Here is a 56,504-nt window from a genome sequence, read left to right on the forward strand (position 1 = left end):
TACCGCTCGACGTAGAACTGCGCGACGGAGACGACGGTGGTCAGGATCAGGTACCAGACGGTGACGACGAGCAGCAGCGGCACGATGTCGCCGGGGTAGGTGGAACCCATGGACTGGGCGGTGCCGAACAGGTCGAGCAGCGAGACGTAGAAGACCAGCGAGGTGGACTTGATCAGGCCGATGAGCTGGTTGACGTAGTTCGGCGTGATGGAGCGCAGGGCCTGCGGGAAGACGATCCGGCGGAACCGGTGGGCCCGGGGCAGGCCGAGGGCCGCGGCGGCCTCGTGCTGGCCCTGGTCGACGGAGAGGATGCCGCCGCGGACGACCTCGGCGGCGTAGGCGGCCTCGTTGAGGCTGAGACCGACGACGGCGACGGCCATGTCGGTGGCGAGCCTGGACTCGTCGAAGGTGAACAGGGCCGGCCCGAAGGGGACGCCGAGGCTGAGGGTCTTGTACAGGGCGCTGAAGTTGTACAGGAACAGCAGGACGACGATGAGCGGGACGGAGCGCAGCACCCAGACGTAGGTCCAGCTGACGGCCCGCAGCACGGGGCTTCCCGACAGCCGGGCGAGGGCGAGCAGGATGCCGCCGAGCAGGCCCAGCACCGCGCTCCAGGCGGTGACTTCGAGGGTGATCAGCAGGCCGTCGAGGATGGTGGGGCGCCAGAACCAGTAGCCGAAGCGGTCCCACTGGTAGAAGGGGTTGGTGGCCAGTCCGTGGACGAACTGGGCGAGCAGGACCAGGACGACGGCGGTGGCGATCCACCGTCCGGGGCGCCGTCGGGGCACGACTCGGTCCGCGGCGGCGGTTCTCGGTGACGGGTCGATGGCGGGGGCCGTGGCGAGGGACACGGCTCCGCCCGGGGATTCGCTCATGGCGGGCTCCGGCAGAGGGGGACGCCCCGGGGCCGTGCCGCAGGGGACGGCACCGCGCCCGCGCCGGAGGGGTCCGGGCGGGGCGGTGCACGGCGGGCGCGCACGGTACCGGGGGTGGTGGGCGGGCTACGGCACACCGCTCGGGCGGTGTGCGGGAAGGCGTGCGGGGCGGGAGCGGGTGAGGCTCAGCCCCGGCAGCGGGCGTGGCCCGGCGCGGTACACAGTGCGCTGTTCACGCGGAGAAGGTCGACGGCACGGTCGGCGACCAGGAGGTCAGCGGCTGCGTGCATGTCGTCACCGTCACCAGTTCCGGCCCGTCGTGGGCCTCGCGCTTACCGAACGTCATCCGGTCCGGTCGTCACCTGGGGCACCCCACCGCGGTGCGAGGGTTGCCGGTCAGCCAGCCAGGGCTTGTCACTGACACTCTTGACCGTTCTGGGCCGTCATTGAAGACGATCACCCGAAGGGGTGTCAACGGTCGTCCACTTGATGGGACGCGTACGCCTCCCAGTCCAGGATCCGTACGGCCGCGCCGGCCGCCTCCAGGCCCCGGCAGCGGGCGCGGTGGCGGCGGGCGATGCCGCCGAGGTCGAGGTGGCCGCCGAAGGCGGGGTGGGCGGTGAGCCGGCGGGCGTGCGCCCACAGGCGGGGGTGGTCGGCGATGCGCTGGACCGCGGCGGCGTCGAGGTGGTGGCTGTGGACGGTGTCGAGCTGCACCAGGCTCACCCACACCGCGATGTCGGCGGCGGTGAGCCGGCCGCCGAGCACATGCTCGCCGCCGCTCAGCCGGTGCTCCAACTCCCCCAAAGCGTCGAGGAGTTCACTGAGCGCCGCTTCCCGCTCGGCCCGCTCGGCGCCGGCCGCACCGGCGCGCTGCGCTGCCTCGTCGACGCCCTGGGCGCACAGCCGCTCCACGGCCTCGATGTCCTTCAGCGCGTCCTCGGGGTACAGGGCGGGCCGGCCGGGGCCGAACCAGCGGTCCAGGTCGCGCAGGATGTCGGGGGCGTGCGTGCTGACGATCCGGCCGAGCCAGTCGTCGCCGAGGACGGGCGCGAGGGCCGGTCCGGTGTACCGGTGGGCGCTCGCCTCGTACAGCGGGCGCAGGGCGCTGTGGCCGCCGTCCGGGCCGTCGGGGACGGCGGGCAGGAAGGTGGCCGGACAGACGTCGTCGAGGCCGAGCAGGCTGTGCGCGACGGCGAGGCGCAGTCCGCTGGGACACGCGATGGACAAGTAGAGCCGGTAGCGGCGGGGCACGGCGTAGTGCCCGCTGCGGGCGTCCCGGCCGATCCGGCCGCGGAAGGCGGGGGCCGGGCGGGAGGAGGACGGGGAGGCCGGGGCGGGGGCTGTCTGTGCGGCGGTCGGTCCGGCGGTCGGTGCGGGGGCTGTCTGTGCGGCGATCGGTGCGCTGGATGCGGACATGTCTCTCCCGGGAGCTGCGCGCACGGTTGGCGCGGCGGTGGCGGCGGCGGGGGGCAGGGGCCGATCTGCACCGGGTGCGGGGCATGGTCGGGTACGGGGCACGGTCGAGTGGGGCACGGTCGGTGGGTGTCCGGTCGAGCGCGTGCCCGGGCGAGCGGGAGACGGTCGGGTGCCGGGGCTGGGACGGCCGGGCGCAGGGGCCGCGACGGCCCCGCTCAAGGGGCTCGGCGCCCCGGACGCGGCCGGCTCAGCGCGCTCGGAGCGCCTGGCGCACCCGGCGCGAGGACCCCATCGCGCTGCACACCCGCTGCAGGTCGATGTGCCGACGGGACGTCAGAAGCGGTGTGCGAACGGGAAAGAGAGGCGTACGGCTCGGGCGGCCCTGCTCCGGCTCTGCACGCCTCATCTTTTTCCCTACCACTTCACTAGGATTCCCTTGGAGTGTCGATCCGCCCGCTGCCGCCGTCAAGAGGGCGTCCGCCTGCTGAGCCGGGCCGTCTCATGTTCGCCGGGGAAAGCCTCGCGGAGGACGCACGCGGGCGCGCGGCGGAGTCCCGCCCGCTCACCAGCCGCGGCGGACGTGCGCGGCACGCAGGCGCGCGACGAGGGCGCGGCGCAGCTCGCGGTCCTGGTCGGTCTCCAGCGGCATGTCGAGCTGCACGACGCTCACTCCGGCCGCGCGCAGCCAGCCGATGCGCGCCGCGACGGTCTCGGGCGAGCCGATGAACGCTCCGGCCAGCGAGCGCGCGATGTAGTCGGCGACCGGCCGGTGGCCGTCGGCCCGGCCGCGCTCGCGGTCCCGGTCGAGCTGTACGGCGTCCAGTCGCCGTCCGGCGTCCGGACCGGACGTCAGCCGCAGGGCGTCGGCCCGGATGCGGCGGGCGCGCTGCTCGGCCTCCTCGTCGGTGGGGGCGGTGACGGCGGTGACGTGACGCCAGATCCGCACGGTCCGGCCGTGGGCCGAGGCGGCGGCGCGGACCCGGGCGATCTGGCGGCGGGTGGCGCTGAGCGGCATCGGGGAGACCGCGTACACGTCGGCGTACCGTCCGGCCAGCGCCACGCCCTCCGGGGAGGAGCCGCCGAAGGAGATCAGCTCGGCGCGGGGCTCGGGGAACAGCCCCGCGCGGGCGCCGCGCACGGTGTAGAACTCGCCGTCGTGGTCAAAGTCCTGACGTGCCGTCAGGGTGCGGTGGAAGAGGTCCAGGTACTCCCCCGCGCGGCGGTAGCGGTCCGCCTTGCCGAGGGTGTCGCCGTCGCGGGCCACGTCGGCGTCGCTGGAGCCGACGATGACATGGGCGGCGGCCCGCCCGCCGGAGAGCCGGTCCAGCGTGGCCAGGGAGCGGGCCGCCACGGTGGGCGCGGTCGTGCCGGCGCGGTGGGCCACGGCGACACGGAGCCGGCTGGTGGCCGCCAGCGCCCAGGCGGCCACCAGCCAGGGGTCGGGCCAGGAACTCGACTGCACGACCAGGGCGCTGTCCAGGCCGTCCTCCTCGTTCTCCCGGGCGCTGCGGGCCACGAACGCCGGGTCGGCGTCGCGGTCGCGCGGGTCCGGGGCGAACCGCAGGGCGGTCCGCTCCTCGGGGGTGGCGCCGGGCACGGGGGCGGCGCGGACGCCGCCGCGTATGTCGAGCTCCATGGGGTGCCTCCCGGGTGGGGTCAGTGGGCGGCGGCCGGTCCGAGGCGGGCCAGGGTGTCCAGGACGCGGGCCCGGCTGACGAACACCTCGGGGGGCAGGGACACGTACAGTTGGATCGTGGTCACGCCCGGCCGGTGGTAGCGCAGGATGCGCTCCCGGCACTCCTCGGGCGAGCCGCTGATGAACAGCCCGTCGACCACCTCGTCCGGCAGCGCCTTCTGCGCGCCGTCCACGTCCCCGTCGGCCCAGCGCTCGTGGGACTCGCGCAGCAGCTCGCCGTGGCCGAGCCACTCGTGGAACTTGCGGTACGGCTCGCGGTTGAGGATCCAGGCGAGGAACGGGCGGGTGGCGCGGTGCGCGTGGTCGGTGTCCTCGGTGGGACAGACGAACACCTTGACGACGAGTTCCTTGCCGGGCGGCTGCGGTCCGACGGCGTCGAGGATCTTGGCCACGTCCTCGGGGAAGAGCAGGTTGGTGATGGCGCCGTCGCCCTCGCGGAAGCCCAGCCGCAGCATGCCGGGCCGCAGCGCGCCGAGGATGACCTTGACGGGGTCGGCGGGCGGGTGGGGCAGGCGGTAGCCGGTGATGGAGAAGGTGTCGAAGTCGCCCGCGATGTGCTCGCCGCGCAGCGCGCGGGTGACGAACCGCAGGACGTCCCGGGTGCGCTTGTACGGCTCGTCGAACGGGATGCCGTTGATGTCGGTGACGTGCGCGGGCACCGAGGCGCCGATGCCCAGCAGCAGCCTGCCGGGGGCCAGTTGGGCCAGCGTGGCGGCGGTCTGGGCGAGGACGGCCGGGCCGCGGGTGTGCACCGGGACGATGCCGGTGGCGATGCGCAGGCTCGGCGACCAGGCGGCGACGGTGGCGAGCGGGGTGAAGGCGTCGGTGCCGCCGCCTTCGGCACTCCACACGTCGGTGTAGCCGAGGTCGGGCAGCCGCTCGACGAGGAAGCGGTGCCGGTCGATGGTCAGTCCGGGCAGCGGCAGGGTGATGCCCCACTTCGGGGGCGGGCCGGCGGGGGTCGGGGAGAGGGTCATCGGTCCACCCGGACGGTCGTGAGGTCGAGGAACCAGGACTGCGGCTGCACCAGGCCGTGCACCGTCGGCGCCAGCGCCCTCGGGTTGCGGTCGTTGACGACGAACAGCCAGGGCGCGTCCGCCGTGACGAGCTTCAGGGCCTGTGTGTAGGCGGCCTCGCGGGAGGCTCGGTCGGCGTCCGCGCCCGCCTTCGCGAGCAGCTTGTCGACCTCGGGGTTGCTGTAGTGGCCGGTCCAGAAGGGGCTTCCGGTGCCGATGAACAGCGGCAGCAGCGCCTCCGACTGGAAGAGGGTGGTGGACTGGGCGACGGCCTGCGAGCCGCGCGCCACCTCGCCCTTGGCCTCGGCGCCGATGAGGGTGGTCCAGTCGGTGGTGCGGATCTCCGCCTTGATGCCGACGGCGGCGAGGTCGCGCTGGACGGCCTCGGCGATGGGCACCGGCACGAGGTTCCCGGAGCCTCCGGTGGGCACGGTGACGGAGGTGGCGAAGCCGTGCTTGTAGCCGGCCTCGGCGAGCAGCCGGCGGGCCTTCGCGGGGTCGTGACGGTAGGTGTCGTTCGCGGGGTCGTAGGCGAACGTGCCGTGCGGGGCGGCCTGGTGGGCGGGCTCGGCGGTGCCGTGCAGCAGGTTCTCGGCGATGGCCTCGCGGTCGAGCGCGTAGTTGGCGGCCCGCCGGACGCGCGGGTCCTTCCACGGGCCGGCGCCGGTGTCGAGGATCCAGTACCACAGGTGGTCGTAGGCGTTGGTGAGGACGTTGACGCCGTCGGCCTTCAGGGCCGGGATGTCGTCGGGGTTGGGGTACTCGATCCAGTTGACGGCGCCGGAGCGCAGCGCGGCGGTGCGGGCGGCGGCGTCGGGCAGGGCCTTGACGACGAGCTTGTCCAGCTTGGGGGCGCCGCGCCAGTAGCCGTCGAAGCGGGCGAGTTCGATCTGTTCGCCGGCCTTCTGCCGGACGAACTTGAACGGTCCGGTGCCGACGGGGTGTTCGGAGAACTTCGCTGAGCCGGTCCTGCGGACGGCGGTGGGGCTGGCGATGAGGACGTGGGCGAGGTCCTGCGGGAAGTGCCCGTTGGGTTCCTTGGTGACCAGCCGGATCCGGTCGCCGTCGAGCTTGCCGTACTGGGTGATGTCCCCGGCGTACTCGCTCGCGCCCGCGCCGAGCGCGTCGGTGTAGTAGGGGCTCTTCTTGTTCAGGTAGCGGTCGAGGTTGAAGACGACGGCGTCGGCGTCGAAGGCGGTGCCGTCCTGGAACTTCACGCCCTTGCGCAGGGTGAACGTCCATGTCCTCCGGTCCTTGGCGACCGTCCAGGAAGTGGCGAGGGCGCCGGTGATCTCGGAGGGGCCGTCGCTCCTGGACAGGTCGTAGCGGGTCAGGCCCTCGTACAGCTGGAAGCTGACCAGGCGCTTGCCCTCGTAGCCGGCGCCGCCGATCACGGTGTCGGGGTTGGGGAGCTTGCCGGTCGCCCCGATGACGAGGGTGCCGCCGGACGCGGCGCCGCCGGAGCCGCCGTCGGCGGCGGAGCCGGTGCCGCAGCCGGCCACGGCGAGGATCGGCAGCAGCACGGCGGCCAGGGCGCGGTGCCGCCGGGCGGCGGGTGGACGATGGTGGTGCGTCATGGGTTCCTCGTCGTCGGTCAGGGGGCGGACGGTTCACCGACCGGCTCCGGGTCTCCGGGCCGGGTCGGCGTGGGGGGCTCGGGGGCGCGCCGGCGTGCGGGGGCGCCGTCGTCGGCGGCGAGCAGGGCGCGGGTGTAGGGGTGGCGGGGCACTTCCCACAGGGACGCGGCGTCGCCCTCCTCGACGATCCGGCCGTGGCGCAGGACCACGACCCGGTGGGCGAGGCGGCGGACGACGGCCAGGTCGTGGGAGATGAACAGGTAGGCCACGCCCAGGCGTTCCTGGAGGCCGGCGAGGAGGTCGAGGACCTGGGCCTGCACGGTGGTGTCGAGAGCGGAGGTCGGCTCGTCGCAGACGATCAGGTCGGGGCGGGTGGCCAGGGCGCGGGCGACGGCGACGCGCTGCACCTGCCCGCCGGACAGCTCGCGCGGCCGGCGGCGGGCGAGGCCGGGGTCGAGGCCGACCTTGCGGAAGAGGTCGGCGACGCGGTCGGGGCGCTCCCGGCGGGGCGTGCCGTGCAGGCGCAGCGCGAAGGCGACGGCCTCGCCCGCGCGCAGGGCCGGGTTGAGGGAGCCGCGCGGCTGCTGCGGCACGAACTGAAGCCGGGCCCGCACGCGCCGCCCGGCGGTGCCGCGCAGCCGGTGCGGGTCGTGGCCGTCGAACCGTACGGTCCCGGAGTCCGGCGCGAGCAGCCCGAGGGCGAGCCGCGCGAGGGTGGACTTCCCCGAGCCCGACTCCCCCACCAGGCCGACCGTCTCCCCGGCCGCCACGCGCAGGGAGACGCCGTCGAGGGCGAGGGCGTCGCGCCGGTAGCGCTTGGAGACGCGGTCGAGCCGCAGCAGCGCGCCGTCGCCGGGTGCCGCCGCCTCGTCGTGGGTCATCGCGGGCCTCCCGGCCGTGCGGCCACCAGCGCGGCGGCATGGGGGTGTTCGGGCGCGGTCAGCAGGCGCTCCACGGGCCCCGACTCGACGATGCGGCCGGCGTGCATGACCGCCACGCGGTCGGCGACGCGGCGGGCGGCGCCGATGTCGTGGGTGACCAGCAGGACGGACGCGCCGCTCGCGGTGAGCAGGTCGAGGACGCGGGCGCGGACCAGGGCGTCCAGCGCGGTGGTGGGCTCGTCGGCGACCAGCAGGCCGGGGCCGCAGGCGAGGGCGAGCGCGATCGCGGCGCGCTGCCGCTGGCCGCCGGAGAGTTCGTGGGGGTAGGCGCGGGCCGCGCGCTCGGGGTCGGTGAGGCCCGCGGCGTCGAGGAGCCCGGGCACGGCCCGCCGGGCGGCACGGCGGCCGTCGGCGACACGGTGGCGCAGCAGCACCTCGACGAGCTGGGCGCCGATCCGGCGCAGCGGGTCCAGGGCGGCGTCCGGGTCCTGGGGGACGTAGCCGATACGGCGTCCGCGGATGTCGGCGAGGGCGCGTTCACCGAGGGTCGGCAGCTCCGTGCCGGACAGCGCGACACTGCCGGTCACCCGCGCGGTGCGCCCGGGCAGGCCGAGCACGGTGCGGGCGAGGGTGGACTTGCCACTGCCGGACTCGCCCAGCAGCACCAGGACTTCGCCGGGGTGCACGGTCAGCGACACCGAGTCGACGGCGCGCACCGCGCCGTGGGTGACGGTCAGGCCGGTCACGTCGAGGCGTTCCGGGGCGCTCATCGGGCGGCCTCCACGGCCGGCGGGCGGCCGACCTCGTGTCCGCCGCCCGCGCGCCGGCGCAACGCCTCGCCGAGGCAGTTGAAGACGACGGAGACGACGAGGATCGTCACGGCGGGCAGCACGGCCACCTCGGGCCGGGTGAGCAGGCTGGGCCGCAGCTCGTCCAGCATGGCGCCCCACTCGGCGGCGGGCGGCGGCACACCGAGGCCGAGGAAGGACAGCCCGGCGGCGTAGACGACGGCGAGTCCGACGAGGGAGGACGCGTAGACGAGCAGCACGGGCGCGACGACCGGGGCCACCTGCCGTACGGCGACGCTCGCCGCGCCCGCCCCGCTGACCCGGGCCGCCTCCAGGAACGCAGCCGTGCGGATGCGCCGTACCTCGGTGAAGGCGACCCGGGTGACCGCGGGGGTGAGCACGACGGACAGCGAGACGACCGTGGCGAGGAGGCCGGGCCGCAGCACGGTGGCGACGGTGATGGCCAGCAGGACGCCGGGGAAGGCGTAGAGCACGTCGAGGGCGCGCAGCAGCACGTTCTCGGTGGTACGGCCGCCCAGCCCGGCGGCGATGCCGAGGAGCCCGCCGGCGAGGGTGGCGACGACGACCGGCAGGAGCCCGCCGAGCAGGGAGGGGCCCGCGGCGACGAGGAGCCGGCTCAGCACGTCCCGGCCCTGGGTGTCGGTGCCGAGCGGGTGACCCGCGCTGCCCGGGGCCAGCAGCCGCTCGCGCAGGTTCCCGGCGTCCGGGTCGTCGGGGGTGAGCAGGGGCCCGGCGACGGCGAGCAGCAGCAGGGCCGCCGCGGCGTACGCGGACAGGGGCGGGCGGCGGCTCACAGCGCACCCCGCAGCCGGGGGTCGACGAGGGCGTGCGCGGTGTCGACGACGATGTTCACGCCGACGAACGCCACGGCGACGAGCAGCACCCCGCCCTGCACCAGGGGCAGGTCGCGGGCGGTGAGCGCGTCGTAGAGCAGGCGGCCCACGCCGGGCCAGGCGAACAGGGTCTCCACGAAGACCACGCCCTCCAGCAGATAGGCGAGCTGGAGCCCGCCGATGGTCAGCAGGGCCGGGGAGGCGTTGTGCACGCAGTGCCGCAGGACGGCCGCGCGGCGCAGTCCCCGGGCGCGCAGCCCGTCGGCGAGGTCGGAGTGCAGGACGGAGGAGAGCGCCGCGCCGAAGACGCGGGCGGTCAGGCCGAGCGGGACGAGCGCGGCCGCCACCGCGGGCAGCACGAGGTGGTGCAGCTGGTCGGCGGGGCCGCCGCCGGTGAACAGGTCGCGGGTGCCGCCGGCCGGGAACCAGCGCAGGGCGACGGCGAACACGGCGATCAGCAGCAGCGCGACCGAGTACTGCGGTGCGGAGACGGCGAGCGTGCTCACGGCCCGCCCGGCGCGCGCCCGGCGGCCCTCGGGGCGGCCGGCGCCCAGGGCGCCCAGCAGCGTGCCGCCGGTGATCACCAGCAGGAACGCGGCGCCCGCGAGGAGCAGGGTCTGGCCGAGGGCCGGTCCGAGCAGGTCCGCCACCGGCCGTTGCGCGGAGACCGAGACGCCGAGGTCGCCGTGGAGAGCGTGCCACAGCCAGTGCCCGTAGCGCACCGGCAACGGCTCGCCCAGGCCGAGGCGTTCGGCCAGGCGCTCCCTGGCCTCGGCGGGCGCGCCGGGCCCGAGGAAGGCGGTGACGGGGTCGCCGGGGACCAGGGCGACGGCGGCGAAGACGACGACGGTGACGCCGAGCAGGGTGGGCACGGCGAGCAGCAGGCGCCGCAGCAGATAGCGCCTCATCCGGGGGTCTTCCGTCGCGGACGGGGGTGGGCGGCCATGTGCTCGCTCCTCCTGGACCGGTCGTTCTCGGGTGGTGGTGCGGCAGCAGCGTGCGGGAGGGCAAGCGATCGGAACCAGCCAGGCGTTGATGCTGATACCCCTGGTCATAGGAGCGGTCGTACGGAATACACGCTTCCCTCATACGCGTGTGATCCGGGGCGTGTTGACCCCCGCCAAACGGCCGAATTACGCTGCCGTCATGGTCAAACGGCGAACCGACTTCACGCTGGTCGGTATCGGCGGCTCGTGGCACCGCAGGTGTTTCGACGAGTCCTGTCGTCCGTGTGCGGGGCGCTGACCCGACGGACCGTCCGTCCGCGCGCGCCCCTCCGTCTGCTGCAGGCCCACTGCCACCGCCGAGGGGACCACACGTGAAGCCGTACCGCCGTTCCTGCGTCATCTCCCGCTTCATATCGGGGAGTTGGCGATGACGACGCTGACGACCGCCACCGCGTTCGGCGACCCGGGGTCGCTGCACGCCGAGATCGACAACCCGCTCGACCTGATCGCCGGGCACCAGCTGCTGGCCGACGCGGAGGACCGTGCCGCCGGCCGGCCACCCGGCCCCCGCTCGGCGCACGTCACCCGGGTCTTCCTCGCCGAGCGGCACCCCGTGGCCAGCGCCGGTCTGCGCAGTGTCCTGAACGCCGACCCCGGCATGATGGTCGTCGGCAGCTCCGGCGACCCGGTGCGGCTGCCGGACGCGCTGCGCCGGGTCCGCCCGGACGTCGTCCTGCTCGGCCGGGCCGGCACGCTCGCGGAGGACCTGGCCCTGGTGACCCGGCTGCGCGCACCCGACGTGGCGCCCGGGGCGCGGGTGCTGCTGCTGCGCCGGGCCGAGAGCACCGCCGAGGCCAGCCGCATGCTGCTGGCCGGCGCGAGCGGCTGCTTCCCGCTGGACCTGCCCGAGGAGGGCATCATCCGCGCGGTCGGCCTGGCCGGCGCGGGCGGCTCGGTGTTCCTGCCCGCGCCCGCCCCGGCCCGGATCCAGGCGGTGAGCCTGCCGGAGGACGCCGCCGAGCCGTTGCCGCAGCACTGCGGCCTCACCGGCCGGGAGCGGCAGGTCCTCGCCCAGCTCGCCCGCGGGCTGAGCAACGCCGAGATCGGACGGGAACTGGCCCTGGCCGAGGCGACGGTGAAGAAGCACCTCACCAACGCGATGCGCAAGACCGGCCAGTCGGACCGTCTGCGGGCGGCGCTGTACGCCCACCGGCACGGGCTGGCGGGCTGACCCGCGGACCACGCTCCGGCATGGTTCCCTCCTCCGCCCTCCCCCTCCCCCCTGCTCCGAATGCCCCTCACGCGTGCCCCGAGGGGCGACCTTCGGAGCAGTTCCGGGGCTCCGAAGGTCGCCGCCGGTGCCGCCTTTCGGGGCTTCTGACGTGGTCAGCGCGTTCGTAGCGTGGCCGGACACCAGGACCCGACCGGTCCTTGCCCCCACCGCGAAGGAGATCCGAGATGAGCGATGCGCCCGCAGGAGGCATCGCGCGCGGCGGTCCCGACGGGGTCGCGGCCACCACCGAGGACGGCGGCGCCGGCGCCCGGGAGACCGGACGCCTCGTCACCGCCGTCCTCGGCGACGCCCCCGCACCGAGTCCGCTGTCGCCCGAGCGGCTGCGCAACACCTACCGGTCCATGCCGGCGGCCGAGCGGTCGGCGCTGTGGCGGCAGCGGCTGCACGAGGCGGAGTCCGGGCTGACCCGGCTGCTGGCCGCGCGGCCCACCAGCACCCACCTCGCCGACTGGTTCGCCCTCCAGTCGGAGATCTTCGCCGACCTGCCGGACCCCACGACCGGCGGCCCCGAGGACTGGCAGCGCGTGTTCTTCCGCGGCCAGGCCCTGATGGAACGCTTCCTCGTCGCCCGGTTCGGCGAACAGGCGCTGGCCGCCTGGGCGCAGGCCATCGCCGAGGTGCACCGGGGCGTGGAGCCCGACCACGGCCGGGGTGCCGCCGACCCCGTGCACCGCATCGCCCGCCAGGCCGAACTGTACGGCTCCGACTACGAGTTCGACGACGGCATCGACACCGAGGGCGCCACCCGCGCGGCGCTGACCATCACCCACTGCGCGATCTGGGACTACCGGGAGAAGGCCCGCCGCTCCGGCGTCCGCCTCACCCTCGCATCCCCGTGCACGTACTGCACCCGGGCGCTGTCCGCGAACATCCGCGCCAAGGGCTTCGAGCCGTCCCACAGCCTGCGCACCGGGCCCACCGGGCACGGCTGCCGCTGGGAGGCGACCGCCCCGCAGCAGCCCTCCGCCGAGCCGTCCGGGGAGCGGTGATGTGCGGCGTCACCGGCTGGCTCGACTGGGAGACCGATCTGCGCACCCGCGGCCCGGTCGTGGAGGCCATGGCCGAGACCCTCGCCTGCCGTGGCCCCGACGCCTCCGGCACCTGGCTGTCCCGGCACGCGGCCTTCGGCCACCGCCGGCTGTCCGTGATCGACCTGGAGGGCGGCGCGCAGCCGCTCCAGGCCCGCGAGACGGTCCTCACCTACAACGGCGAGCTGTACAACCACGTCGATCTGCGGCGGGAGCTGACCGGGCTCGGCCACACCTTCCGCACCCGTTCCGACACCGAGGTGGTGCTGCGCGCCCACCTGGAGTGGGGCGCCGACGCGCCCCGCCGCTTCAACGGCATCTTCGCCTACGCCCTGTGGGACGGGACCGCGCAGGAACTGCTGCTGGTGCGGGACCACTTGGGCATCAAGCCGCTGTACTGGCACGCCCACCCCACCGGCGTGCTGTTCGGCTCCGAGCCGAAGGCCGTCCTCGCCCACCCGGCGTTCCGCGCCGAGCTGGACGCGGAGGGCATCGCCGAGCTGTTCGCCCTGCCCGCCGCGCCGACGGCCGGGCACGGCCTGTTCCGGGGGCTGCGCGAGGTGCGGCCCGGGCATCTGGTCCGGGTACGGCGGTCGGTGACCCGCGAGTCGCGGTACTGGGAGCTTGTCTCCCGCCCGCACACCGACGACGCGGACACCACCCGGCGGACGGTGCGGGAGCTGCTCGGCGACGCGGTCGAGCGGCAGCTGATGAGCGACGTGCCGCTGTGCACGCTGCTGTCGGGCGGCGTCGACTCCAGCGCCATCACCGCGCTCGCCGCGCGGGCCCGCGAACGCGCCGGGCAGTCCAAGGTGAGCAGCTTCTCCGTGGACTTCCCCGGCAGTGCCGACCGCGCCCCGGACGCCTGGCGCACCGGCGCCGACGCCCCCTTCGTACAGGCCGCCGCCGAGCACATCGGCACCCTGCACACGTCCGTGGTCATCCCCGACGACGATCTGCTGCAGGCCCGGCAGGCGGTGCTGCGTGCCCGGGACCGGCCCGGCTGGGGCGAGATGGACGCCTCGCTGCACCTGCTCTTCAGAGAGGTGCGGCGGCGTTCCACGGTGGCGCTGTCCGGGGAGGCGGCCGACGAGGTGTTCGGCGGCTACCCCTACTTCCACGACCCGGCCGCCCGCGCCGCGGACACCTTCCCCTGGCTGCACGGCCGTACCACCCCGGCCGCGCTGCTGCGTCCGGAGGTGTGGGCGGAGGTCAGGCCCGAGGAGTACACCGCCGAGCAGTACCGGGCCTCGCTGGCCGCGACCCCGGCGCTGCCCGGCGAGTCGGGCGCCGACCGCCGGGTGCGGGAGCTGTTCCACCTGGCGCTGACCCGCTGGCTGCCGCCCCTGCTGGAGCGGGTCGACCGGGTCAGCATGTCGGTCGGCCTGGAGGTGCGGGTGCCGTTCTGCGACCACCGGCTGGTGGAGTACGCGTGGAACGTGCCGTGGGCGCTGAAGGCGCCGGACGGCCGCCCGAAGGGGCTGCTGCGCGACGCCGTGCGGGACCTGCTGCCCGCCGAGGTCGCCGACCGGCCCAAGAGCGGCTACCCGTCCACCCCCGCCGTCCGCTACACCCAGGTCCTCACCGACCGCGCGCACGACCTGCTCGCCGACCCCGCGGCCCCGGTGTTCGACCTGGTCGACCGTGACCTGGTACGCCGGGCCCTGGCCGAGGGCCGCACGCTGCCCTCGCCGCGCACGGCGCCCAACCCCGTGGGCGGCCTGGACCATCTCGTCCAGGTCGACGAGTGGCTGCGGGCCTACCGGGTGGGGCTGCGGTGAGCGCCGCCCGCACCCGCGTGGGTCTCGGCGGCGATCCGGTCGCCGACGCGTTCCGCGACGCCGCCCGCCGCTGGACCACCGGCGTCGCCGTGATCACCGCCCGGCACGGCGAGGAGGTCTTCGCCAAGACCGTCTCCTCCCTGTGCACGCTCTCCCTGGACCCGCTGCTGGTCAGCGTCGCGGTGAACGCCCGCAGCCCGCTGGCCGCCGCGGTCCGCGCCGACGGCCGGTACGCGGTCTCGGTGCTGGCCGGCCACCAGGAGCCGCTGGCCCGGCACTTCGCCGCGCCCGGCGCCGGACGCGCCCTCGGGCTGTTCACGGCGGCCCCCATGCACGTACGGGCCACCGGGGCGCCCGTGCTGGAGGACTGCCTGGCCTGGTTCGACTGCCGACTGCACACGGTGCTGCCCGGCGGCGACCACGCCGTGCTGGTCGGCCGCGTCGCCGCCGCCGACGCCCGCCCTGGCGAACCCCTCGTCTACCACCAGGGCGGCTACCGCTCGCTCGCCCACCCGCCCGCATCCCCGACGGGAGCCCGCACATGACCCTCCTGACCACCTCCGCCGACACCGCCCGGGGCCTGCTCACCGGCGACCGGTACCGCGCGGAGCTCGACGACGGCCGGGAGCTGTACCTGAACGGCGAGCGGGTGGCCGACCCGGCCCGGCACCCCGCCTTCCGCCCGGCCGTGGACGCCCTCGCGGACCTGCTGGACCTCCAGCACGACCCCGCCCACCGGGACCTGCTCACCTACGAGGACCCCGGCAGCGGACGCCGCCTCGCCCGCGCCTACCAGCCGCCGCGCACCCTGGAGGAGCTGCGGCTGCAGCGCCGCAGCGCCGAGTTCTGGCACGCGAACGCCTTGGGGCAGCACGGCCGCTCCCCCGCGTTCATGGCGTCGATCGCCGTCGGCGTCTACGACTTCCGGCACCGTCTGGAGGCGTCCCGGCCGGGCTTCGGCGCCCACGCGGAGGCGTGGTACCGGTACTGCGCCGGCAACGACCTCGTCCTCTCGCACGCCCTCGGCGACCCGCAGATCGACCGCTCCGCCGACCCGGTCGACGACCCCGACCTCGCGCTGCGCGTGCTGGAGGAGAACGACAGGGGCATCGTCGTACGCGGCGCGAAACAGCTCACCACGCTCGCGCCGCTCGCCCACGAGGTGCTGGTGTACCTGTCGGCGTCGTTCACGCAGCGGCGCGGCGAGCAGTTCGTCGTCTGGTTCGCGCTGCCGCTGAACACGCCGGGCCTGGTGACCCTGTGCCGTGAACCCCTCGGTGCGGAACCCTGGGGCCACGCGCACCCGTTGGGGGCGCGGTACGACGAGCAGGACGCCATGCTCTTCTTCGACGACGTCCTCGTGCCGTGGGACCGCGTCTTCCTGCTGCGGGACGCCGACCTGGCCCGGACCGGGCTGGCCCGGATCAACGCCTGGTCGGCGTACATCGGCCACGTCCGCTACCGGGAGCGGCTGCGCACCCTGCTGGCCACGGCCACGCTGGTCGCCGAGAGCATCGGCGTCGACGGGTTCCGCAACGTCCAGGAGGACCTCGGCCGGCTCGCGTCGTACGCCGAGCTGACGGAGTTGTTCCTCGACGCGGCCGAGGCCCGCGCCGCCGTCACGGACGGCGGGCTGCTGGCCCCCGGCGACACGGCCGCGAGCCGCGTGTGGTCGGCCGAGGTCGCCGACAGCGCGGTGGACGTGCTGCGCCGCATCGGCGCCTCCGGGCTGCTCATGCAGCCCACCGAGAACGACCTCGCGCACCCCCGGCTGCGTCCCCTGCTCGACCGGTACATGCGCGGCCGGGGCATCGGCGCCGAGCGCAAGTCCCGGCTGCTGCGGCTGGCCTGGGAGCTGACCGGCGACGGCTTCGGCCAGCGCCAGCACCTGTACGAGCTGGTCCACCGCGGCGACCTCGCCCGCAACCGGATCAACCTGTTCAAGCGGTACGACCAGAGCGACGTACGGCGCCGCCTGGAGGAGTTCGTCGCCGCGCCGCCGCCCTCCCGTACCGCCGTCCCGTCCGTCCCCCGTGAGGAGCACCCGTGACCCTGTCCGACACCGAGGCCCAGGCCCGCACCCTCGGCGGGTACGACGACGCGAGCCGGCTGCGCCAGGTCCACGACCGCGACTGGGTGCTCGACCGGGTGACCGGCGAACCCGGTGTACTGGTCGATCTCGGCAGCGGCATCGGCCAGTTGCTGGAGGCCGCCCTGGAGCGGTTCCCGTCGCTCAGGTCGGCGGTCGGTCTGGAGCGTTCCGCGCACCGCATCGCCGAGGCGACGGCACGGTTGCGCCCGTACGGCGCCCGGGTGGCCCTGCACCCCGCCGACCTGACGGCGCCCGCGCCGCTGCCGTACCGCGCGGACGTGGTGACGATGACGTCGGTGCTGCACTGGCTGTACCCGGTGGAGCACCGGGTGCTGGCCTGGGTGCGGGACCATCTGGCACCCGGCGGCAGTTTCCTGCTGACGACCTATCACCCGGCGCGGGACGAGCACGGCCTGGGCGGCGAGGACGACCTCGTGCGCGCCGCGCTCACCGGTCTGGGCATCCCGCCGGAGGCGGTGCCGGAGCTGCTCGACGACCGCGGGGTGCTGCCCATCGCCACCCGCACCCGCCCGGCGGACGAACTCGGCGAGCTGCTGGCCGGGTTCTTCACCGTCGAGGAGTGGTGGGAGCGGGAAGCGGTGGTCACCGTGCGGGACGCGGCGCAGTACGAGCACTTCCACGCCGCCACGTTCGGCGACTACTACGCGTCCGTGCTGGACCCCGCGCTGCACGCGGAGTTCTACCGGGCCGTGGGCCGCGTCGCCGAGGAACGGCAGCGCACGCTCGGCCGGGTGAGCGCGATGCCGGTACGGCTGTGGCGGCTCACCGCGCGTACCGGGGGCGGCGCCTAGAGTGAACGCGGGTGGGCCGGACGGCAGTTGTCCGCCCGGCCCACCCACCCCGCCCCACCGCACCGCACCGCCCGCACCCGTCCCACCGCACCGCACGCCGTAGGACCGACCAGGCCGAGGAGCCCTCCCCATGTCCACACCCACCCCCGGCCCCAGCGAGGAACTGGGTGCCTTCCTGCGCGCCCACCGCGAGCTGCTCAAGCCCGCCGACGTAGGCCTGACCGCCACGCCGCGGCGGCGCACACCGGGCCTGCGCCGGGAGGAGGTCGCCTCCCTGTCGGGGGTCGGGCTCGCCTGGTACACCTGGCTGGAGCAGGGCCGGGTCACCGCCAGCCGCCAGGTGCTGACCTCGGTGGCCCGGGCGCTGCGGCTGGACGCGGCCGGGCTGCGGCACGCGATGCGGCTGGCCGGCTACCACGAACCGGCGGGGTCCGGCGGCGCTCCGGAGGGGCTGGCCGCGACCGTGCGACCGGTCCTCGACTCCTGGCCGGCCAGCCCGGCGGTGCTGCTCGACCGCCACTTCGACCTGCTGGCCTGGAACACGCCGTGGAGCGCGCTGTGGGGCAGCCCGGAGTCGGTGCCGGCGGACCGGCGCAACCTGATGTGGCTGATGGTCGCCGACCCGCGGCTGCGCACGGTGCTGCACGACTGGGAGCCGCTGGCGATGAACATCTTCCAGCACTTCCGGGCCCAGGCCGGCCCGGCGCTCTCCGACCCGCGCACGGGTGAGGTCTACGCGCGGCTGGAGGAGGACGCGCCGGAGCTCCGCCACTGGTGGGGGTGCCACTCGGTGGCGGAGCTGACGGCCCGTACGGTGACGGTGCGGCCCGCGGGGTCGGCGCCGATGACGCTGTCGCTGTCGTCGTTCCACCCGGTGGACGACCCCTCCGCGCTGATCCTGTTGTTCACGCCGACCACCGAGGAGGACCGGACGCGGATGCTGGCGCTGACCGAGCGTCCGCTGCGGGCGGTGGAGGGGCAGGGCGGCGAGCGGGCGGCGGGCTAAGCCCCTGCCGTCATGGGTGACTTTACGGGCGTACGGCCTCGTCGGCGGCAGGGGCCGGGGCGGTGGCCTCCCCGTCCTGGCCGGTGTCCGCCGCCGCTCGGGTGCCTCGCCGCAGCCCGGCGGTGACGGCGAGCGCGGCGAGCGCCGAGGCCAGGGCCAGGCCCGCCCCGATGACGAGGGTGCCGGTGCCCGCGTCGTCGAAGGCGCCGACGGCCCAGGCGCCGAGCCCGGTCCCGGCGTACATGGTGGAGGTCAGCCAGGCGCTGGAGGTGGCCCGCAGGTCGGGCGCGGCCGTACCGGCCAGGGTCTGCTGGTCGATGACGAACCCGCCGCTGGCCACGAACCAGACGGTCACGCCGAGCAGCGCGAGCACCAGGCCGGGGCCGGCGGCGGAGAGCGCGATGCCGGCCGCGAGGAGCAGCCCCCACACCGGCAGCAGCGGCAGGTGGTGGCGTCCGGCGGCGCGGGCCCGGTCACCCAGCCGGCCGCCGAGCAGGGAGCCGGCGACGCTGCCCGCGCCGACGAGGACGCCGACGAGGCCGAGCGCGGACACCGTCAGGTCGAACCGGTCGACGAGGACCACGCCGAGGAAGGTGTAGGCGCCGAGGTTGGCCGCGTGGAACGCGGTGTTGACGGCCAGGGCCCTGCGCAGCGCGGGGTGTTTCCACGCGGCGAGGACGGCGCCGAGCGCCCCGCCCGCCGGTGCCGGTGCCGCGGCCGTGGGCACGCCGGTCACCTGGCGCAGCAGCAGCGGTACGGCCGCGGCGGTGCCGATGGCGAGCGCGAGGAACGCCGACCGCCAGCCCGTGGCCCCGGCGAGCAGTCCGCCGAGCGGGACGCCGACGACCTGGCCGCAGGAGAACAGGGCCATGCCGAGGCCGAGGGCGCGGCCGCGCACCCGCTCGGGGGCGGTCTCGGCGATGTGCGCCCAGATGGCCGGGCCGGCCGCGGCGGCGGCGAGCCCGGCGAGGGCCCGGGACACGATCAGCAGGGCGAGGCCGGTCGACAGGGCGGCGGCCGCGTTGGCGAGGAGGAACAGCGCGGTGCCGGCGAGCAGGGTGCGCCGCCGGCCGACGCGGTCGCTGCGCAGGCCCAGGAAGGGCGCGGTGACGGCGTAGACGAGGACGTACGCGGTGACGCTCTGGGCGGCCGCGGACTCGGAGACGTGGATGTCGTCCGCGATGGTCGGCAGCAGCGGGGAGACGAGGAAGGTCTCGGTGCCGAACAGGAACAGGAGCAGGAAGACGCCCGCGTAACGCCATCGGTCGAACGCGGCCTGCGGTCCGCTCGGGCTCACAGGGGATCACTGCCTTTCGGGGGCGGGGTCGGGAAGGCAGGGCTCCGGTGTGCGCACGGCCGCCCTGCCCGCCCATCGTTTCCGCCGCCGCGCCGGGCAGCCAGACAGGCGTTGGTCCTGATACCGCCGGTCACAGGCTGCGGCTTCCGGTCCGATGCCGGGGCTGCCCTGTGCCCGAACGCGGCGAGGCCGTACCGGACTACTCCGGTACGGCCTCGGCCGACTGTTTCCGTCGGGACGACAGGATTTGAACCTGCGACCCCTTGACCCCCAGTCAAGTGCGCTACCAAGCTGCGCCACGTCCCGTCGCGTCTCCCGCGGTGGACCGCGGGATCGCGCAGGTCAACACTACCGCACGCGCGCGGGTGCGCTCACCGGGGCGGCCGGTGCGCCGGAGGCCGTCGCGCCGCCGCGGGGTGCGGTCGTGCGGCGGACCGGGACGAGCAGGGCGGCCAGGGCCGCGGCCAGGCAGAGCACGGCGAGCAGGGTGAAGCCGTGGGTGTAGCCGGAGCCGTAGGGCAGGCCGGACGGCTGGAGGCGGCCGGTGACCAGGACGCCGGTGACCGCGGCGCCGATGGAGCCGCCGATGGTGCGGATGTTGGCGTTCATGCCGGTCGCGGCGCCGGTCTGGGCGGGCGGGACGCTGCCGACGATCAGGTTCGCCATCGACGCGAAGGCCAGGCCGATGCCGAGCCCGAACAGGCCTGCCACGACGGCGATCTGCCACTGCTCCTGGTGCCAGACGGCGAGGAAGCCGCAGGCGAGCGCGCCGAGGGCGGCGCCGGTGGTGAGCAGTGCCTTGGCGCCGACCACGGGTTCCAGGCGGCCGCTGAGCATGCCGGAGAGGAACATGGCGACGAGCATCGGCAGCATGAGCAGCCCGGAGGCGGTGACGCTGGCGCCGAAGCCGTAGCCCGCGCTGCTCGGTGTCTGCACGAAGCCCGGCAGGAACGACCAGATCGCGTACATGCCGGCGCCGAAGAGCAGCGCGGCGAGGTTGGTCGTCCACACCGCCGGCAGCCGCATGACCTTCAGGTCGATGAGCGGGCTGCGGGAGCGTGCCTCGACGGTCAGCCACAGCGCCAGCAGCACCGCGGCGAGCACGAACAGGCCGATCACCTTCGCCGAGCCCCAGCCCCACACGGCGGCCTGGCTGAGCGGCAGCAGCAGCGCCACCAGCCAGCCCGACAGCAGGACCGCGCCGAGCCAACTGACACTTCCCTCCGCCCTGTTGGGGGACTCGGGGACGTGGCGGGCGGCGATGAGGACGGTGGCGGCGACCACGGCGACGGGGATCCAGAACAGCCAGCGGTAGTCGAGGGCGGAGACGATCGGCCCGGCGGCGACCATGCCGACGCCGCCGCCCGCGGCGATGACGGCGGACAGGGTGCTGATGCTGCCGGGGACCTCGCCGGGCGCGAACTCGTCGCGGATGATGCCGAAGGAGAGCGGGAACAGCGCGCCGCCGACGCCCTGCACCACCCGGGCGAGGATGAGCACGCCGATGGTCGGCGCGAGCGCGGCGAGCAGACAGCCGGCCAGCACGGCCAGCAGGACGGCGACCAGGGTGCGTTTCTTGCCGACGAGGTCGCCGACGCGGCCGAGGATGGGGGTGAAGACGCTGGCGGACAGCAGGTACGCCGTCATCACCCAGGTCGCGGTGGACTGGGACGTGTGCAGGGCATGCTGGACGGTCGGCAGGGCCGGCGCGATCAGCGACTGCAGCATGGCGAACACGCCCGCACCGGTCGCGAGGACCGCGAAGGTGAGGCGGGTGGACTTGCGGGGCATGAAGGGGCCTCTCAGGACGCGAAAGAGCCGAGAAAAGGACGGAAGACGGCGATGGGGTGCCTGCGGGCACTCGCCGGGCAGGACGGATCCAGGACCCACTGCTAAAGTGGAGGTACTCCTCCACTCTAACGGAGGCACCCCTCCGGTTCAACCGTGCACGCCCCCGGGAGGCCCACGTGACGCCCCAGCCGTTCCCCGTCAGCGAGATCGTCGCGGCGCGCCGCCCGCACCGGAAGGACGCGGCCCGCAACTACGACGCGCTGCTCGCGGCCGCCCGCGAGGCGTTCGCCGAGCACGGGGCGGAGGCTTCCCTGGAGGACATCGCGCGCCGCGCGGGCGTCGGGATCGGCACGCTGTACCGCAACTTCCCCACCCGGCGGGACCTGTTCGAGAGCGTGTACGCCGACGAGGTCAACGCCCTCTGCCAGGCGGCGCTGGAGGTCGCCGGGCGGGAGCCGTGGGAGGCGCTGACGGCGTGGCTGGACCGGTTTGCCGGTTACATGGTGACCAAGCGCGCGGTGCGGGAGGCACTGGAGGGCGAGTCGGAGATCTTCCAGGCCTGCCGGGATTCGATGTACTCCGCGGGCGGCCCGCTGTTCGAGCGGGCGCAGCAGGCGGGGCAGGCGCGCACCGACATGGACTTCGGCGACCTGCTGCGCATGGTCGCGGGCATCACCGCGACCGCGTACACGGACGACGCGCAGCGCGACCGCGTGCTGGCGATCGCGCTGGACGGGGTGCGGGCGGCCCGCTGACCGGCACCGCCGGCGTCGGCCTTCAGCTCGCCGGCGAGCTTCTCCGGCGCGTCAGACCGCCTCGCCCGTGTACGCGGCGGTCGTGCGGTCGGCCCGGGCGCGGGCGCGCGGCTCGTCCTCGCCGCTCGCGACACTCGCCGCGTACCACCCCTCGCTGCTCGCCGTCACGAAGCGGCGGCCCTCCGCCGACCCCGCCCAGGCCATGAACGCCTCGGGGTCGTTGGGCCGTCCGGTCGACAGGTGCAGGAAGAGCCCGGCGAACGTCATGTCCCAGCCGACGCCGACGGCGCCGGGCCCGAAGTCGGCCCACTTCTCGTCGTCGAGCGGGAAGAGGTGGTCCAGTTCGAGGCGGGTACGACCGTCACCCTCGGGGATCAGCCGCAGCTCGATCCAGCTGGTGTCACCGCCGTACTCCCAGGTGGCGAAGAAGCTCTTGGGCGGGTCACAGCGCTCGATGGTGCCGCCGGCGTTGCCCTGGAGCTGGTAACGGCCGCCCGTCCGCAGCTCGCCCTCGACCGGCAGGAACCAGCGCGGGATGCGCTCGGGGTCGGTGCAGGCGCCCCACACGTCCTCGACAGGGACGTCGTGGCGCTGGGCGAGGGTGACCGCGCGGACCTCGCCGGCCTCCAGGGCGCGGCGGCCGACCCTGCGTCCGACGGCGTCGATCTGCCGGGTGACGTCGATCATGGGGTACTCCTGCGGGGTTCGAAGACGGCCTTCTGCCTTCTGCCTTCTGTCTCGGCTCAAGGTAGCGCCGCGACCGCCTCCATGACGGTGGCGGCGACCCGCGCGGGCTGCTCGACCAGCAGCAGGTGCCCCGCGTCGGGAACGGTCCGCAGGGTGACGTGCGGGCAGGCTTCGAGCCCTCGCCGCTCGTCCTCGGTCAGGCCGATCTCGTCGTGCTCGCCGCGCACCACCCAGGCCGGTACGCCGGCCCGGCACAGCCGGTCGACCAGCGTGCCGTGGTGGTCGAGGTAGGCGTAGTAGCGCCGCACCATACGGCGGCAGACGCCGGGGTCGTTGCCGGTCATCGCGGCCGTCAGCGCGTCCGCGCGGTGCGCCGGCAGGCTGCCGCGCATCGCCCGCGGCAGCAGCTTCAGCATGCCGGTCCACACCAGCCGCCCGAGCAGGGGCACGCGTCCGGCGGCGTCCATCATCGCCAGCACCTTCGACTCGTCGCCGCGCGAGAAGGTCGGCGACAGCAGCACCAAGGGGCCGGTGAAGTACCCGGCCGCGGCCATCTCCAGCGCCCAGTTGGCGCCCAGGCTGTGCCCGACGACGACGTCGCAGCGCTCCTCGCGGGCCAGCTCGGCGAGGAGCCGTGCGTAGCTGTCCATCCCGACGTCGTCCGGCGCCTCGGTGCCCCCGAACCCCGGGGGTGTCACGGCGACCGTGCCGAGCCCCGCGAGGGCGGGTTCGGCCACGAGATCGGCGTAGAACTCGTGGCTGCACATGCCGCCGGGGATCAGCAGCGCCCGGTGCCGCGCGTCGGCGGACCCGGCCCGGCGGATGTCCCAGCTGACGCTCATCCCCCCACAGTGCCCCGCTGCGGGGCGGGGTGCCAGCGGAGGGGCAGCGGGGCCTGCGGGGATGCCGTATACCGTCGTACGACACCCCCGAGCGGGGTGGTCAGTGGGCGGTGACCAGTTCCTGCGGCTCGCTGTCGCGGCCGGCGGTCTTCGGAGTGCGCAGCGAGGCGATGCCGATGAACACCATCGAGGACACACCGGCGAGCGCGAACGCGGTGAAGCCCCAGTCGCCCCGGTCCGCGGCGAGCAGCTGGCCGCCGAGCCACGGGCCGAAGACGGCGCCGAAGCGGCCCATGCCGGAGGTCCAGCCGACGGCGGTGGCGCGGTGGGCGGCGGTGGAGCGGATGGAGACGGTCGCGTAGATCATCGTCTGGGCGCTGTTGAGGAAGACGCCGGTGAGGAAGACGACGATCATCGTCACGGTCATCGGCATGTGGACGCTCAGCAGGAAGACGCCCGCGGCGGTCAGCGCGAACCACACGGCCGAGATGCGCGGTGCGCCGAAGCGGTCGGCGGCGCGTCCGGCGACGAGCATGCCGACGATGCCACCGAGGTTGAAGACGACGACGAAGGAGAGCGCGGACCCCAGTTCGTAGCCTTCGGCGCGCATCAGGGTGGGCAGCCAGGTGGCGACGCCGTAGACGAGGAGCAGGCCGCCGAAGGAGGCCAGCCAGTACAGGAGGGTCTGGATCCACTCTCCGCCGCGGAAGAGGGTGAGCAGGTTGGTCCAGCGGTCGGCCGCGCCGGGCTTGCCGGTCCTGGCGGCGGGCAGTTCCACGTCGTAGCGAGCGGCGAGGGCGCGGGCCTCGTCGGTGCGGCCCTTGGCCAGCAGGAAGCTCAGCGACTCGGGCAGCAGCTTGGCGAGGACGGGGGCGAACAGCAGCGGGAGCACGCACACCCAGAAGGCGGCGCGCCAGCCGACGGGGTCGATCAGCCACTTGGCCACGTACGCGGAGAGGATGCCGCCGGCGTGGTGGGCGGTCATCAGCAGGCCGATGACGATCGCGCCGCGGCCGCGGGGAGCGTAGTCGGAGACCATGCTGATCGCGGTGGGCAGCAGACCGCCGAGGCCGACGCCCGCGAGGGTCCGGCCGACGCCGAAGACGGCGACGCCGTCGGCGATCGCGCACAGGCCGGAGGCCAGCGAGAAGACGGTCACGCAGGCGACCATCAGCTTCTTGCGGCCGATCCGGTCGGCGACGGTTCCGGCGGCCAGCGCGCCGACCAGCATGCCGAAGGTGGCGTACGAGCCGAGGTCGCCGGCCTGGTCGGGGGTGAGGCCGAAGGTCCCGGTCGCCAGCAGGTGCGGCAGTACCGAGCCGTAGATGAACATGTCGAGGCCGTCGAAGAGCACGGCCAGCCAGCACAGGCCGACGACCAGGAAGGCCAGTCTGCTGCCGTGGGCGGCGACGGGGGTGGGAGCGGGGGAGGAGGACATCCTTGTTTCCTCTCGTACGGGTGCGCGGGGCGCTGCGGGGTGCGCCTGGACGCTGCGGGGTGCGCTAGACGCTAAAGAGCCACCCCGAAAGAGTCAACGTTTTTGTCAACAATCTCATCGACAATCAGGCGGTGGTCGTCGACGAGCCTTCCGGGGTGGCTCCGGCCAGGGCGTCTCAGCCGACGGGAGGCGTGCCGTGGGTGTGGAACGACTCGATGGTCTTCAGCCCCCAGGCCTGCCCCTTCTTGCGCTCCTCCTCCGTCCAGGTGATCAACGGCCAGTCCGGGGCCAGGACGAGGCGGGTGAGCGGATTGCACAGCTCGACGCGGTTGCCGCCGGGCTCGTAGACGTAGAGGAAGAACGTCTGCTGGATGGCGTGCTTGTGCGGCCCGGTCTCGATGAACACGCCGCTGTCCACGGCGAGGTCGGCGGCGCGCAGGATGTCCTCGCGGGTGTCGGTGGCGAACGCGATGTGGTGCAGGCGTCCGCTGGAGCCCGTCCAGTCCTCCGTGTAGACGACGTCGTAGGACTTGTCCGTGAAGGTGAGCCAGCGGGCGGCGATCCGGCCCGAGTCCAGCCGGATCTGCTCCGTCGGCCGGGCGCCGAGCACGTGCTGCTGGAACTCGGCGCCGGCGAGCACGTCGGCGGCGAGGAAGTTGATGTGGTCCAGGCGCCGTACGCCCACGCCGCGGTTGGGTTTGGCCTGCGGCTGGTTCTTCAGCGCGGGCCGCAGGTGCTCGGGGGCCACGTAGTGCTCGCTCTCCCAGTACAGGGCGTGTGCGTGGCCGTCGGGGTCGGTGGTGACGTACAGCTTGCCGAGGCCGGGCTCGTCCTCCACCCAGTGGCCGGTGCCGCCGGCCTCCTCGACCGCCCTGACCCGGCGGTGCAGCGCCTCCTCGCTGGAGACGCGCAGGGCGAGCCGGCCGAGGCCGGGCCGGTCGCGGGCGGTGAGGACCAGGCTGTGGTGCTCGTAGTCGTCGAAGGTGCGCAGGTAGACGGTGTCGCCCTGCTGTCCGTTGACCGTGAGGCCTAGGTAGTCCGTGAAGAAGGCGACGCTCGCGTCCAGGTCCGGCGTGAACAGCTGGGCGTGGCCGATGTGGGCGATGTCGCCGAGCGGCGGAGTCATCGGTGGCCTCCAGGGGGTTGTGCGGGGTGCGGCTCGGAAGGGGCTGCGGGCGGGGACGGGGGTGCCGACGGGGACGGGGGTGCCGACGGGAACGGCGGTGCCGCCGGGGATGGGGGTGTCTGCTGGGACGGGGATGCCGGCTGGGACCGGAGTGCGGGGTCGGCGGGCCGGGGGAAGACCGTGCCGTCGAGGATCTTGCGGGCGGTACGGACCACGGCGGTGCGGCGGGCGCGGGGCCGGCCGTCCCCGATGGTGCCGAGGCTGGTGTCGAGGCTGGTGTCGATGTCGAGGAATCCGGTGGGGTGCTCGACGCGGACCCGGTCGCCCCGCTCCGGCAGCCGGGCGATGCCCTCCCCCACACCGCCTTCGATGCGCAGGCCGGCGGCGACGCTCGCCGCGCCGAGCACACCGATCGAGGGGTGGCAGCGCACGGGAATGAAGGTGCGGGTGGTGACCGCGCCGCCGTGGCGGGGCGGCGCGAGCAGGGTGAGCTTGGGCACGGTGGTGTCGGTGACGTCGCCGAGGCCCATCAGGCGGCCGGCCTTGAGCCGGATGCCGCGCAGCCGGTCGGCGAGAGCGAGGTCCTCCTCCAGGTCACGCGGGGTCTCGTAGCCGGTGACGTCGAGGCTGGTCGCGGCGATCAGCACGGTCGGCATGCCGTTGTCGACACAGGTGACCTCGACCCCGTCGATCATGTCCCGGACGCTGCCGGTGGGCAGCAGCGGGCCGTCGCCCGGCGGGAACTCGATCACCACGGGGGCGGCGCTGCCGGGCACGCCGGAGATCTCGGCGTCGCCGCCGTACTCGACGCGGCCGTCCGGCGTGGGGAAGGTCGCGGTGGCGAGGCCGCCGGTGTTGACCATGCGGATGCGGACGGAGGTCCGCCCGGGCGCCGCCGGGACCAGTCCGCGCTCGACGGCGAACGGGCCGACGCCGGCCAGGATGTTCCCGCAGTTCTGACGGTCACTCACCTCGGGGCGGTCGACGGCGACTTGCAGGAAGAGGTAGTCGACGTCGGCGCGCGGGTCGGCGGACGGGGAGACGACTGCCACCTTGCTGGTGAGCGGGTGCGCCCCGCCGAGGCCGTCGATCTGCCGTTCGTCGGGGCTGCCCATGATCCGCAGCAGGAGCGCGTCCCGCTCGGCGGGGTCGGCGGGCAGGTCGGCGGCGAGGAAGTACGCGCCCTTGGAGGTGCCGCCGCGCATCACCAGACAGGGCACACCGCCGGCCCCGCCGCGTGCCGGGGCGCCGGGCGGTTGCCGGCTCACGACCGCTCCCCCGCGTACTCCTCGTGACTGAGGTACCGGACCCCGAGTTGCTTCAGCCTGTCCCGCAACCCGTACCGGTCCAGCCCGAGTTGGCCGTCGAGGAAGGCGGCGCGGGCGGCGGCCTCCTTCTCCTCGCGGGCCCGCGACCGCTCGGCGGTCTCACGGGCGCGCTCGCGCGGTACGACCACGACGCCGTCGTCGTCGGCGAGGATGACGTCGCCGGGGCGGATCACCTGGCCGTCGATCGCGACCGGCACGTTGACCGAGCCGCCGGTGGCCTTGACGGTGCCCTGTGCGGAGACGGCGCGGGACCAGGCGGCGAAGCCCATCTCGCGCAGGTCCCGGGTGTCGCGGATGCCCGCGTTGATGACCAGGCCGCGGACGCCCCGGCGCTGGAGCGCGGTGGCGAACAGCTCGCCGAACATGCCGTCGGTGGACGGGGAGGTGGCGGTGACGACCAGGAGGTCGCCCTCGCCGCACTGCTCCACCGCGGCGTGGATCATGAGGTTGTCGCCGGGCCAGCCGAGCACGGTGACGGCGGTGCCGGCGACGCGTACGCCCTGCTGGATCGGCCGGATCTGCGGGCCGAGCAGCCCGGTGCGGCCCATGGCCTCGCTGACGGTGGCGACACCGAACGCGGCGAGCGCCCCGACGTCCTCCGGGTCGGCCTTGGGCGGGTTGGTGACGATGACACCGCTCATGCTCAGGCCAGCTCCTTCGCGATCTGCGGGTACGGGCGCATGTACGCCTCGGCCATGGTCTTGTGGGCGAGGCCCAGGTTGGGGCCGGCGTTGCGCCTGAGCTGGACGCCGCGGCGGACGGCGAGGTCGGTGTAGTAGTCCCACAGGTGCTGCTGGGCGCCGAGGCACTCCATGGCCTTGCGCTTGGTCTCCCACACCTCGGTGATGTCGAGGAGTACTTCGGGCTTGAAGCCGCTCATCTCCGGCTGGTGCGGCTCGAAGTAGAAGACGGGCGGGGCGCCGATGATGTCGCCCTCGCCTGGGTAGCCGATGGCCTGGGCGAGGACGCGGGCCTCCAGGGCCATGCGGTGGGCGGCGGGGTGGTCGCCGTTGTACGGGTCCTCGGCCGGGTGGGTGAGCACGACGTCGGGCTGTGTCTCGCGGTAGACGGCGACGAGCCGGTCGGTCAGTTCGGGGGTGGCGAGGAGCGGGTAGTCGCCGGCGTCGAAGAAGCGGACTTCGGCGCCGAGGACGGCGGCGGCCCGCTCCGCCTCCTCCCGGCGTATCGCCTTGATCTCGTCGAGCGTCCTGCCCTCCCGCCAGGCCTTGGCGGACTCGCCGCGCTCGCCGAAGGTCAGACAGGCGATGGTGACCTTCTCGCCCCGGGAGGCGGCCAGGGCGATGGCGCCGCCGGCCCGCCAGACGAAGTCCCCGGCGTGCGCGGTGACGACGAGGGTGGAACGGGCTGGGGCGGGCGCTTTGCCGTGCGTCATTGCTGCTTCTCCTTGCTGGACAGGGGGTGCGCCCGCCCCGCGCGGCCGTGCCGCCGCGCGTCAGCCCTGACAGCGGCGTCGGGTCAGTCGCGCAGCGCCTCGATCACGCTGGTGAGGTGGGCGCGGACGGCCGCTTCGGCCGCCTGCGGATCCCTGGCCCGGATCGCCTCGATCATGGCCAGGTGCTCGTTCAGGGACTGCTGCGGGCGCCCCGGGCGCAGTGCCAGCTGGAAGCGGTGGCGCACCAGTTGGGCGTTGAGCCGCTCCAGCAGCTCCAGGGCCGTGTGCTGGCCGGAGAACTCCCGGATGCGGGCGTGCAGTTCGTGGTTGAGGTCGGAGTAGGTCACCGGCTCGCCGTCGGCCACGGCCTTGCTCATCGCCGTGCCCAGATCGGTGAGTTGCTCCAGCTGCTCGTCGCCGGCCGCGACGGCCGCCTTCGCCGCGCAGAGTCCTTCCAGGACCATGCGGCACTCGGTGATCTCGACCGCCTCCTCCACGGTCACCACCCGCACCCGCGACCCGCGGTTGCGGATCCGCTCGACCAGGCCCTGTGCCTCCAGATCGATCAGCGCCGCCCGGATGCTGGCCCGCGTGACGCCGAACTGCTCGGCGAGCTCGTTCTCCACCAGCCGCTGCGCCGGTGCCATCTCGCCGTGCAGGATCGCCTGCCGCAGCCGCGCGAGAGCATGCCGCTTGGCCTGCTCCCCGGTGCTCGGACGGGCTTCTGTAGGCATGTGCCCTCCCTGAGTGAGTGCCTGTCGAACCTAAATCTAGCCAAACAACATTGTCAACAATTTTGTTCTACGTTTTGTGGCCCAGATACGACCGAGGCCGCCGATGCGCCCCGGACGTCGCCGAACAGGACAGCGCCCGCGCCCGCCCTCCACGGGCGTGACGCGGGCGCGAGAGCAGAGCCCGGGACAGCAGCGGTCAGCCAACCGTCTCCCGGACGGCCGCACGGCGCTGCGCCCCGCGGTCCAGATGCACCACGACGCTCGTGTAGAAGCGCTGCACGGCGTCGTCGACGCTGCGGATGAAGCCGGTCTCGGCGCTGCCCCGGCCGCTGCCCATGCCCTTCAGCAGGGACAGCCGGAACCCGGTGATCCGGACGCCGCTGTCCTTGGGCAGCAGGTCCCCGGGTTCGGGCCGCAGCCGTTCCAGGGTGCCTCGGGGGCCGCCGGTCTCGCTGTCGACCAGCGTCTCGACGTGGAGGTCCGCGGGCGCCTCGGCCAGCTGCCGGACCAGCCGCTTGGCCCAGGACAGCGGATAGCCCTGCTCGGGCGCCGGGATCTCGATGGACGTACGCAGCTTGCCGGTCCGCAGGTCCGCGGTGAGCGCCAGCACGCCGGGCGTCCCCTCGATGCGCAGCTCCGCCTGGAGCCGCCCGTCCGCGCACAGCTGGTCGGCGAGGCGGCTGCGGCGCACCTGGGGATCGGTGCCGCGCCGGGAGCGCTGCACCGGGAGGACCTTCTGGCCGAGTTCGCCGCCGAGGCGGAGGCAGACCTGACGGACGAGCCGCTCCCAGCTCTCCACGACCTCCAGGGCGCGCAGGTCGCCCTGGCACAGGGTCTCGTCGTCGATGCCGTTGCGGACGGGCACCCAGGCCGGTCCCATGTTCTGGAAGCCGTGGCAGCCGGAGTTCTCGTGCTGCAGGTAGTGCAGGAGTTCGTGGAGCAGCCAGGCGTGGGCCGCGTTGCCGACGCCCTCGTGCCGGATCAGCATCTGCGCCTGGTGCGCGACCTCGGCCCACGACAGATGCCAGAGGGCCACCTTGTGCTTGCGCCGTTTGTCGATCTTGACCTCGACGAGCGGGCTGCCTTCGAGCGCCACGTCGTTCGACAGCGTGATGACGGCCTCGTAGCCGCGCCGCGCGGCGATGTCCATGTACGCCTGCACCTGTTCGGCCTTGAGCGCGTTGCCGTTGGTCTTCGTCTCGACGAGCGCGGTCCAGAGCTTGCCGGCCCGCTCCACGCGGATGACCCCGTCGGGCCGCCGCGGGGTGTCGCCGTGCGGCAGGGAGACCTCGGTGAACGTCTCCATCCGGCCCGCCGGGGCGCCGAACGCGGCGGTGAGCCGCCGGCCGAACTCCGGGACCTGGGCCATCACCGAGAGCAGGACGGAGGTGGCGCGCATCTCGCGGTCACGGTCGCTCTTGAGCGCCGAGACCGGGAAGAGGCGGGCCGGCTTCCAGGAGTCGTTCTCCGCGAGGGCCTTGGCGGGCTTCCTGGGCAGGGTGACCTTCTTCTTCGCGGTGCGCGGGCGCACGGCGGCCTTCTCGCGGACCGGCTCGTCCGCGGGCGGGCGGGGCGCGGGTACGGCCTCCAGCACCACCTGCGGAGCCGGCGCCGCGGGGACCGCCTCGGGGGCGGCGCCCGGCCCGTCCGCCAAGACGCCGTCCACGGCAGCGTCTTCCGCCGCCGCCTCGTCCCCAGCCGCCACCGTCTCGTCGGCGTCCGCGTCGTCGATGTCCACGCCGAAGTCCGTCGCCAGTCCGGCCAGACCGGAGGCGTACCCCTGCCCGACGGCCCGGAACTTCCACTCCTCGCCCCGGCGGTACAGCTCGCCGAAGATGATCGCGCTCACCGAGTCGGCGTCGTCGATGGCGAAGCGCAGGAGGCCCTCGCCGCTGCCGTCGGCCAGCGTCACCCGCACGTCGTCCAGCTCGCCGAACCGGGCCCCCCGGTAGCGGCTCGCGGCCACGACGATCCGGTCGACGTCGGCCGGGACCGCCGTCAGGTCGAAGCTGATCCGGTCCTCCTCGCCGTCCTCCGTGGGCACCTTGCCGAGCAGCTGCACACTGCCGTCTGCGGCCACCAGGTTGTTGTAGAAGTAGAAGTCGGCGTCGCTGCGCACCTTCCCGTCGGCGTTCAGCAGCAGGACGGACACATCCGCGTCCCCCTCACCGGTCGGGCTGGACCAGCCCAGGCCGACCATCACGGAACCGGCGTTCTCGCTCAGGGACGCCAGGGCCACGTTCTGGCCCTTGACCATGTCTTGCACAAAGCCCCCCACAGGCCACAGCGCACCGGGGCACGCGGACACACCCCGCCCCAAGTGCTTTTCGTGCGACACGAGGTGACATGTCGCAGGCGGAAAACTGTAATACGCACGCAGCGGGCGCGCGGCCCGTGCGACGAACTGTCCGTCCTCGCGGGGAGATCCGTACACCCTGTCCAGGCCGTCGCACCGCCGGCTCCCGCTAGGTTCCCCGCATGACCCACGACTCGCCCCCCATCGCCCACGCCTTCGCCCTCCACATCCCCGACGCGGACCTGGAACCCGAGCCGCTCGACCCCGCGCAGGTCGTCTCGGGGACGCCCGAGGTCAGCGGGAAGGTGGTGTGGGAGTCGGAGGACGGGCGGCAGGTGCGCGGGATCTGGCAGATCACGCCGGGGGTCGTCACCGACACGGAGGCGGACGAGTTGTTCGTCGTGGTCAGTGGGTCGGCGACGATCGAGGTCGAGGGCGGGCCGGTGCTGCGGGTCGGGCCCGGGGACATGGCGGTGCTGCGCGCGGGCGACCGTACGACGTGGACGGTGCACGAGACGCTGCGGAAGGCCTACGCGATCACGCGGTGAGCGGGGGTCCCGTCGTGCCCCGGACCTCCAGCGCGGGTGCGGCGAGGTGGAGCCTGCCCGCTCCCCCGCGGCCCTCCAGCCGGTCCAGCAGGCAGCGGGCGGCGCGGTGGCCGACCTCGTGGCCGGCGTTGTCGACCGTGGTCAGCCACAGGTGGCGCAGCCGGGCGAGGCTGGTGTTGTCGTAGCCGACGACGGACAGGTCGTGCGGGACGCGCAGGCCCAGTTCCCCGGCGGCCGACAGGACTCCGACGGCCGTCATGTCGTTGACGGCGAAGACGGCGGTCGGCCGGCCCGGGCGGCCGAGCAGGCGTACGGCGGCCCGGTGGCCGCCCTCCTCCGTCAGGTCGGCGGGCTCGACCACCACGTCCAGGCCCCGCTCGCGCGCCGCCGCCTCGAAGCCGCGCCGGCGCAGCGCGGCCACCGCGCCGTGGCCGGCGATGTGCGCGATCCGGCGGTGGCCGAGCGCGGCCAGGTGCTCCGCGACCAGGCGGGCCCCGGCCTCGTCGTCGCCCGCGACCACGTCCACGCCGGGCGGCGCCGGCTCCCGGGCGCCCGCGACGACGGTCGGAAGCCGCCGGGCGACCGGGGCGAGCGCCGCCGGGTCGGGCAGCGTGCCGACGACGACGAGGCCGTCCACGCCCAGGTCGAGGAAGGGCTCGGCCGGCTCGTGGCCCGTGCGGCGGCCGAGGCGGGCGTCCGCCAGCAGCATGCGCAGGCCGGCCGTGTGCAGCGGGGAGTTCAGGCCGTCGAGCAGTTCGACGTACCAGGGGTTGCGCAGGTCGTGCAGGAGCACGCCGACGGTGCGGGTGCGCCGTTCGCTCAGGCTGCGGGCGGCCGCGTTGGGCCGGTAGCCGAGCTCGCGCACCGCCGCGAGGACGGCGTCGCGTTTCTCCGGGCGCACCTGGTCCGAGCCGCGCAGCACCAAGGAGACCAGCGACTTCGACACCCCGGCCCGCTCGGCCACGTCGCGGATCGTCGGCGGCTTCATGGGATGGACCGTTCCACGGGCCGACACGCCTTGTCAAAGAGGTTGACAGCAAGGCCAGGAGGTCAGGAGGGTGAAGGTCAGGTTTTGGACCGGTCCAAGGAACAGGGGCTGTCATGGTGGTGCGCACGCTCGGGGTCGCCGTCGTCGGGTTCGGCTGGATGGGCCGGGTGCACACCCAGGCCTACGCGCGCGTGCCGCACCACTTCCCGCAGCTCCCGCTGCGCCCGCGCCTGGTCGCCGTCGCCGAGGAGGTGCCGGGGCGGGCGGAGGAGGCCGCGGAGCGGTTCGGCTTCGCCTCCGCCACCCGCGACTGGCGGGAGGTCGCCGCCGATCCGCGGGTGGAGGCGGTCAGCGTCACCGCGCCGAACTTCCTGCACCGCGAGATCGGCGTGGCGATGGCCGAGGCCGGCAAGCACCTGTGGATCGAGAAGCCGGTCGGCCTGACCGCGGCGGACGCCCGCGCGGTGGCCGACGCGGTCGCCGCGTCCGGCGTCCAGGGCGCCGTCGGCTTCAACTACCGCAACGCGCCTGCCGTGGAGGCGGCCCGTGACCTGATCGCCGCCGGGGAGATCGGCACGGTCACGCACGCGCGCGTGCGGCTGTTCAGCGACTACGCGGCGCACCCGGAGGGCGCGCTCACCTGGCGGTACGAGCGGGCGCGCGGCGGCAGCGGCGTCCTCGGCGACCTGGCCTCGCACGGCGTGGACCTGGCCCGTTTCCTGCTCGGCGACATCGCCGAGCTGACCGCCGACACGGCCGTCTTCGTACCCGAGCGGGCCCGCCCGGCCGGCGCGACCGCGGGCCACACCCGCGCCTCCGGCGGTGAGCTGGGCCCCGTCGAGAACGAGGACTACGTCGGCTGCCTGCTGCGGTTCGCCTCCGGTGCCCGCGGCGTGCTGGAGGCCTGCCGGGTCTCGGTCGGCGAGCAGAACAACTACGGCTTCGAGGTGCACGGCACGCGGGGCGCGGTCCTCTGGGACTTCCGCCGCATGAACGAGCTGGGCGTCAGCCGCGGCACCGGCTACCAGGACCAGCCGGTGAGCACCGTGTACGTCGGCCCGGGCGCCGGCGAGTACGCCGCCTTCCAGCCCGGGGCGGCCAACGCCATGGGCTACGACGACCTGAAGGTCATCGAGGCCTACCGCTTCCTGCGCTCGGTCGCCGAGGGCACGCCGTACGGCACGACGCTCGGCGACGCCGTGCACAGCGCCGCCGCGCTGGACGCGATGACCCGCTCGGCCGAGACCGGCACCTGGGTCAGCGTCCGGCCGTGAGCAGCCGTACGCCCGCGGCGAGGGCGTCGGCGACCCGCGGCGGCGGGATGTCGTCCGGGCCCGACGTCCGGGCGAGCAGCGGGAGTTCGACCTGGACGCCGCCGCCCCGGGTGAGGTTCACCGGGTTCCTGGCGTGCAGTCCGCGCAGCGCGACCGGGATCCCGGCCAGGTCGGTGACGGTCCGGAACTCCGGGCGCAGCGTGCGCAGTCCGTAGGCGAGGCGGCGGGCCGCGGAGCGGTTGCGGCCGCCGAGGAAGAGGGTGCGCGGGGCGGCGGCGCGCATATGGCCGTGCAGGGACACGGTGACCGAGACATGGGCGAGGAAGTCCTGGAGCAGCGCGCAGTGGTCGGCGGCCATCCGCGGCGAGGGCAGGTGCACGGGGTCGGTGACGCCGGGCTGGCGGAAGACCAGGCTGGTGGCGCCGCAGCGCTCGGCGACCGACTCGGCCAGCTCGGCCGTACCCCCCTCGTTGTCGGCGTGCAGGGCGAGCAGCCCGATCGCGCCGCGCGGGCGCAGGGTCACCGTGAAGGGCACCCCCTCGATCTCCACGTGTTCGGTCCGTCCGCTCGTCATCTCCCGCGCCCCCTTCAGTTCCCCGCCTGGGGCGGCATGTTGTACGGCGTGACCACCTGGATCGCCGACGGCAGCACGGGCCCCGCGGGCGGCAGCGCGCCGTGGGCGCGCATCACGAGGCGGCAGGCCTCGCGCAGGTCCTGGCGCAGGTCGTGGTGGAGCACGGCGGACAGGCGGTGTTCACGCAGCAGCCGCGTGTTGTCGTGGTCGAGGTCGTGCGCGACGAACACGGCGCAGGTCCGGCCGAGGTCCTCGAAGGCCCGCAGGGTGGCGATATTGCCGCCGCCGATCGAGTACACCGCGCGGATGTCCGGGTCGCGCTCCAGGGCGGCGCGGACGAGGTCGTACTGGGTGGCGTCCAGCCCCTGTCCCTCGGCGATCTCCACGAGCCGGCGCCCGGGGTGCAGGGCCCGCATGGCGCTGCGGAAGCCCATCTCGCGCTCCTCCTCGTTGCGGAAGAACCCGCTGCTGAGGCTGGTGAGGACATGCCCCGGACGGTCGCCGAGCCACTGCCCCATGAGGTACGCCGCCGTCGCGCCGGCCGCCCGGTTGTCGATGCCGACATAGCCGGCGCGGGGGCTGGCCGGCAGGTCGGTGACCAGGGTGACGACCGGAATGCCGGCGGCGACCAGCCGGCCCACCGCCGCGGTGACCTCGGGCACGTCGGGCGCCTTGAGGATGACGCCCTGCGAGCCGCGCCGGGCGATCCGGTCCAGCGTCCGCACCTGCTCCGCCACCGGCCCGGTCTCGCGGAAGTGGAAGCGCGAGCGCAGCACGGCCGGATGCAGGGACGGCAGCTCGGTCTCCAGGGCCGCGCGGACGGCCGTGGTGAACCGCTCCGGCGCCTGCATCACGATGTCGACCATGAAGGTGCGGCCGACGAGCCGGACCTGGGTGCGCTGCCGGTCCAGGTCGGCGATGGCCCGGTGCACCTCCTGCGCGGTGCTCGCGCGCACCCCTCCCCGGCCGTTGAGGACGCGGTCCACGGTGGCCTCGCTGAGGCCCGCCTGACGTGCGATCTCCCTGATCGGGAAGGGGTGGCCCATACGACGGCTCCTCCCTGCTCCTGCGACGGCCGCTGAGGGGTTTTTGATGGCTCACTGCCGGTTGTTCGACGGGTTTGTCAGGACAAGAATGACAGCGCTGCGTCGCCCCTGTCACCGAAAGGACGACGATGTCCCTCACCGCCGCACAGCGCCGTGCCCGGCTCTCGAAGCGGGACTGCGATCTCGACACCTTCCGCGTGCTCGTCGAGCGCCGGACCGACCCCGCCGAATACCCGCACGCGGTAGCGGTGGAACGGAACATCCCGGTGTACGACGCCGCGCGCGCCGCGGACCGCGAGGCGCTGCGGGAGGAGCTGGTGCGCGCCCTCACCGACGGGCCCGGCGTCGTCGCCTTCCGCGGCGCGTTCGAACCGGCGGTCGTGGACGCGGCGACGGCCGTGTTCGAGGCGCTGATCGCCGGGCAGCGCGCCTCCGGGGCGGGGGCCGGCGACCACTTCGCCCCGCCGGGCGCCAACGACCGGGTGTGGAACGCGCTGGAGAAGGCGGCCCTTCGCGACCCGGAGGTGTTCGCCGACTACTACGCCAACGAGGTGCTGGCGCTGGCCGCTCAGGCCTGGCTGGGGCCCGGCTACCAGGTGACCTCGCAGATCAACGTGGTCAACCCGGGCGGCGCCGCGCAGACCGCGCACCGCGACTACCACCTCGGCTTCCTCCCGGCCGAGGCGGCCGCCGCCTACCCGGCGCATGTGCACCGCCTCTCCCCCGTGCTGACCCTCCAGGGCGCGGTGGCGCACTGCGACATGCCGGTGGAGTCGGGGCCGACGCTGTACCTGCCGTACTCGCAGGCGTACGAGCCCGGCTATCTGGCCTGGCGGCTGCCCGCGTTCCAGGCGTACTTCGACCGGCACCACGTGCAGCTGCCCCTCGCCAAGGGCGACGCGGTGTTCTTCAACCCGGCGCTGTTCCACGCGGCCGGCGGCAACCGCTCGGCGGACATCCGGCGCATGGCCAACCTGCTGCAGATCTCCTCCGCCTTCGGGCGGGCGATGGAGACGGTCGACCGGGAGGCGGTCGTCAACGCCGTCTACCCGGTGCTGCTGCGGCGGCGGGCCGCGGGCGCGGACCAGCGGTGGCTGGACCGGGTGATCGCCGCGAGCGCCGAGGGCTACCCCTTCCCCACGAACCTCGACAACGACCCGCCCGTCGACGGGCTGGCCCCGCCCGCGCAGGCGGACGTCGTACGACGGGCCCTACGCAAGGAACGGACGCCGGAGGAACTGCGCACCGAGCTGCAGGCGGCGGCCGGGCGACGCGAGAGCTGAGGTAGGCGATGGGACTGCTCCACGACGACGGCTCGGGCAACGGCACCGAGGGCCTGCTGCACGACAAGGTCGTGCTGGTCAACGGCGGCAGCCAGGGCGTCGGTGCCGCCGTCGCCCGTGCCGCGGTCCGCGAGGGCGCGGTGGTGGCGGTGACCGGGCGGCGGCCGGAGCCGGGCGAGGCGCTGGTGGCCGAGCTGAAGGCGGCCGGCGGCACGGCCCGGTACGTCCGCGCCGACCTGGCCGACGCCGCGCAGGCCAAGGCGGCGGTGGCGGAGACGGTCGACGCGTACGGCCGTGTCGACTGCCTGGTCAACTCGGCGGGCCTCACCTCCCGCGGAACGCTGCTCGACACCACGCCCGAGCTGTTCGACCAGCACATCGCGGTCAATCTCAAGGGACCGTTCTTCGCGATGCAGGCGGCGGTCGCGAACATGCTCGGGCGCGGGGCGCCCGGCACGATCGTCAACATCATCACCTCGTCCGCGCACGGCGGGCAGCCGTTCCTCGCCCCGTACGTGGCCGCGAAGGCGGGGCTCGCCGGTCTCACCCGCAACGCGGCGCACGCGCACCGCTGGGACCGGATCCGGATCAACGGCCTGAACATCGGCTGGACCGCCACCGAGGGCGAGGACGCCACGCAGCGGGCGTTCCACGGCGCGGGCGACGACTGGCGCGAACAGGCCGCCGCCCGGCTGCCGATGGGCCGGCTGGGCCGTCCGGACGAGATCGCCGACTTCGTCGTCCTCCTGCTGTCGGACCGGTCCGGCGTGGTCACCGGCTCGGTGATCGACTGGGACCAGAACGTCCTCGGCGCACTCGACTGACACCCTCTCGACGACCCTCACCGCACCGCCTCGTAAGGAGCACCATGCGTATCGGAATCCTCGGCCTCGGCCGGATCGGCGCCTTCCACGCCGGGACCCTCGCCGGACTCGACGCCGTCGGGTCCCTCGTCGTCACCGACCCGTTCGCGGACGCCGCGAAGGCCGCGGCCGAGCGCTTCGGGGCCGAGGTCGTGGACTCGCCCGAGGCGCTGTTCGCCGCCGGCGTGGACGGCGTCGTCGTCGCGGCGGCGACCGACGCCCACCCGGAGCTGATCCGGGCGGGGGTCCGGGCGGGCGTGCCCGTCTTCTGCGAGAAGCCCGTCGCGCGGACCATGGCCGAGGGCGTCGAGGTGCTGCGGGCCGTGCGGGACGGCGACGTGCCGGTGCAGATCGGCTACAACCGCCGCTTCGACGCCGGGTTCGCCGCCGCGCGGGCCGCGGTGCGCTCGGGCGAGCTGGGCACGCTGCACACCGTGCGGTCGACCACGCTGGACCCGGCGCCGCCGCCCGCCGCGTACGTCGCCGCCTCGGGCGGCATCTTCCGCGACTGCTCGGTGCACGACTTCGACATCATCCGCTGGGTGACCGGCCGCGAGGTGACCGAGGTGTACGCGGTCGGCGGCAACCGGGGCGCCGACTACATCCGCGAGGCGGGCGACGCCGACACCACCGGCGCTGTCCTCACCCTCGACGACGGCACCATCGCGGTGGTGTCCAACTCCCGTCACAACGGCCGTGGTTACGACGTCCGTATGGAACTGCACGGCTTCGCGGACTCCCTCGCCGTCGGCCTCGACGACAAGCTGCCGCTGCGCTCGGCGGAGCCCGGGGTCACCTTCCCCGCGGGCACCCCGCACGACTTCTTCATGGACCGCTTCGCCGACGCCTACCGCGCCGAACTCACCGCGTTCACCGAGGTCGTGGCCGGGACCCGGCCCTCCCCCTGCACGATCGAGGACGCCCTGGAGGCCGGCTGGATCGCCGAGGCGTGCACGCTGTCCCTGCACGAACACCGCCCGGTGACCCTGGCGGAGGTGCGCTCCGTCTGACGGCTAGGCCGTGTCCTGGCGGGCGGCCCGCGCGTGCAGATGCCCGTCGAGCGGATACGCGGGCGGCGCGGCGGGCACCACCGCGTCGAGACCGTAGCCGCAGGCGCGGGCCACCCGGCAGGAGGCGTCGTTGTCCACCTGGTGCAGCAGCTCCAGCCGGGTCAGCCCCTCGGCGGCGAACGCCGCGAACGCCCACTCCGTCAGCGCCCGCAGCGCGCGGGAGGCGACGCCCCGGCCGCGCGCGGGGGCGGCGGTCCAGTAGCCGACCTCACCGGAGCCGGGGCGGGGCCGCTTGAGGACGACATGCCCGAGCAGGCCGCCCTCGCCGCCTCCCGCCTGACGTTCCGTCACCGCGAACGCGTACCGCTCCCCCGCCTCCCAGGCGTCCGCCTGCTCGCGCAGCCAGCCGGCCGCGCTCGCCTCGTCCTCCACGGGGAAGCTCGTCCAGCGCCGGACGGCGTCGTCCCGGCCGAGGCCGGCCAGGGCGGGCGCGTCCTGCGGCCGCCACGGGCGCAGCAGGAGGCCGGGGGCCGTGGCGGTGGCGGGAGCGGTCAGGCGTACGACGGTCAGGTCCATGCCGGGAGCGTATGCTGCGGATCTTTCCGGAACCGGATCCTCAGGCCCCGCAGGACCGCAGGAACCTGCGGGTGCGTACGGCGATGGGGAGCGGCTTGTCCGGCTCGCAGGGGTACATGTCCTGCTCGACGATGGCGAACAGCTCCACCCCCAGCTTCTGGGCCGCCACCAGCACCGGCTCCAGCTCGGGGACGCCGGACGGGGGTTCGCACATGACGCCGCGCTGCACGGCGGGCCCGAAGGGGATCCCGTTCCTGACCACGTCGGCGAGGATCTCCGGGTCGACCTGCTTGAGGTGCAGGTAGCCGATGCGCTCGCCGTAGGTCTCTATCAGCTGGACGCTGTCGCCGCCGCAGTAGGCGTAGTGCCCGGTGTCCAGGCAGAGGTTGACCAGTTCGGAGTCGGTGGAGTCGAGGAAGCGCTCGACGTGGTCCTCGGTGTCGATGTGGGTGTCGGCGTGCGGGTGGACGACGATGTCCAGGCCGTAGGTCTCCTTCACCTCGTGGCCGAGGCGTTCCATGCCCTTGGTGAGGTACGCCCACTGCTCGGCCGTCAGCTCCGGCGGCTCCAGGATCTCGGCGGTCTTGTCGTCGCGCCAGAAGGACGGGATGACGACGAGGTGCCGGGCGCCCATCGCCTGGGTGAGCGCGGCGACCTGGCTGACGTGCGCCCAGGTGGACTCCCACACGGACGGGCCGCGGTGCAGGCCGGTGAAGACGGTGCCCGCGGACACCTTCAGGCCGCGCCGGGTCACCTCGTCGGTGAGCCGGGCCGGGTCGGTCGGCAGATAGCCGTAGGGGCCCAGCTCGATCCACTCGTAGCCGGCCTCGGCGACCTCGTCGAGGAAGCGTTCCCAGGGCACCTGGCGCGGGTCGTCGGGGAACCAGACGCCCCAGGAGTCGGGTGCGGAGCCGACCCGGATGCGGTCGAGGGCAGCGGGCATGTCAGGTGGTTCCTTCCTCGGTGCCGGTCGCCACGGGCGCGGTGAGGTCCCGTGCGTCGGGCAGCTCCTCGACGTCGACGCCGCGGACCTGGGCGAGTTCGTGCTTGAGGGCGGCGAGTTCGGCGCCGCCGGCCATGTGGTTGGTCAGCTCCTCCAGGCCGACCTCGCTGCGCGCGGCGGACAGCTCCAGGGTGCCGAGGCGCAGCACGTTGAAGTGGTCGCCGACCATGTAGGCGTGGTGGGGGTTGTGGGTGATGAAGATGACGCCGAGGCCGCGGTCGCGGGCGGCGGCGATGTACTTGAGGACCACGCCGGACTGCTTGACGCCGAGGGCGGCGGTCGGCTCGTCGAGGATGAGCACGCGGGCGCCGAAGTAGACGGCGCGGGCGATGGCGACGCACTGGCGCTGGCCGCCGGAGAGGGTGCCGATGGGCTGTTCGAGGTCGTCGAGGACGATGCCCATGTTGCGCAGCTCCTCGTCGGCGGTCTTCTTCATGCGGTCGATGTCGAGGCGGCGTACGGGCCAGGGGCCCTTGGTCATCTCGGAGCCGAGGAAGAAGTTGCGCCACACGGGCATCAGGGGGACGGTCGCCAGGTCCTGGTAGACGGTGGCGATGCCGCGGTCGAGGGCCTCGCGCGGGCTGGTGAAGCGCACCTGCTCGCCGTCGACGTAGAACTCGCCCTCGGTGTGCTGGTGCAGCCCTGAGACGATCTTGATGAGGGTGGACTTGCCGGCGCCGTTGTCGCCGAGGACGCAGGTCACCTTGCCGGGGTGCACGGTCAGGTCGACGCCGTGCAGGGCACGGATGTTGCCGTAGGACTTGCCGGCGCCGCGCAGTTCGACGAGCGGGGCGTCACCGGTGGGCGGGGTGTCCTGGAGGATCGCGCCGTGGGTGCCTTCGGTCGTCATGTCAGGTCACCTCCGGGTCGCCGTGCGCTGGACGTACAGGTTGATCAGGACGGCCCCGAGCAGCATCACGCCGAGGAACGCCTTGAACCAGTCGGGGTTCCAGCCGGCGTAGACGATGCCCTGGTTGACCATGCCGAACATGAACGCGCCGAAGACCGGGCCGATGGCGGAGCCGTAGCCGCCGGTGAGCAGGCAGCCGCCGATGACGGCCGCGGCGATGTAGATCAGCTCCTGGCCGACGCCCTCGCCGGACTGCACGGTGTTGAAGGAGAACAGGTTGTGCATGCCGACGAACCAGGCGCCGAAGCCGACCGTCATGAACAGGGTGATCTTGGTGAAGTTCACGGGGACGCCGACGGCGCGGGCGGACTCCTTGTTGCCGCCGACGGCGAAGGTCCAGTTGCCGTACCTGGTGCGCAGCAGCACCCAGGTGGCCAGGGCCGCGAAGACCAGCCACCACACCACGGTGATCTTCACCTGCACCCCGCCGACGTCGAACGACGAGGCGAAGATCTTTCTCGCCTGTTCGAAGCCGTCCATGTCGCTGATGTCGTCGGTGGCGACGTTGCCGGTGACCAGCTTGGTCACGGCGAGGTTGACGCCCTGGAGGATCAGGAAGGTGCCGAGGGTGACCAGGAAGCTGGGCAGCCCGGTCCGCACCACCATCCAGCCGTTGAACGCGCCGATGCCCAGCGAGACGAGCAGCGCGACGGCGACGCCGGTCCACACGTTCACCGTCAGCTGGAAGCTGAGCATGCTCGCGGTGAGCGCCGAGGTGATGACGGCGACGCCGGCGGACAGGTCGAACTCGCCGCCGATCATCAGCAGCGCGACGGGCAGCGCCATGATGCCGATGGTCGAGGACTGGTAGAGGACGGTGGCCATGGAGCTGCCCTGGCGCACGGTCGGGGCGGCGATCAGGAAGAAGACCAGGACCGCCACGGCGCCGAGGAAGACGCCGACCTCGGGCCTGGCCAGCAGCCGCAGCACCAGCGAGCGCTGCCGGGTGCGGCCGTCGGTCTGCCCCGGGCCGGGGGCCGGCGGTGTCCCCACCGCCGGCGCAGCCTGCTGGGTCATGCCGATCACCGGGTGCCCTTCTCGGCGAACTTGTCGATCTGGTCGACGTTGGACTTGTCGACGAAGGCCGGACCGGTCAGCACGGGCTGCTCGCCGCCGCCCATGTAGTTGCCGTTGTTCTTGTACAGCCACAGCGAGTCGATCGCCAGGTAGCCCTGGAGGTAGGGCTGCTGGTCGACGGCGAACTCGATGGTGCCCTTGCTGATGGCGCCGGTCAGCTCCTTGTTCAGGTCGAAGGTGGCCACCTTCGCCTTGCTGCCGGCCTCGGACACCGACTGCGAGGCGGTCAGCGCGATGGGCGCGCCGAGCGCGATCACGTGGTCGATGCCGCTGTCCTGCTTGAGCTTGGCGGTGATGGTCGACTTCACCGAGGGCATGTCGGTGCCGTTGACGTACAGGTTCTCGATCGAGCCGGAGAACGTCTTCTTCACACCGTCGCAGCGCTGGGTGAGGCCGATGTTGCCCTGCTCCTGGATGACGCAGACGGCCTTCTTGGAGCCGAGCTGGTTGAGCTTGTTGCCGAGCGCCTCGCCGGCCACGGTCTCGTCCTGGCCGAAGAACTCCAGCAGGCCGAGCTTCTTCCACTCGCTGACGCCGGAGTTGAGGCCGACGACGGGTATCCCGGCGGCCTTCGCCTTGCCTATGACGCTCTTGAGGGCGTCGGGCTTGGCGAGGGTGACGGCGATGCCGTCGACCTTCTGGTCGATGGCGTTCTGCACGAGGTTGGCCTGGTTGCCCGCGTTGGGGTCGGCCGAGTAGATCAGCTTGATGTTGTCCTTGGCCGCGGCGGCCTCGGCGCCCTTGCGGACGATGTCCCAGAAGGTGTCGCCGGGCGACTGGTGGGTGACCAGCGCGACGGTCATCCGGGGGGTGGTGGCCTTGCCCGCGGAGGCATTGTCCCCGCCCTCCTCGGCCTTCTTTCCGCCGGAGCCGCTGGAGCAGCCGGCGAGGGTCAGGGCCGCCGCCGCGGCGAGGGCCACGACGGGGGTGAATCTGCGGGAGCGAGAAGAGCGGTCCATCTTTCCTGCACCTCACTGTGCGACGGGGGAAAGCCTGTTGCGTTGGGACCGGATCCAAGTCCTTGGCGCGTCCGCTGTCAATACTTTGTCAAGACATCATTTCACACTCAGGTCCGAATGTAAGTACAAACTATTGACAGCGGGGGGCCCTGCCCCCTACACCTGGGGGGGCGGCAGGCCGTATCGCAGTTGATCCGTACCCCCTGCCGCCCCGGGTACCCCTGGCGCGGTGGAGCCACGAAAGGCAGCGAGATGACGTATCACCTGCCGGCGGGCAAGGCGGCCGCCGGCCCCTACGCCGTCGACGTCACGCCCGAGCGGGCCGGCTGGGCCCACTCCGCCCTGCGGGTCCTCGACCTGCCGCCGGGCGGCGCGCACACCTTCGACAGCGGGGACAGCGAGTGGATCGTGCTGCCGCTCGCCGGCGGCTGCACGGTCGCCGTCGCGGACGGCTCCGGCCGGGAGACCTTCGAGCTGACCGGCCGCCCGGACGTCTTCAGCGGCGTCAGCGACTTCGCGTACGTCCCGCGCGACGCCCGCACGACCGTCACCTCGCCGGGCGGGGGCCGGTTCGCGCTCACCGGAGCCCGGTGCGAGCGCCGCTTGCCCGCCCGCTACGGCCCGGCCTCCTCCGTGCCCGTGGAGCTGCGCGGCACCGGGAACTGCTCCCGGCAGGTGAACAACTTCGGCGCGGCGGACGTCTTCGACTGCGACCGGCTGATCGCGGTCGAGGTGATCACGCCGGGCGGCAACTGGTCGTCGTTCCCGCCGCACAAGCACGACGAGCACCGGCCGGGCGAGGAGTCGGTGCTGGAGGAGATCTACTACTTCGAGTTCGCCGGCCACGAGGGCACCCCCGGCCTCGGCTACCAGCGGGTCTCGCCCTCCGGGCGGGGCCGCGGCACGGACGTGCTGGCGGAGGTCCGCGACGGGGACGTCGTCCTCATCCCGGACGGCTGGCACGGCCCGTCGATGGCGGTGCCCGGCCACCACATGTACTACCTCAACGTCATGGCCGGTCCGGGGGCCGAGCGGGCCTGGCTGATCTGCGACCACCCCGACCACGCGTGGATCCGCGACACCTGGCCCGGGCAGCCCGTCGACCCCCGGCTGCCCCTGTACACCGCACCCGGGAGGTCCCCCCGATGAGTGTCCGTCTGACGACCGCCCAGGCCCTGGTGCGGTTCCTCGCCGCCCAGCACACCGAGCGCGACGGCGTACGGCGCCGACTGATCACCGGCATGTGGGGCATCTTCGGCCACGGCAACGTGGCCGGGCTCGGCCAGGCACTCGTGGAGTACGCGGACGTGATGCCGTACCACCAGGGCCGCAACGAGCAGGCGATGGTGCACGCGGCCGTCGGCCACGCCCGCCAGCTCAACCGGCTCTCCGCGCAGGCCGTGACGACGTCGATCGGGCCGGGCGCGACCAACCTGGTCACCGGCGCCGCGCTCGCGACGATCAACCGCCTGCCGGTGCTGCTCCTGCCGGGCGACTACTTCGCGGCGCACCCCGCAGACCCGCTGCTGCAGCAGCTGGAGCACCCGGTGGAGGCCGACGTCTCCGTCAACGACACGCTGCGGCCGGTCTCCCGGTTCTTCGACCGGATCACCCGCCCCGAGGCGCTCATCGCCTCCGCGCTCCAGGCGATGCGGGTGCTCACCGACCCGGCGGAGACCGGCGCCGTCACGCTCGCCCTGCCGCAGGACGTGCAGGCGGAGGCGTACAACTGGCCGGAGGAGTTCTTCGCCGAGCGGGTGTGGCGGGTACGGCGCCCCGCCCCCGACCCGGAGGAGCTGGCCGAGGCCGTGCGGGCGATCCGGGCGGCCGAGCGGCCCCTGCTGGTGGCGGGCGGCGGCGTCCACCACAGCGAGGCGGAGGCGGCGCTGCGGGCGTTCGCCGAGGCCACCGGCATCCCGGTCGCCTCCACCCAGGCGGGCAAGGGCTCCCTGCGCCACGACCACCCGGCCGACCTCGGCGGCATCGGCCACACCGGCACCGCGGTCGCCGACGACCTCGCCCGCACCGCCGACCTGGTGATCGGCGTCGGCACCCGCCACAGCGACTTCACCACCGCCTCCGGCACGCTGTTCCAGCACCCGGAGGTCCGCTTCCTGAATATCAACATCACCGCCTTCGACGCGCACAAGCTCGCCGCGCGCACCCTGGTGTGCGACGCGCGGACGGGCCTGGAGCGGCTGACGGAGGCGCTGGACGGCCATCGCGTGGACCCCGCCTACGAGACGGAGTACCGCACCGGCAAGGAACGCTGGGACCAGGTCGTCGAGGCCGCCTACCGGGCCGACGACCCGAGCGCGGTGCCGACGCAGACGCAGGTGCTGGGCGCCCTGGACGCGGTCGTCGGCGAGACGGACGTGGTGATCAACGCGGCCGGTTCGCTCCCCGGCGACCTGCACAAGCTGTGGCGGGCCCGCTCCCCGCGCCAGTACCACCTGGAGTACGGCTACTCCTGCATGGGCTACGAGATCCCGGCCGCGATCGGCGTGCAGCAGGCGGCCCCGGACGCGGTGGTCTGGGCCCTGGTCGGCGACGGCACGTACCTGATGATGCCGACGGAGATCGTCACCGCCGTCCAGGAGGGCCTCCCGGTCAACCTGGTCCTCGTCCAGAACCACGGCTACGCCTCCATCGGCGGCCTGTCGGAGTCGGTGGGCGCCGAGCGCTTCGGCACCGCCTACCGCCACCGGGCCGCCGACGGCACCTTCACCGGCGCCCCGCTCCCGGTCGACCTGGCGGCCAACGCGGCCAGCCTCGGCATGGAGGTGCTGCGCGCCAAGACGGTCGCCGAGCTGCGCGACGCGCTCGCCGCGGCCCGCGCCTCGGACCGGCCGACGTGCGTGTACGTCGAGACGGACCCGGCGCCGACCGCTCCGCCGGCCGAGGCCTGGTGGGACGTACCGGTCGCGGAGACCGCCTCCCGCGAGGCCGCGATCGGGGCCCGCGAGCAGTACGACCGTCAGGTGGCGGCCCGCCGCCGCCACCTGTGACCGCACGTGCCGACAAGTCCGGCCCGAAAGGGGGGATCCCGGTGGCGAGGACGTCCGCCCGCTCCCGCACCGCGACCGTCACCGCGCTCGACGCGGTCCACTTCGCCCTGGACCGGGGCAGCCCGGTGCCGCTGTACCACCAGCTCGCCCAGCAGCTGGAGGCGGCCATCGAGGGCGGGGCGCTCGCCCCGGGCAACCTCCTCGGCAACGAGGTCGACCTCTCGGTCCGCCTCGGGCTGTCCCGGCCCACCGTCCGCCAGGCCATCCAGTCCCTGGTCGACAAGGGGCTCCTGGTGCGCCGCCGGGGCGTCGGCACGCAGGTCGTGCACAGCAAGGTCAGGCGCCCGCTGGAGCTGAGCAGTCTCTACGACGACCTGGAAGAGGCGGGGCAGGGGCCCACCACCGAGGTCCTGCGCAACGAGACGGTGCCCGCCTCGGCCGAGGTCGCCGCCGCCCTCGGCCTGCCCGAGGGCGCCCCGGTGACGGTCCTGGAACGGCTGCGCCGCACCCACGGCCAGCCGGTGGCGTACCTGTGCAACCACCTGCCCGCGTCCCTGCTCGACCTGGACACGGCCCGGCTGGAGGCGACCGGCCTGTACCGGCTGCTGCGCGCGGCGGGCATCACCCTGCACAGCGCCCACCAGACCGTCGGCGCCCGCTCCGCGACGGCCGCGGAGGCGGCCCTGCTGGACGAGACGAAGGGCGCGGCGCTGCTGACGATGACCCGCACGGCGTACGACGACACGGGGCGGCCGGTGGAGCACGGCACGCACATCTACCGGGCGTCGCGGTACGCCTTCGACTTCCGGTTGCTCGTGCGGCCCTGAAAATCCCACTTGACCAGGGGCCGGACCGGGCGCACAGTGGGCATATACACCGTAAACATACGGCGTTCCGCCCACCCGCACGCAGGAGCCGTCCCCCATGACGCGCAGCGCAACCGGAGGAAGCGGTGCCTCCTGGGCACCCTCGACCGTCCTCGTCACCGGCGGGGCCGGGTTCCTCGGCAGTCATGCCTGCGTCGACCTGCTCGACCACGGCTACGAGGTCATCGTGGTGGACGACTACTCCAACAGCACACCGCAGGTGTTCGCCCGCATCGCCCGCATCGCCGGACGCTTCCTCGGCGCCGTGTACGAGCTGGACATCCGTGACCGCCGCGCCCTCTCCGCCGTCTTCGACCGCCACTCCGTGGACGCCGTCGTGCACTTCGCCGCGCAGAAGGCGGCGGGCCGGTCGGTGCGGATGCCCGTCGAGTACTACGACACCAATGTCGGCGGGACGACCGCCCTGATGAACACCATGCATGAGCACGATGTGCACCGGCTCGTGTACCCCTCGACGTGCGCGGTCTACGGAGACGCGGGACGCGGCCCGCTGGACGAGAGCACTCCGATCCGGCCCGTGACGCCTTACGCCATGTCGAAGTGGATGTGCGAGCAGATCCTCGCGGACGTGTGCCGCCACTGCTCCGAGTGCACGGTGCTGTGCCTGCGCTGCCCCAGCCCCGCCGGGGCGCACCCGAGCGGACTGCTCGGCGAGGACCCCCGCATCCCGCCGGAGAACCTGATGCCCCATGTCGCGCAGGTCGCCGTCGGCAGATGCGACCGGCTCCGCGTCTTCGGGGCCGACTATCCGACCCCCGACGGCACGCCCGTGCGCGACTACCTGCACGTCATGGACGCCGTCGAGGCCCACCGGATCGCGCTCGACCACCTCGCCGACGGGCCCGGCATGCAGGTGTACAACCTCGGGGTGGGCGAGGGCAGATCCGTCCTCGACGTGGTCGCCGCCTTCTCCGGCGCGTCGGGCCGGCCTATCCCCTACGACATCACCGACCGCCGCCCGTGCGACGTCGCCGAACTCGTCGCGGACGCCGGTGCGGTCGAACGCGCCTGGGGCTGGCGGCCCACCCGCGGCCTCGGTGACATCTGCCAGGACGCCTGGCGCTTCCAGCGGCTCAACCCTCAGGGCTACGCGGACTCCGCCCGCCGCCGCCCGGACGCCAAGGGGTGACCGCCGTGCGGTGCCGCGCCGTCAGCGCCCCACGGAGCGGAAGGGGGCGGCTCCGTCGGTCCGCGCGGTACCCTCGCCCGGCCTCCTCGTCGGCGCTCACCAGAGGCGGCACGACGAGATGCGACCCCTACCAGGGGACGCTTAGGATCGGTCCAGCACATCCGCGCCGGCGCATCCAGCACGGCCGGATGTGGCCCGATTCGGGGAGGCGCGTGCCTGTGGTGGCCGCCCGGCGGCTGATGGCGATCCTCATTGTGTTGGTCGGGGCCGCGACGGGCCTGTACATGACCACCACACAGCTGCGTACGGCCGCCTGGGCCGCCATCGGGCTGTGCGGGGTCGCCGCCGTCGTCATCGGGGTCCGTCTGTACCGGCCCGCGCACCGCTGGCCCTGGTACGCGCTGGCCGCCGGACTGCTCTCCTTCACCGCGGGCGACACGGCCTACAACGTGCAGGAGGTCTACCTCCACACGCCCAACCCGTTCCCGTCGCCGGCCGACGCGTTCTACCTGGCCATGTACCCCCTGCTCACCGCCGGTCTGTTCGGTCTGGTGCGCTACCGCTGGATGGACCGCGACCTGCCCAGCCTGCTCGACGCGCTGATCATCACCGCCGGGCTGGCGCTGCCGGTCTGGGTCTACCTGGTGCAGCCGCTCGCCCGGCAGGACGGCCTCACCTGGCAGGAACGGGCGATCAGCGTCGCCTACCCGCTCGGCGACATCCTGGTGCTGGCGATGCTGGTCCGGCTGCTCGCCCCCTCCCCCGGCGCCCGCCCCAACCGCGCGGTGCGCCTGCTGGTGCTCGGTACCGTCGCTCTGCTGGCCAACGACATCGCGTACGGCATCCTGCAGATGGACGACGCCTGGCACGTGGGCACCCTCGGGGACTCCGGCTGGGTCGTCTTCTACACGGCGTGGGGCCTCGCCGCGCTGCACCCCTCCATGGCCGAGCTGACCGAGGCGGACGTCCCGCCGCAGTCCCTGCTGCCGCCCTGGCGCAAGCTGGCGCTGCTGACGGCCGCCACCCTCGTGCCGCCCCTGGTCCTGGTCTACGAGGAGAGGGTGGGCCGGGTGCAGGACGCGACGGCCCTGGCAGCGTTCTCCGGTGTGCTGTTCCTGCTGGTGATCCTGCGGCTCGCCGTGATGGTCGTGGCGCACCGCAAGGTCGTGGCCCGGGAGCAGGCGCTGCGTGACGCGGCCTCCCCGCTGGTGGCGGCCGTCTGGCCGGAGGAGATCGCGCGGGCCTGCGACCGGGCCGTCAACGCGCTGTTCGGCCCGAAGGTCCCGCACGCGACCCGCCTCCTGTCGCCCCGGGACGCCGACCGGCTCTACGACCGCCTGGCCCGCACCACCACCTGGACCAGCGGGCGCTGGGTGACCGACCGCGGCACGGCCTCCGAGGACGATGCGGCCGCCCTCGTCCGCCACCCCACCCTGCTGGTCCCCGTCGCCGCGCTCGGACCGGAGCTCTCCGCCCAGCTGGACGGCCTGCCGCACGCTCTGCTGTGCCCGCTGATCCAGCCCTCCGGCGGCAGCGTCCACGGCGTGCTGCTGGCGGCCGGCCCGGAGCTGAACCTCGCCGAGGTGCGCGGCTCACTGGAACTGCTGGCCTCGCACGCGGCGCTGGCCAGCGAACGCCTCGCGCTGCGGCGGCAGATCATCCGCCGGGAGAGCGAGGCGTACTTCCGCACCCTCGTGCACAACGCCTCGGACGTCATCCTGATCGTCAACGACGACAGCACCGTCCGCTACGCCAGTCCGTCGGCGGAGGCCGTGTTCGGCACCGCCGAGCTGGCCGGCCGGCAACTGCCGGACCTGGTGGCACCGCAGGAGCGCAAGCGGGTGATCCGGACCCTGGCGACCCTGCGCTCCCTCGGCCGGCAGGAGGCGCACGACCACTGGTGGGTGGAGGGCGACAAGGCCCGTATCGAGGTGGACGTGCGCTGCCGGGACCTGCGCAAGGACCCGACCGTCGGCGGGCTCGTCATCACCCTGCGGGACGTCACCGAGCAGCGCCAGCTGGAGCACGAGCTGACCCAGCGGGCCTTCCACGACTCGCTGACCGGACTGCCCAACCGGACCCTGCTGCTGGAGCGGACCCAGCGTGCCCTGCTGCGCGGCCGCCGCGAGTCGACGGTCACCTGCCTGCTCTTCATCGACCTCGACGACTTCAAGATCGTCAACGACACGCTGGGCCACTCGGTGGGCGACCGGCTGCTGTGCGCCGTGGCGGAGCGGCTGTCGGCGACGCTGCGCCGCACCGACACCGCCGCCCGGCTCGGGGGCGACGAGTTCGCCGTCCTGATGGAGGACGCCAAACAGCCCCTGGACGCCGAGCTGCTGGCCGCGCAGGTGATCCAGCGGCTGAGCCGGCCGTTCCAGCTGTCGGTGGAGTCGGTGAGCGTCTCCGCCAGCGTGGGCGTGGCCACCGCGATGGACAGCACCGACGCCGAGGAACTGCTGGCCCTCGCCGACCTGGCGCTGTACGCGGCGAAGGCGGCCGGCAAGCGCCAGTGGCGGCGCTTCCAGCCGCAGCAGCGCATCCGCATGGTGCGCCGCCACGACCTCCAGCTGCGGCTGGACACCGCGATCGCCCGGCACGAGTTCGACCTGCGCTACCAGCCGGTCGTGGACATCCGCGCGGGTGAGGTCGTCGGGTTCGAGGCGCTGGCCCGCTGGCCGCGGCTCGGGCAGGACGCCGTGCCGCCGGGGCAGTTCATCCCGCTGGCCGAGGAGACCGGGCGGATCTCGGCACTCGGTGCGTGGGTGCTGCGCAACTCCACCGCCGACATCGCACGCCTGCAGCGCCGGGTGCCCGGCCTGCGGCTGCCGTACCTCAGCGTCAACGTCTCCGCCCGGCAGTGGCGCGACAACGGTTTCCTCAACGAGGTGTGCCGGGCCGTCGAGTCCGCCGGGCTCGCCCCGCACACCCTCCAGCTGGAACTGACCGAGTCGGTGCTCATGCAGCGGACCCCGCAGATCGACGCGCTGCTGCGGGCGCTGAAGGATCTCGGGGTGAGCATCGCCGTCGACGACTTCGGCACCGGGTTCTCCTCACTGCGCTACCTGCGCGACTTCCCCATCGACGTCCTGAAGATCGACAAGTCGTTCATCGACGAGATCCCGTCGGATCCGCAGCAGGTCGCCCTCGTCGAGGGCATCGTCCACCTCGCCGACACGCTCGGACTCCAGGTGATCGCCGAGGGCATCGAGAAACCGGAGCAGCAGCGGCTGCTGGCGGACATCGGCTGCCGCTTCGGGCAGGGCTTCCTGTTCGCACGACCGCTGACAGTGGAGGAGAGCGAAGCCGTCCTGCACCACCGCAACGGCGCTCGGCCGAAGCCCCAGGGCTGAGCGGACAGGGAGCACATCATGCGCGCAACAGCGGCCGAACTCCCGGACGTAGGCGCCGACCCCCGCTGGCGCGACCTGGATCACCTGCGGCGCACCAGCCCGATGAGCGACGCGGTCCTCGACGAGGTGCGCGGCCGGCACATCCGCAGCGGTGACCACTGGATGATCGACTTCGCGTCCTGCAACTACCTGGGCTTCGACTGGGATCCGGAGATCATCGAGGCGATCGAGCCCGCCGTACGGCGGTGGGGCACCCACCCGAGCTGGTCGCGGCTGATCGGCAACCCGCGGCTGTACCCGGAGATCGAGGAGCGCCTGACCGCGCTCCTCGGCGCGCCGGACACGCTGCTGCTGCCCACCGCGACCCTGATCCACGCCTCGGTGATCCCGCTCCTGGCCGCCGAGGGCCATGTCTTCGTCGAGGCGCGGGCCCACAAGACCGTGTACGACGGCGGTGTCTCGGCCCAGGGGCGGGGCGCGACGCTGACCCGCTTCCACGCCGACCGGCCCGAGGAGCTGGAGGGCCTGCTGCGCGCGGCGAACGGTTCGGGGCCGCGGCTGGTCTGCCTGGACGGCGTCGACAGCATGAGCGGGACCAGCCCGGACCTGCCCCTGCTCGCCCGGATCTGCCGGGAGCGGGGCGCGACGCTGTACGTGGACGACACGCACGGCTTCGGCGTCATCGGGGAACGCTCGGCCCACGAGACGTGCCCGTACGGCTCGCGCGGCAACAGCGTGGTCCGGCACACCGGAGAGAGCTACGACGGCATCGTCCTGGTGGGCGGGTTCTCCAAGGCGTACTCGTCGCTGCTGGCCTTCCTCGCGCTGCCGCCGCGGCTGAAGGACCGGCTCAAGGTGGCCGCGGGCCCGTACCTGTACTCGGGTCCGTCCCCGACGGCCTCCCTGGCGACCGTGCTCGCGGGTCTGGAGGTCAACGAACGGCGCGGGGACCTGATCCGCGCCGACCTTCACCGCAAGACGCTCCGCGTCCTCGACCACGTCCGCCGTCTCGGTGTCCACACCCCGGGCGAGCAGGGCTTCCCGATCGTCGAGCTGCCGCTCGCCGACAGCGCGGACCTGGACGACGTCGTGCGGTTGCTGTGGGACCGGGGCATCTACGTGACGGTCGCGGCCTATCCGCTGGTCCCGCGCGACCGGGTCGGCTTCCGCATCCAGCTCACGGCGCTCAACTCCGACGAGGACATCGACCGGCTCAACGACACGCTGAGCCTGCTCGCCGAGCGCTCCGTCCTGCGTCCGCGGGAGTGAGCCCGCCGTGCCCGCGCCCCGGCGCACCTCCGAGCCGGTCCGCAACGACGACGTGGACTGGGACCGCTGGCCCGTCGAGGACTACCTCGCCGAGAACTACCGCACCCTGCACCCGAGCGACGCGGCGGTCATCGCCCACCACGCGGCGTTCTACCGCACGCTCCCACCGGGGAGCATCGCCCGCGCGGTGGAGTTCGGCGCGGGACCCAACCTGTACCCGCTGATGCTGGCCGCCGCCGTGAGCCGCCGGGTCGACGCCGTGGAGGCGGGCGCCGCCAACGTGGCCTATCTGCGGCGGCAGCTGCACCGCGGGCCCGACGCGGAGTGGCGGCCGTTCCACGCGCTGTGCCGCCAGCTCCTGCCCGCGCTGCCGGCGACACCGGCGCGGACGCTGGCGCCGGTGCGGGTCGTCCACGGCGACGTCCGGGCCGTACCACCGGGGACGTACGGGCTGGCGTCGATGCACTTCGTGGCGGAGAGCGTGACCGAGGACCGCGCGGAGTTCGAGGCGCTGTGCCGGACGTTCGCGGCGTCCGTCGCGCCGGGCGGACACCTGGTCGCCGCGTTCATGGAGAACATGCCCACGTACCGGATCGGCCGCGCCTCGCTCTGGCCGGGCTGCCCGGTGGACGCGGACACCGTCAGGTCGGTGTTCGCACCGCTGACCGAGGAGCCCGCGGTGACCCGGATCGACGCCGATCCGACGCTGCCGGACTACGGCGACTCCGGGATGGTGCTGATGACAGCGCGGACAGCAGGTACGCCGTCTCGGCCAGCGCGGCGTGGCTGACGGCCTGCGGGACGTTCCCCCGTTGCCGCCGGGCCGCCGGATCCCACTGTTCCGCCAGCAGTCCGACGTCGTTCCGGACGGCGAGGACCCGCTCGAAGGCCTCGCGCGCCTCAGGGACATGGCCGGTCGCGGCCAGGGCGTCCGCGTACCACAGGGAGGAGGAGACGAACGCCCCTTCACGACCGGCCATGCCGTCCACGGTGTGCACCCCGTCACCGCCCGGCGTGTAACGGTGCAGGAACCCGCCCTCGTCGAGGGCCCGCACGGCCCGCACGGTGCCGCGCACCCGCCGGTCGGCGGCGGGCAGGAAGCCGACCCGGGGCATCAGCAGGGCAGCGGCGTCCAGGGCGCCGGAGCCGTAGTACTGGACGAAGGACTGCTGCTCCGGGTCCCAGCCCTTCCGGCAGACCTCGCGGTGCACCTGCTGCCGCATCGCGCGCCACTGGCCCGAGGAGCCGTTGCGGCCGAGCAGCTCGCCCATGCGCAGCGCACGGTCGGCGGCCACCCAGGCCATGACCTTGGAATGCACGAACTGCCGCCGGGGGCCGCGGACCTGCCACAGTCCCTGGTCGGGCTCGTGCCAGTGCCGAAGCAAAAACCCCATCAGCACCTCGACCAGTTCCCAGACATGCGCGGGCAGCGGAACACCCGCTCGCAGAGCCACGTACAGGGCGTCGAGGACCTCGCCGTACACGTCGAGCTGGAACTGGCCCGCCGGAAGACAGCCGAACCGGACCGGCTGTGACTCCTCGTAGCCGGGCAGCCAGTCGGCCTCGGTCTCCGGCAGCAGGCGCTGCCCGCCGAGGCCGTAGACGGCCTGGAGCCCTGCGGGGTCACCGGCGACGGCACGCACCAGCCAGTCCAGCCATGCCACTGCCTCCTCGCGGTGGCCACCGCGCAGCAGGCAGGCCTGGGCCAGGGTGGAGTCGCGCAGCCAGCAGTGCCGGTGGTCGAAGTTGCGCTGCCCGCCGACGCACGCGGGCAGCGACGTGGTGGGGGCGGCGACGATTCCTCCGGTGGGCGCGTACGTGAGGGCTTTGAGCGTGATCAGGGACCGTACGACGGCGTCCCGCCACTCTCCCTGGTAGGTGCAGCGCCCGGCCCAGCCGCGCCAGAAACCGGCCGTCTCCTTCAGCAGGGTCTCGGCAGGCACAGCGAGGGTCACCGGAGGCTCGGGGAGGTGGGAGGGTGCCCAGGCCAGCGTGAGGGCCAGCCGGCGGTGCGCGGGTACGGTGAACTCGGCGACGGTGGTGTCCTCGCGGCCGTGCAGGTGCAGCGGCCCGTCGGCGCTCATCCAGACGGCGTCCGGCCCTGCGACGGAGATGGTGCAGCCTTCGCGGACGCGCACCCATGGCACCACGCGCCCCTGATGGAAGCGCAGCCGCAGCTCGCTGCGCAGCCGGACGGCCCCCGACAGGCCCTCCACCACGCGCACCAGGCAGGGCATGCCCCCGCGCGGCGGCATGAAGTCGGTGATCCGCACAGCGCCGTCCGGTGTCTCCCACCACGTGTCCAGCACCAGGGTGTCCTGCCGGTACGCCCGGCGGGTACAGACCGGCGCCGCGTCCGCGGGAGCCAACCGCCAGCAGCCGTTGCCAGGGTCTCCGAGCAGCGCGGCCATGCAGGCCGGCGAGTCGAACCGGGGCAGGCACAGCCAGTCGACCGATCCGCTGCGGCCGACCATCGCGGCCGTCTCCATATCGCTGAGGAGGGCGTACTCCTCGATGGGCGGGCTCACGATCACCCTCCTGCGTACGTTTACAACGTATATATACAGATTCGTCGCGATTGCCCCGAAAGTCAATATCTTGACTAACGCGCCCGATCGGTGGAATTGTACGCATACGGCGTAAACATACAGAGGGGCACCTCTCTGAGGAGGCCGTCATGACGGCACAGCAGACCGTCGGCATGCGTACCTTGGTGATAGGTGCCGGCGAAGCCGGGCGAGCGCTGGTCCGCGATCTTCAGCGCGACGCACGCCACGGGCTGCGGCCGGTCGCCCTGCTGGACGACGACCCGGCCAAGCGGCATGTGGCCGGGCTGGACGTACTGGGCGGCCTCGACGACACCGCGGCGGTGGTCCTGAAGCACCGCATCCAAGTCGTCGTGGTCGCCATCCCGGGACTCGCCCCACGCCGGTTCCGGCAGGTCGCCCTCGCGGCGGAGGCCTGCGGGGCGAGCGTGCGCCACCTGCCGTCCTA

50 protein-coding genes, 1 tRNA gene, 1 pseudogene and 1 riboswitch (2 of these 53 cut by a window edge) are annotated in these 56,504 nt (G+C 73.7%); of the genes and pseudogenes, 21 read left to right on the forward strand and 31 right to left on the reverse strand.

Features of this window, described 5'->3' with window-relative positions; all coding sequences use genetic code 11:
• From IE308_RS04470 to IE308_RS04505, 10 genes are all read right to left on the reverse strand, one after another.
• Window positions 1–875, reverse strand: partial view of an amino acid ABC transporter permease gene (locus IE308_RS04470; protein ID WP_190216658.1) — the 5' portion only. The gene continues 106 nt to the left of window position 1, outside the view; 875 of the gene's 981 nt are visible here — the first part of the coding sequence; its start codon is at window positions 873–875; its stop codon lies beyond the left edge, outside the window.
• 323 nt (window positions 876–1,198) lie between these two features.
• Window positions 1,199–1,307, reverse strand: a riboswitch (SAM riboswitch).
• Window positions 1,308–1,346: 39 nt separating this feature from the next.
• The gene (locus IE308_RS04475; RefSeq protein ID WP_190216659.1) at window positions 1,347–2,294 is read right to left on the reverse strand and encodes a glutathione S-transferase C-terminal domain-containing protein; all 948 of its coding nucleotides are present in this window, start codon (window positions 2,292–2,294) and stop codon (window positions 1,347–1,349) included.
• 247 nt (window positions 2,295–2,541) lie between these two features.
• On the reverse strand, window positions 2,542–2,700 hold the full coding sequence (locus IE308_RS37410; RefSeq protein WP_343234099.1) for a putative leader peptide: 159 nt from the start codon (window positions 2,698–2,700) through the stop codon (window positions 2,542–2,544).
• A 156-nt stretch (window positions 2,701–2,856) separates the two neighbouring features.
• Entirely contained in the window at window positions 2,857–3,930 is a 1,074-nt protein-coding gene (locus tag IE308_RS04480) for an LLM class flavin-dependent oxidoreductase (RefSeq protein ID WP_190216660.1), read from the reverse strand.
• Between the two features lie 20 nt (window positions 3,931–3,950).
• Window positions 3,951–4,967 (reverse strand): LLM class F420-dependent oxidoreductase, encoded by a 1,017-nt coding sequence (locus IE308_RS04485; protein WP_190216661.1) that lies wholly within the window; start codon window positions 4,965–4,967, stop codon window positions 3,951–3,953.
• Window positions 4,964–6,583 carry an ABC transporter substrate-binding protein gene (locus IE308_RS04490; RefSeq protein WP_190216662.1) on the reverse strand — a complete coding sequence of 540 codons (1,620 nt, stop codon included), beginning with the start codon at window positions 6,581–6,583 and terminating at the stop codon, window positions 4,964–4,966. The genes IE308_RS04485 and IE308_RS04490 overlap by 4 nt, the downstream gene beginning before the upstream one ends.
• A 17-nt stretch (window positions 6,584–6,600) precedes the next feature.
• Window positions 6,601–7,464, reverse strand: a complete 864-nt coding sequence (locus IE308_RS36775) for an ABC transporter ATP-binding protein (RefSeq protein WP_229908701.1) — start codon at window positions 7,462–7,464, stop codon at window positions 6,601–6,603.
• Window positions 7,461–8,234 carry an ABC transporter ATP-binding protein gene (locus IE308_RS36780; protein ID WP_229908702.1) on the reverse strand — a complete coding sequence of 258 codons (774 nt, stop codon included), beginning with the start codon at window positions 8,232–8,234 and terminating at the stop codon, window positions 7,461–7,463. The genes IE308_RS36775 and IE308_RS36780 overlap by 4 nt, the downstream gene beginning before the upstream one ends.
• Window positions 8,231–9,067, reverse strand: a complete 837-nt coding sequence (locus IE308_RS04500; RefSeq protein WP_190216663.1) for an ABC transporter permease — start codon at window positions 9,065–9,067, stop codon at window positions 8,231–8,233. The genes IE308_RS36780 and IE308_RS04500 overlap by 4 nt, the downstream gene beginning before the upstream one ends.
• Window positions 9,064–10,014, reverse strand: a complete 951-nt coding sequence (locus IE308_RS04505; protein ID WP_190216664.1) for an ABC transporter permease — start codon at window positions 10,012–10,014, stop codon at window positions 9,064–9,066. Before IE308_RS04505 ends, IE308_RS04500 begins: the two co-directional genes overlap by 4 nt.
• Before the next feature lie 466 nt (window positions 10,015–10,480).
• Between IE308_RS04505 and IE308_RS04510 the strand changes: the two genes are divergently transcribed.
• The 7 genes from IE308_RS04510 to IE308_RS04540 all read left to right on the forward strand — a co-directional run bounded on the left by IE308_RS04510 (window position 10,481) and on the right by IE308_RS04540 (window position 18,066).
• Window positions 10,481–11,284, forward strand: coding sequence for a response regulator transcription factor (locus IE308_RS04510; protein WP_190216665.1), 804 nt, complete (start codon window positions 10,481–10,483; stop codon window positions 11,282–11,284).
• A gap of 227 nt (window positions 11,285–11,511) precedes the next feature.
• Window positions 11,512–12,336 carry a hypothetical protein gene (locus IE308_RS04515; RefSeq protein WP_190216666.1) on the forward strand — a complete coding sequence of 275 codons (825 nt, stop codon included), beginning with the start codon at window positions 11,512–11,514 and terminating at the stop codon, window positions 12,334–12,336.
• Window positions 12,336–14,156: an asparagine synthase (glutamine-hydrolyzing) gene (asnB, locus tag IE308_RS04520; protein WP_190216667.1), complete on the forward strand. Its 1,821-nt coding sequence runs from the start codon at window positions 12,336–12,338 to the stop codon at window positions 14,154–14,156. The genes IE308_RS04515 and asnB overlap by 1 nt, the downstream gene beginning before the upstream one ends.
• Complete coding sequence (locus IE308_RS04525) at window positions 14,153–14,701, forward strand: flavin reductase family protein (protein WP_190216668.1); 549 nt, start codon at window positions 14,153–14,155, stop codon at window positions 14,699–14,701. The genes asnB and IE308_RS04525 overlap by 4 nt, the downstream gene beginning before the upstream one ends.
• Entirely contained in the window at window positions 14,698–16,206 is a 1,509-nt protein-coding gene (locus IE308_RS04530; protein ID WP_190216669.1) for a 4-hydroxyphenylacetate 3-hydroxylase family protein, read from the forward strand. The genes IE308_RS04525 and IE308_RS04530 overlap by 4 nt, the downstream gene beginning before the upstream one ends.
• Window positions 16,203–17,060: a class I SAM-dependent methyltransferase gene (locus tag IE308_RS04535; RefSeq protein ID WP_190216670.1), complete on the forward strand. Its 858-nt coding sequence runs from the start codon at window positions 16,203–16,205 to the stop codon at window positions 17,058–17,060. Before IE308_RS04530 ends, IE308_RS04535 begins: the two co-directional genes overlap by 4 nt.
• Window positions 17,061–17,190: 130 nt before the next feature.
• Entirely contained in the window at window positions 17,191–18,066 is an 876-nt protein-coding gene (locus IE308_RS04540) for a helix-turn-helix transcriptional regulator (RefSeq protein ID WP_110633690.1), read from the forward strand.
• Between the two features lie 22 nt (window positions 18,067–18,088).
• Here the strand turns inward: IE308_RS04540 and IE308_RS04545 are convergent, their stop codons facing one another.
• The 3 genes from IE308_RS04545 to IE308_RS04555 form a co-directional block, all read right to left on the reverse strand.
• Complete coding sequence (locus IE308_RS04545) at window positions 18,089–19,363, reverse strand: MFS transporter (RefSeq protein ID WP_190216671.1); 1,275 nt, start codon at window positions 19,361–19,363, stop codon at window positions 18,089–18,091.
• Window positions 19,364–19,595: 232 nt separating this feature from the next.
• Window positions 19,596–19,669, reverse strand: a tRNA-Pro gene (locus tag IE308_RS04550).
• Window positions 19,670–19,711: 42 nt separating this feature from the next.
• Complete coding sequence (locus IE308_RS04555; RefSeq protein ID WP_190216672.1) at window positions 19,712–21,154, reverse strand: MFS transporter; 1,443 nt, start codon at window positions 21,152–21,154, stop codon at window positions 19,712–19,714.
• Window positions 21,155–21,330: 176 nt separating this feature from the next.
• Here IE308_RS04555 and IE308_RS04560 point away from each other — a divergent pair, with 176 nt between their 5' ends.
• Window positions 21,331–21,909, forward strand: coding sequence for a TetR/AcrR family transcriptional regulator (locus IE308_RS04560; RefSeq protein WP_110637301.1), 579 nt, complete (start codon window positions 21,331–21,333; stop codon window positions 21,907–21,909).
• A 51-nt stretch (window positions 21,910–21,960) separates the two neighbouring features.
• Here IE308_RS04560 and IE308_RS04565 read toward each other — a convergent pair whose 3' ends face one another.
• From IE308_RS04565 to IE308_RS04605, 9 genes are all read right to left on the reverse strand, one after another.
• A complete protein-coding gene (locus IE308_RS04565) occupies window positions 21,961–22,596 on the reverse strand; it encodes an SRPBCC family protein (protein WP_190216673.1) in 636 nt (211 codons plus the stop codon).
• Between the two features lie 56 nt (window positions 22,597–22,652).
• The gene (locus IE308_RS04570; protein ID WP_190216674.1) at window positions 22,653–23,438 is read right to left on the reverse strand and encodes an alpha/beta fold hydrolase; all 786 of its coding nucleotides are present in this window, start codon (window positions 23,436–23,438) and stop codon (window positions 22,653–22,655) included.
• A gap of 100 nt (window positions 23,439–23,538) precedes the next feature.
• Window positions 23,539–24,876 (reverse strand): MFS transporter, encoded by a 1,338-nt coding sequence (locus IE308_RS04575; protein WP_190216675.1) that lies wholly within the window; start codon window positions 24,874–24,876, stop codon window positions 23,539–23,541.
• 175 nt (window positions 24,877–25,051) lie between these two features.
• Window positions 25,052–26,002, reverse strand: coding sequence for a catechol 2,3-dioxygenase (locus IE308_RS04580; protein ID WP_190216676.1), 951 nt, complete (start codon window positions 26,000–26,002; stop codon window positions 25,052–25,054).
• Entirely contained in the window at window positions 25,999–27,207 is a 1,209-nt protein-coding gene (locus tag IE308_RS04585) for a 4-oxalomesaconate tautomerase (protein WP_190217365.1), read from the reverse strand. The genes IE308_RS04580 and IE308_RS04585 overlap by 4 nt, the downstream gene beginning before the upstream one ends.
• 59 nt (window positions 27,208–27,266) lie before the next feature.
• Window positions 27,267–27,971 (reverse strand): 4-carboxy-4-hydroxy-2-oxoadipate aldolase/oxaloacetate decarboxylase, encoded by a 705-nt coding sequence (locus IE308_RS04590; RefSeq protein ID WP_190216677.1) that lies wholly within the window; start codon window positions 27,969–27,971, stop codon window positions 27,267–27,269.
• A 2-nt stretch (window positions 27,972–27,973) separates the two neighbouring features.
• Complete coding sequence (locus IE308_RS04595) at window positions 27,974–28,723, reverse strand: PIG-L deacetylase family protein (RefSeq protein WP_190216678.1); 750 nt, start codon at window positions 28,721–28,723, stop codon at window positions 27,974–27,976.
• Window positions 28,724–28,806: 83 nt separating this feature from the next.
• On the reverse strand, window positions 28,807–29,457 hold the full coding sequence (locus IE308_RS04600; RefSeq protein WP_110633664.1) for a GntR family transcriptional regulator: 651 nt from the start codon (window positions 29,455–29,457) through the stop codon (window positions 28,807–28,809).
• Window positions 29,458–29,653: 196 nt separating this feature from the next.
• Window positions 29,654–31,714, reverse strand: coding sequence for a TerD family protein (locus IE308_RS04605; protein ID WP_190216679.1), 2,061 nt, complete (start codon window positions 31,712–31,714; stop codon window positions 29,654–29,656).
• 242 nt (window positions 31,715–31,956) lie between these two features.
• On the opposite strand from IE308_RS04605, the gene IE308_RS04610 reads away from it, so the two are divergent.
• A complete protein-coding gene (locus IE308_RS04610; protein ID WP_190217366.1) occupies window positions 31,957–32,301 on the forward strand; it encodes a cupin domain-containing protein in 345 nt (114 codons plus the stop codon).
• On the opposite strand, the gene IE308_RS04615 is transcribed toward IE308_RS04610, so the two are convergent.
• Window positions 32,291–33,289, reverse strand: coding sequence for a LacI family DNA-binding transcriptional regulator (locus tag IE308_RS04615; RefSeq protein ID WP_190216680.1), 999 nt, complete (start codon window positions 33,287–33,289; stop codon window positions 32,291–32,293). The two genes, IE308_RS04610 and IE308_RS04615, sit on opposite strands and share 11 nt — an antisense overlap.
• A 116-nt stretch (window positions 33,290–33,405) precedes the next feature.
• Between IE308_RS04615 and IE308_RS04620 the strand changes: the two genes are divergently transcribed.
• Window positions 33,406–34,563, forward strand: coding sequence for a Gfo/Idh/MocA family protein (locus IE308_RS04620; RefSeq protein WP_190217367.1), 1,158 nt, complete (start codon window positions 33,406–33,408; stop codon window positions 34,561–34,563).
• Here the strand turns inward: IE308_RS04620 and IE308_RS04625 are convergent.
• A complete protein-coding gene (locus tag IE308_RS04625) occupies window positions 34,547–35,137 on the reverse strand; it encodes a poly-gamma-glutamate hydrolase family protein (protein WP_190216681.1) in 591 nt (196 codons plus the stop codon). The two genes, IE308_RS04620 and IE308_RS04625, sit on opposite strands and share 17 nt — an antisense overlap.
• Window positions 35,138–35,151: 14 nt before the next feature.
• Window positions 35,152–36,183: a LacI family DNA-binding transcriptional regulator gene (locus IE308_RS04630; protein WP_190216682.1), complete on the reverse strand. Its 1,032-nt coding sequence runs from the start codon at window positions 36,181–36,183 to the stop codon at window positions 35,152–35,154.
• A 128-nt stretch (window positions 36,184–36,311) separates the two neighbouring features.
• Between IE308_RS04630 and IE308_RS04635 the strand changes: the two genes are divergently transcribed.
• Genes IE308_RS04635 through IE308_RS04645 form a run of 3 tightly spaced genes read left to right on the forward strand, consistent with a single transcriptional unit; the run spans window position 36,312 to window position 39,339 of the window.
• The gene (locus IE308_RS04635) at window positions 36,312–37,466 is read left to right on the forward strand and encodes a phytanoyl-CoA dioxygenase family protein (RefSeq protein WP_190216683.1); all 1,155 of its coding nucleotides are present in this window, start codon (window positions 36,312–36,314) and stop codon (window positions 37,464–37,466) included.
• An 8-nt stretch (window positions 37,467–37,474) separates the two neighbouring features.
• Window positions 37,475–38,290 carry an SDR family oxidoreductase gene (locus IE308_RS04640; RefSeq protein ID WP_190216684.1) on the forward strand — a complete coding sequence of 272 codons (816 nt, stop codon included), beginning with the start codon at window positions 37,475–37,477 and terminating at the stop codon, window positions 38,288–38,290.
• Between the two features lie 44 nt (window positions 38,291–38,334).
• Window positions 38,335–39,339, forward strand: a complete 1,005-nt coding sequence (locus IE308_RS04645) for a Gfo/Idh/MocA family protein (RefSeq protein WP_190216685.1) — start codon at window positions 38,335–38,337, stop codon at window positions 39,337–39,339.
• A gap of 3 nt (window positions 39,340–39,342) precedes the next feature.
• Here the strand turns inward: IE308_RS04645 and IE308_RS04650 are convergent, their stop codons facing one another.
• From IE308_RS04650 to IE308_RS04670, 5 genes are read right to left on the reverse strand one after another with little or no spacing between them, the layout of a single operon-like run.
• Window positions 39,343–39,915 carry a GNAT family N-acetyltransferase gene (locus IE308_RS04650; RefSeq protein ID WP_190216686.1) on the reverse strand — a complete coding sequence of 191 codons (573 nt, stop codon included), beginning with the start codon at window positions 39,913–39,915 and terminating at the stop codon, window positions 39,343–39,345.
• Window positions 39,916–39,955: 40 nt separating this feature from the next.
• Window positions 39,956–40,858: a sugar phosphate isomerase/epimerase family protein gene (locus IE308_RS04655; protein ID WP_190216687.1), complete on the reverse strand. Its 903-nt coding sequence runs from the start codon at window positions 40,856–40,858 to the stop codon at window positions 39,956–39,958.
• 1 nt (window position 40,859) lies between these two features.
• Window positions 40,860–41,768: an ATP-binding cassette domain-containing protein gene (locus tag IE308_RS04660; RefSeq protein ID WP_190216688.1), complete on the reverse strand. Its 909-nt coding sequence runs from the start codon at window positions 41,766–41,768 to the stop codon at window positions 40,860–40,862.
• Between the two features lie 6 nt (window positions 41,769–41,774).
• Entirely contained in the window at window positions 41,775–42,851 is a 1,077-nt protein-coding gene (locus IE308_RS04665; RefSeq protein ID WP_162655745.1) for an ABC transporter permease, read from the reverse strand.
• Entirely contained in the window at window positions 42,851–43,864 is a 1,014-nt protein-coding gene (locus IE308_RS04670) for a sugar ABC transporter substrate-binding protein (protein WP_190216689.1), read from the reverse strand. The genes IE308_RS04665 and IE308_RS04670 overlap by 1 nt, the downstream gene beginning before the upstream one ends.
• A gap of 252 nt (window positions 43,865–44,116) precedes the next feature.
• On the opposite strand from IE308_RS04670, the gene iolB reads away from it, so the two are divergent.
• The 7 genes from iolB to IE308_RS04705 all read left to right on the forward strand — a co-directional run bounded on the left by iolB (window position 44,117) and on the right by IE308_RS04705 (window position 54,300).
• Complete coding sequence (iolB, locus tag IE308_RS04675; RefSeq protein ID WP_190216690.1) at window positions 44,117–45,013, forward strand: 5-deoxy-glucuronate isomerase; 897 nt, start codon at window positions 44,117–44,119, stop codon at window positions 45,011–45,013.
• Complete coding sequence (gene iolD, locus IE308_RS04680) at window positions 45,010–46,872, forward strand: 3D-(3,5/4)-trihydroxycyclohexane-1,2-dione acylhydrolase (decyclizing) (protein ID WP_190216691.1); 1,863 nt, start codon at window positions 45,010–45,012, stop codon at window positions 46,870–46,872. The genes iolB and iolD overlap by 4 nt, the downstream gene beginning before the upstream one ends.
• A gap of 41 nt (window positions 46,873–46,913) precedes the next feature.
• Complete coding sequence (locus IE308_RS04685; protein ID WP_110637295.1) at window positions 46,914–47,699, forward strand: GntR family transcriptional regulator; 786 nt, start codon at window positions 46,914–46,916, stop codon at window positions 47,697–47,699.
• 97 nt (window positions 47,700–47,796) lie between these two features.
• Complete coding sequence (gene galE / locus IE308_RS04690; RefSeq protein ID WP_190216692.1) at window positions 47,797–48,888, forward strand: UDP-glucose 4-epimerase GalE; 1,092 nt, start codon at window positions 47,797–47,799, stop codon at window positions 48,886–48,888.
• Between the two features lie 212 nt (window positions 48,889–49,100).
• A complete protein-coding gene (locus IE308_RS04695; protein ID WP_308440072.1) occupies window positions 49,101–52,241 on the forward strand; it encodes a putative bifunctional diguanylate cyclase/phosphodiesterase in 3,141 nt (1,046 codons plus the stop codon).
• Between the two features lie 18 nt (window positions 52,242–52,259).
• Window positions 52,260–53,510: an aminotransferase class I/II-fold pyridoxal phosphate-dependent enzyme gene (locus IE308_RS37315; protein WP_308440073.1), complete on the forward strand. Its 1,251-nt coding sequence runs from the start codon at window positions 52,260–52,262 to the stop codon at window positions 53,508–53,510.
• 7 nt (window positions 53,511–53,517) lie between these two features.
• Window positions 53,518–54,300 carry a class I SAM-dependent methyltransferase gene (locus IE308_RS04705; protein ID WP_308440074.1) on the forward strand — a complete coding sequence of 261 codons (783 nt, stop codon included), beginning with the start codon at window positions 53,518–53,520 and terminating at the stop codon, window positions 54,298–54,300.
• Here IE308_RS04705 and IE308_RS04710 read toward each other — a convergent pair.
• Window positions 54,203–56,038: pseudogene (locus IE308_RS04710) on the reverse strand (glycoside hydrolase family 15 protein); the annotation flags it as partial. The gene IE308_RS04705 and the pseudogene IE308_RS04710 overlap by 98 nt on opposite strands.
• A 149-nt stretch (window positions 56,039–56,187) precedes the next feature.
• On the opposite strand from IE308_RS04710, the gene IE308_RS04715 reads away from it, so the two are divergent.
• Window positions 56,188–56,504 carry the start of a polysaccharide biosynthesis protein gene (locus tag IE308_RS04715; protein ID WP_190216695.1) on the forward strand. It continues 1,150 nt past the right edge of the window, so 317 of the gene's 1,467 nt are visible here — the first part of the coding sequence; it begins with the start codon at window positions 56,188–56,190; its stop codon lies off the right edge, out of view.

This window comes from Streptomyces griseosporeus (genome assembly GCF_014656055.1).
GTDB lineage: Bacteria > Actinomycetota > Actinomycetes > Streptomycetales > Streptomycetaceae > Streptomyces > Streptomyces griseosporeus.

Coding starts and splice junctions, on each gene's coding strand:
- IE308_RS04590 (WP_190216677.1), bottom strand. CDS start 27,971: ATGAGCGGTGTCATCGTCACCAACCCGCCCAAGGCCGACCCGGAGGAC.
- IE308_RS04555 (WP_190216672.1), bottom strand. CDS start 21,154: ATGCCCCGCAAGTCCACCCGCCTCACCTTCGCGGTCCTCGCGACCGGT.
- IE308_RS04540 (WP_110633690.1), top strand. CDS start 17,191: ATGTCCACACCCACCCCCGGCCCCAGCGAGGAACTGGGTGCCTTCCTG.
- IE308_RS04565 (WP_190216673.1), bottom strand. CDS start 22,596: ATGATCGACGTCACCCGGCAGATCGACGCCGTCGGACGCAGGGTCGGC.
- IE308_RS04530 (WP_190216669.1), top strand. CDS start 14,698: ATGACCCTCCTGACCACCTCCGCCGACACCGCCCGGGGCCTGCTCACC.
- IE308_RS04655 (WP_190216687.1), bottom strand. CDS start 40,858: ATGCCCGCTGCCCTCGACCGCATCCGGGTCGGCTCCGCACCCGACTCC.
- iolB (WP_190216690.1), top strand. CDS start 44,117: ATGACGTATCACCTGCCGGCGGGCAAGGCGGCCGCCGGCCCCTACGCC.
- IE308_RS36780 (WP_229908702.1), bottom strand. CDS start 8,234: ATGAGCGCCCCGGAACGCCTCGACGTGACCGGCCTGACCGTCACCCAC.
- IE308_RS04595 (WP_190216678.1), bottom strand. CDS start 28,723: ATGACGCACGGCAAAGCGCCCGCCCCAGCCCGTTCCACCCTCGTCGTC.
- IE308_RS04635 (WP_190216683.1), top strand. CDS start 36,312: ATGTCCCTCACCGCCGCACAGCGCCGTGCCCGGCTCTCGAAGCGGGAC.
- IE308_RS04570 (WP_190216674.1), bottom strand. CDS start 23,438: ATGAGCGTCAGCTGGGACATCCGCCGGGCCGGGTCCGCCGACGCGCGG.
- asnB (WP_190216667.1), top strand. CDS start 12,336: ATGTGCGGCGTCACCGGCTGGCTCGACTGGGAGACCGATCTGCGCACC.
- IE308_RS04600 (WP_110633664.1), bottom strand. CDS start 29,457: ATGCCTACAGAAGCCCGTCCGAGCACCGGGGAGCAGGCCAAGCGGCAT.
- IE308_RS04630 (WP_190216682.1), bottom strand. CDS start 36,183: ATGGGCCACCCCTTCCCGATCAGGGAGATCGCACGTCAGGCGGGCCTC.
- IE308_RS04490 (WP_190216662.1), bottom strand. CDS start 6,583: ATGACGCACCACCATCGTCCACCCGCCGCCCGGCGGCACCGCGCCCTG.
- IE308_RS04575 (WP_190216675.1), bottom strand. CDS start 24,876: ATGTCCTCCTCCCCCGCTCCCACCCCCGTCGCCGCCCACGGCAGCAGA.
- IE308_RS37315 (WP_308440073.1), top strand. CDS start 52,260: ATGCGCGCAACAGCGGCCGAACTCCCGGACGTAGGCGCCGACCCCCGC.
- IE308_RS37410 (WP_343234099.1), bottom strand. CDS start 2,700: ATGAGGCGTGCAGAGCCGGAGCAGGGCCGCCCGAGCCGTACGCCTCTC.
- IE308_RS04625 (WP_190216681.1), bottom strand. CDS start 35,137: ATGACGAGCGGACGGACCGAACACGTGGAGATCGAGGGGGTGCCCTTC.
- IE308_RS04515 (WP_190216666.1), top strand. CDS start 11,512: ATGAGCGATGCGCCCGCAGGAGGCATCGCGCGCGGCGGTCCCGACGGG.
- IE308_RS04485 (WP_190216661.1), bottom strand. CDS start 4,967: ATGACCCTCTCCCCGACCCCCGCCGGCCCGCCCCCGAAGTGGGGCATC.
- IE308_RS36775 (WP_229908701.1), bottom strand. CDS start 7,464: ATGACCCACGACGAGGCGGCGGCACCCGGCGACGGCGCGCTGCTGCGG.
- IE308_RS04645 (WP_190216685.1), top strand. CDS start 38,335: ATGCGTATCGGAATCCTCGGCCTCGGCCGGATCGGCGCCTTCCACGCC.
- IE308_RS04580 (WP_190216676.1), bottom strand. CDS start 26,002: ATGACTCCGCCGCTCGGCGACATCGCCCACATCGGCCACGCCCAGCTG.
- IE308_RS04510 (WP_190216665.1), top strand. CDS start 10,481: ATGACGACGCTGACGACCGCCACCGCGTTCGGCGACCCGGGGTCGCTG.
- IE308_RS04605 (WP_190216679.1), bottom strand. CDS start 31,714: ATGGTCAAGGGCCAGAACGTGGCCCTGGCGTCCCTGAGCGAGAACGCC.
- IE308_RS04585 (WP_190217365.1), bottom strand. CDS start 27,207: ATGCGCGGCGGCACCTCCAAGGGCGCGTACTTCCTCGCCGCCGACCTG.
- IE308_RS04660 (WP_190216688.1), bottom strand. CDS start 41,768: ATGACGACCGAAGGCACCCACGGCGCGATCCTCCAGGACACCCCGCCC.
- IE308_RS04480 (WP_190216660.1), bottom strand. CDS start 3,930: ATGGAGCTCGACATACGCGGCGGCGTCCGCGCCGCCCCCGTGCCCGGC.
- galE (WP_190216692.1), top strand. CDS start 47,797: ATGACGCGCAGCGCAACCGGAGGAAGCGGTGCCTCCTGGGCACCCTCG.
- IE308_RS04670 (WP_190216689.1), bottom strand. CDS start 43,864: ATGGACCGCTCTTCTCGCTCCCGCAGATTCACCCCCGTCGTGGCCCTC.
- IE308_RS04615 (WP_190216680.1), bottom strand. CDS start 33,289: ATGAAGCCGCCGACGATCCGCGACGTGGCCGAGCGGGCCGGGGTGTCG.
- iolD (WP_190216691.1), top strand. CDS start 45,010: ATGAGTGTCCGTCTGACGACCGCCCAGGCCCTGGTGCGGTTCCTCGCC.
- IE308_RS04475 (WP_190216659.1), bottom strand. CDS start 2,294: ATGTCCGCATCCAGCGCACCGATCGCCGCACAGACAGCCCCCGCACCG.
- IE308_RS04505 (WP_190216664.1), bottom strand. CDS start 10,014: ATGAGGCGCTATCTGCTGCGGCGCCTGCTGCTCGCCGTGCCCACCCTG.
- IE308_RS04650 (WP_190216686.1), bottom strand. CDS start 39,915: ATGGACCTGACCGTCGTACGCCTGACCGCTCCCGCCACCGCCACGGCC.
- IE308_RS04640 (WP_190216684.1), top strand. CDS start 37,475: ATGGGACTGCTCCACGACGACGGCTCGGGCAACGGCACCGAGGGCCTG.